At 74.5% G+C, this 56,193-nt stretch carries 52 protein-coding genes (1 of these 52 running past the window's edge); 34 read left to right on the top strand and 18 right to left on the bottom strand.

What is annotated here, in order from left to right; genetic code table 11:
* The first annotated feature begins 63 nt into the window (after positions 1–63).
* From ACH4EB_RS05210 to ACH4EB_RS05200, 3 genes are all read left to right on the top strand, one after another.
* Positions 64–696 carry a diguanylate cyclase gene (locus tag ACH4EB_RS05210; protein ID WP_398345956.1) on the top strand — a complete coding sequence of 211 codons (633 nt, stop codon included), beginning with the start codon at positions 64–66 and terminating at the stop codon, positions 694–696.
* Between the two features lie 181 nt (positions 697–877).
* A complete protein-coding gene (locus ACH4EB_RS05205; RefSeq protein WP_398345955.1) occupies positions 878–1,210 on the top strand; it encodes a plasmid stabilization protein in 333 nt (110 codons plus the stop codon).
* Between the two features lie 15 nt (positions 1,211–1,225).
* Positions 1,226–1,948 carry a DNA polymerase ligase N-terminal domain-containing protein gene (locus ACH4EB_RS05200; protein ID WP_398345954.1) on the top strand — a complete coding sequence of 241 codons (723 nt, stop codon included), beginning with the start codon at positions 1,226–1,228 and terminating at the stop codon, positions 1,946–1,948.
* A 145-nt stretch (positions 1,949–2,093) separates the two neighbouring features.
* Here the strand turns inward: ACH4EB_RS05200 and ACH4EB_RS05195 are convergent, their stop codons facing one another.
* The 8 genes from ACH4EB_RS05195 to ACH4EB_RS05160 form a co-directional block, all read right to left on the bottom strand.
* Positions 2,094–2,648, bottom strand: a complete 555-nt coding sequence (locus ACH4EB_RS05195; protein ID WP_398345953.1) for a hemerythrin domain-containing protein — start codon at positions 2,646–2,648, stop codon at positions 2,094–2,096.
* Positions 2,649–2,663: 15 nt separating this feature from the next.
* Entirely contained in the window at positions 2,664–3,959 is a 1,296-nt protein-coding gene (locus ACH4EB_RS05190; RefSeq protein ID WP_398345952.1) for a 4-hydroxybenzoate 3-monooxygenase, read from the bottom strand.
* A gap of 5 nt (positions 3,960–3,964) precedes the next feature.
* Positions 3,965–5,278 carry a 3-oxoadipate enol-lactonase gene (gene pcaD, locus ACH4EB_RS05185; RefSeq protein WP_398345951.1) on the bottom strand — a complete coding sequence of 438 codons (1,314 nt, stop codon included), beginning with the start codon at positions 5,276–5,278 and terminating at the stop codon, positions 3,965–3,967.
* The gene (gene pcaB, locus ACH4EB_RS05180; RefSeq protein ID WP_398345950.1) at positions 5,275–6,747 is read right to left on the bottom strand and encodes a 3-carboxy-cis,cis-muconate cycloisomerase; all 1,473 of its coding nucleotides are present in this window, start codon (positions 6,745–6,747) and stop codon (positions 5,275–5,277) included. The genes pcaD and pcaB overlap by 4 nt, the downstream gene beginning before the upstream one ends.
* Positions 6,734–7,381: a protocatechuate 3,4-dioxygenase subunit alpha gene (pcaG, locus tag ACH4EB_RS05175; protein WP_398346422.1), complete on the bottom strand. Its 648-nt coding sequence runs from the start codon at positions 7,379–7,381 to the stop codon at positions 6,734–6,736. The genes pcaB and pcaG overlap by 14 nt, the downstream gene beginning before the upstream one ends.
* Before the next feature lie 167 nt (positions 7,382–7,548).
* Positions 7,549–8,412, bottom strand: a complete 864-nt coding sequence (gene pcaH, locus ACH4EB_RS05170) for a protocatechuate 3,4-dioxygenase subunit beta (protein WP_398345949.1) — start codon at positions 8,410–8,412, stop codon at positions 7,549–7,551.
* Between the two features lie 115 nt (positions 8,413–8,527).
* Entirely contained in the window at positions 8,528–9,310 is a 783-nt protein-coding gene (locus ACH4EB_RS05165; RefSeq protein ID WP_398345948.1) for a CoA-transferase subunit beta, read from the bottom strand.
* Positions 9,307–10,122 carry a CoA transferase subunit A gene (locus ACH4EB_RS05160; RefSeq protein WP_398345947.1) on the bottom strand — a complete coding sequence of 272 codons (816 nt, stop codon included), beginning with the start codon at positions 10,120–10,122 and terminating at the stop codon, positions 9,307–9,309. Before ACH4EB_RS05160 ends, ACH4EB_RS05165 begins: the two co-directional genes overlap by 4 nt.
* 189 nt (positions 10,123–10,311) lie before the next feature.
* On the opposite strand from ACH4EB_RS05160, the gene ACH4EB_RS05155 reads away from it, so the two are divergent.
* Positions 10,312–12,000: an IclR family transcriptional regulator C-terminal domain-containing protein gene (locus ACH4EB_RS05155; RefSeq protein ID WP_398345946.1), complete on the top strand. Its 1,689-nt coding sequence runs from the start codon at positions 10,312–10,314 to the stop codon at positions 11,998–12,000.
* Between the two features lie 40 nt (positions 12,001–12,040).
* Here the strand turns inward: ACH4EB_RS05155 and ACH4EB_RS05150 are convergent, their stop codons facing one another.
* Positions 12,041–12,736, bottom strand: coding sequence for a restriction endonuclease (locus tag ACH4EB_RS05150; RefSeq protein ID WP_398346421.1), 696 nt, complete (start codon positions 12,734–12,736; stop codon positions 12,041–12,043).
* 493 nt (positions 12,737–13,229) lie between these two features.
* A complete protein-coding gene (locus ACH4EB_RS05145) occupies positions 13,230–14,456 on the bottom strand; it encodes a YihY/virulence factor BrkB family protein (protein ID WP_398345945.1) in 1,227 nt (408 codons plus the stop codon).
* Between the two features lie 18 nt (positions 14,457–14,474).
* Between ACH4EB_RS05145 and ACH4EB_RS05140 the strand changes: the two genes are divergently transcribed.
* The 15 genes from ACH4EB_RS05140 to ACH4EB_RS05070 all read left to right on the top strand — a co-directional run bounded on the left by ACH4EB_RS05140 (position 14,475) and on the right by ACH4EB_RS05070 (position 28,395).
* On the top strand, positions 14,475–16,145 hold the full coding sequence (locus tag ACH4EB_RS05140) for an acyl-CoA dehydrogenase family protein (RefSeq protein WP_398345944.1): 1,671 nt from the start codon (positions 14,475–14,477) through the stop codon (positions 16,143–16,145).
* Positions 16,146–16,575: 430 nt separating this feature from the next.
* On the top strand, positions 16,576–17,856 hold the full coding sequence (locus ACH4EB_RS05135; RefSeq protein ID WP_398345943.1) for a GAF domain-containing protein: 1,281 nt from the start codon (positions 16,576–16,578) through the stop codon (positions 17,854–17,856).
* A 63-nt stretch (positions 17,857–17,919) separates the two neighbouring features.
* Entirely contained in the window at positions 17,920–18,483 is a 564-nt protein-coding gene (locus tag ACH4EB_RS05130; protein WP_398345942.1) for a GNAT family N-acetyltransferase, read from the top strand.
* Positions 18,484–18,680: 197 nt separating this feature from the next.
* Entirely contained in the window at positions 18,681–18,764 is an 84-nt protein-coding gene (locus ACH4EB_RS05125) for a putative leader peptide (RefSeq protein ID WP_398346420.1), read from the top strand.
* A gap of 194 nt (positions 18,765–18,958) precedes the next feature.
* A complete protein-coding gene (locus ACH4EB_RS05120; protein WP_398345941.1) occupies positions 18,959–20,656 on the top strand; it encodes a nitrite/sulfite reductase in 1,698 nt (565 codons plus the stop codon).
* A complete protein-coding gene (locus ACH4EB_RS05115; RefSeq protein ID WP_398345940.1) occupies positions 20,653–20,847 on the top strand; it encodes a hypothetical protein in 195 nt (64 codons plus the stop codon). The genes ACH4EB_RS05120 and ACH4EB_RS05115 overlap by 4 nt, the downstream gene beginning before the upstream one ends.
* Positions 20,844–21,551, top strand: a complete 708-nt coding sequence (locus ACH4EB_RS05110; protein ID WP_398345939.1) for a phosphoadenylyl-sulfate reductase — start codon at positions 20,844–20,846, stop codon at positions 21,549–21,551. Before ACH4EB_RS05115 ends, ACH4EB_RS05110 begins: the two co-directional genes overlap by 4 nt.
* 68 nt (positions 21,552–21,619) lie before the next feature.
* Positions 21,620–22,153 (top strand): adenylyl-sulfate kinase, encoded by a 534-nt coding sequence (gene cysC, locus ACH4EB_RS05105; RefSeq protein ID WP_398346419.1) that lies wholly within the window; start codon positions 21,620–21,622, stop codon positions 22,151–22,153.
* A complete protein-coding gene (gene cysD / locus ACH4EB_RS05100) occupies positions 22,150–23,103 on the top strand; it encodes a sulfate adenylyltransferase subunit CysD (protein ID WP_398345937.1) in 954 nt (317 codons plus the stop codon). Before cysC ends, cysD begins: the two co-directional genes overlap by 4 nt.
* Positions 23,104–23,105: 2 nt before the next feature.
* Positions 23,106–24,455, top strand: coding sequence for a sulfate adenylyltransferase subunit 1 (locus tag ACH4EB_RS05095; RefSeq protein ID WP_398345936.1), 1,350 nt, complete (start codon positions 23,106–23,108; stop codon positions 24,453–24,455).
* A gap of 1 nt (position 24,456) precedes the next feature.
* Positions 24,457–24,603, top strand: a complete 147-nt coding sequence (locus tag ACH4EB_RS05090; protein WP_398346463.1) for a hypothetical protein — start codon at positions 24,457–24,459, stop codon at positions 24,601–24,603.
* Between the two features lie 102 nt (positions 24,604–24,705).
* Positions 24,706–25,809: an ABC transporter substrate-binding protein gene (locus ACH4EB_RS05085; protein ID WP_398345935.1), complete on the top strand. Its 1,104-nt coding sequence runs from the start codon at positions 24,706–24,708 to the stop codon at positions 25,807–25,809.
* A gap of 32 nt (positions 25,810–25,841) precedes the next feature.
* The gene (locus ACH4EB_RS05080; protein WP_398345934.1) at positions 25,842–26,684 is read left to right on the top strand and encodes an ABC transporter ATP-binding protein; all 843 of its coding nucleotides are present in this window, start codon (positions 25,842–25,844) and stop codon (positions 26,682–26,684) included.
* Complete coding sequence (locus ACH4EB_RS05075; RefSeq protein ID WP_398345933.1) at positions 26,671–27,633, top strand: ABC transporter permease; 963 nt, start codon at positions 26,671–26,673, stop codon at positions 27,631–27,633. The genes ACH4EB_RS05080 and ACH4EB_RS05075 overlap by 14 nt, the downstream gene beginning before the upstream one ends.
* A 3-nt stretch (positions 27,634–27,636) precedes the next feature.
* Positions 27,637–28,395, top strand: coding sequence for a sirohydrochlorin chelatase (locus ACH4EB_RS05070; RefSeq protein ID WP_398345932.1), 759 nt, complete (start codon positions 27,637–27,639; stop codon positions 28,393–28,395).
* A 17-nt stretch (positions 28,396–28,412) separates the two neighbouring features.
* On the opposite strand, the gene ACH4EB_RS05065 is transcribed toward ACH4EB_RS05070, so the two are convergent.
* The 3 genes from ACH4EB_RS05065 to ACH4EB_RS05055 all read right to left on the bottom strand — a co-directional run bounded on the left by ACH4EB_RS05065 (position 28,413) and on the right by ACH4EB_RS05055 (position 32,345).
* Positions 28,413–28,919, bottom strand: coding sequence for a metallophosphoesterase family protein (locus ACH4EB_RS05065; protein WP_398345931.1), 507 nt, complete (start codon positions 28,917–28,919; stop codon positions 28,413–28,415).
* Positions 28,920–28,938: 19 nt separating this feature from the next.
* Entirely contained in the window at positions 28,939–30,972 is a 2,034-nt protein-coding gene (locus ACH4EB_RS05060; RefSeq protein ID WP_398345930.1) for a CocE/NonD family hydrolase, read from the bottom strand.
* Between the two features lie 74 nt (positions 30,973–31,046).
* Positions 31,047–32,345, bottom strand: a complete 1,299-nt coding sequence (locus ACH4EB_RS05055; RefSeq protein WP_398345928.1) for an acetyl-CoA carboxylase biotin carboxylase subunit family protein — start codon at positions 32,343–32,345, stop codon at positions 31,047–31,049.
* Between the two features lie 255 nt (positions 32,346–32,600).
* On the opposite strand from ACH4EB_RS05055, the gene ACH4EB_RS05050 reads away from it, so the two are divergent.
* Positions 32,601–32,795 (top strand): DUF2795 domain-containing protein, encoded by a 195-nt coding sequence (locus ACH4EB_RS05050; protein ID WP_398345927.1) that lies wholly within the window; start codon positions 32,601–32,603, stop codon positions 32,793–32,795.
* A gap of 78 nt (positions 32,796–32,873) precedes the next feature.
* Here ACH4EB_RS05050 and ACH4EB_RS05045 read toward each other — a convergent pair whose 3' ends face one another.
* Positions 32,874–34,142, bottom strand: coding sequence for an MFS transporter (locus tag ACH4EB_RS05045; RefSeq protein ID WP_398345925.1), 1,269 nt, complete (start codon positions 34,140–34,142; stop codon positions 32,874–32,876).
* An 813-nt stretch (positions 34,143–34,955) separates the two neighbouring features.
* Here ACH4EB_RS05045 and ACH4EB_RS05040 point away from each other — a divergent pair.
* From ACH4EB_RS05040 to ACH4EB_RS04980, 13 genes are all read left to right on the top strand, one after another.
* A complete protein-coding gene (locus ACH4EB_RS05040; protein ID WP_398345924.1) occupies positions 34,956–36,005 on the top strand; it encodes a glycosyltransferase family 9 protein in 1,050 nt (349 codons plus the stop codon).
* Entirely contained in the window at positions 36,002–36,937 is a 936-nt protein-coding gene (locus ACH4EB_RS05035) for a polysaccharide pyruvyl transferase family protein (RefSeq protein ID WP_398345923.1), read from the top strand. Before ACH4EB_RS05040 ends, ACH4EB_RS05035 begins: the two co-directional genes overlap by 4 nt.
* Positions 36,938–37,190: 253 nt before the next feature.
* Complete coding sequence (locus ACH4EB_RS05030) at positions 37,191–38,153, top strand: UDP-glucuronic acid decarboxylase family protein (RefSeq protein WP_398345922.1); 963 nt, start codon at positions 37,191–37,193, stop codon at positions 38,151–38,153.
* A 111-nt stretch (positions 38,154–38,264) separates the two neighbouring features.
* On the top strand, positions 38,265–40,037 hold the full coding sequence (locus ACH4EB_RS05025) for a carbamoyltransferase (RefSeq protein WP_398345921.1): 1,773 nt from the start codon (positions 38,265–38,267) through the stop codon (positions 40,035–40,037).
* Positions 40,034–41,089, top strand: coding sequence for a glycosyltransferase family 2 protein (locus tag ACH4EB_RS05020; RefSeq protein ID WP_398345920.1), 1,056 nt, complete (start codon positions 40,034–40,036; stop codon positions 41,087–41,089). Before ACH4EB_RS05025 ends, ACH4EB_RS05020 begins: the two co-directional genes overlap by 4 nt.
* A 3-nt stretch (positions 41,090–41,092) precedes the next feature.
* Positions 41,093–41,788, top strand: a complete 696-nt coding sequence (locus ACH4EB_RS05015; RefSeq protein ID WP_398345919.1) for an HAD-IIIA family hydrolase — start codon at positions 41,093–41,095, stop codon at positions 41,786–41,788.
* The gene (locus ACH4EB_RS05010) at positions 41,785–42,999 is read left to right on the top strand and encodes a glycosyltransferase family 9 protein (RefSeq protein WP_398345918.1); all 1,215 of its coding nucleotides are present in this window, start codon (positions 41,785–41,787) and stop codon (positions 42,997–42,999) included. Before ACH4EB_RS05015 ends, ACH4EB_RS05010 begins: the two co-directional genes overlap by 4 nt.
* A complete protein-coding gene (locus ACH4EB_RS05005; protein WP_398345916.1) occupies positions 42,996–43,961 on the top strand; it encodes a glycosyltransferase in 966 nt (321 codons plus the stop codon). The genes ACH4EB_RS05010 and ACH4EB_RS05005 overlap by 4 nt, the downstream gene beginning before the upstream one ends.
* A complete protein-coding gene (locus ACH4EB_RS05000) occupies positions 43,958–45,202 on the top strand; it encodes a glycosyltransferase (protein WP_398345915.1) in 1,245 nt (414 codons plus the stop codon). The genes ACH4EB_RS05005 and ACH4EB_RS05000 overlap by 4 nt, the downstream gene beginning before the upstream one ends.
* A 158-nt stretch (positions 45,203–45,360) precedes the next feature.
* A complete protein-coding gene (locus tag ACH4EB_RS04995) occupies positions 45,361–46,005 on the top strand; it encodes an SIS domain-containing protein (RefSeq protein ID WP_398345914.1) in 645 nt (214 codons plus the stop codon).
* Between the two features lie 34 nt (positions 46,006–46,039).
* Positions 46,040–47,443: a D-glycero-beta-D-manno-heptose 1-phosphate adenylyltransferase gene (gene rfaE2 / locus ACH4EB_RS04990; RefSeq protein WP_398345913.1), complete on the top strand. Its 1,404-nt coding sequence runs from the start codon at positions 46,040–46,042 to the stop codon at positions 47,441–47,443.
* On the top strand, positions 47,440–48,372 hold the full coding sequence (locus ACH4EB_RS04985) for a glycosyltransferase family 2 protein (protein ID WP_398345912.1): 933 nt from the start codon (positions 47,440–47,442) through the stop codon (positions 48,370–48,372). Before rfaE2 ends, ACH4EB_RS04985 begins: the two co-directional genes overlap by 4 nt.
* 283 nt (positions 48,373–48,655) lie before the next feature.
* Positions 48,656–49,600, top strand: a complete 945-nt coding sequence (locus ACH4EB_RS04980) for a glycosyltransferase family 2 protein (protein WP_398345911.1) — start codon at positions 48,656–48,658, stop codon at positions 49,598–49,600.
* A gap of 178 nt (positions 49,601–49,778) precedes the next feature.
* Here ACH4EB_RS04980 and ACH4EB_RS04975 read toward each other — a convergent pair whose 3' ends face one another.
* From ACH4EB_RS04975 to ACH4EB_RS04960, 4 genes are all read right to left on the bottom strand, one after another.
* Positions 49,779–51,011, bottom strand: a complete 1,233-nt coding sequence (locus ACH4EB_RS04975) for a S8 family serine peptidase (protein WP_398345910.1) — start codon at positions 51,009–51,011, stop codon at positions 49,779–49,781.
* Between the two features lie 711 nt (positions 51,012–51,722).
* Complete coding sequence (locus ACH4EB_RS04970; RefSeq protein ID WP_398345909.1) at positions 51,723–53,063, bottom strand: ABC transporter substrate-binding protein; 1,341 nt, start codon at positions 53,061–53,063, stop codon at positions 51,723–51,725.
* Entirely contained in the window at positions 53,063–53,860 is a 798-nt protein-coding gene (locus ACH4EB_RS04965) for a carbohydrate ABC transporter permease (protein WP_398346418.1), read from the bottom strand. Before ACH4EB_RS04965 ends, ACH4EB_RS04970 begins: the two co-directional genes overlap by 1 nt.
* Before the next feature lie 164 nt (positions 53,861–54,024).
* The gene (locus ACH4EB_RS04960) at positions 54,025–54,906 is read right to left on the bottom strand and encodes a carbohydrate ABC transporter permease (RefSeq protein ID WP_398345908.1); all 882 of its coding nucleotides are present in this window, start codon (positions 54,904–54,906) and stop codon (positions 54,025–54,027) included.
* A 695-nt stretch (positions 54,907–55,601) separates the two neighbouring features.
* Between ACH4EB_RS04960 and ACH4EB_RS04955 the strand changes: the two genes are divergently transcribed.
* On the top strand, positions 55,602–56,193 hold the 5' portion of the coding sequence (locus tag ACH4EB_RS04955; RefSeq protein WP_398345907.1) for an aminoglycoside phosphotransferase family protein. The gene runs 299 nt beyond the window's last position; 592 of the gene's 891 nt are visible here — the first part of the coding sequence; the start codon lies at positions 55,602–55,604; its stop codon lies off the right edge, out of view.

The following is a 56,193-nucleotide window of genomic DNA, read 5'->3' as shown; positions in this document are numbered from 1 at the left end:
CCGGCGAAGGCGGCCGGGCCCGGTCCGGCCGACACCGACCGAGTCGAATCGCAAGGAGGAACCGTGGCCAGGTTGACGGCGTTGAAGGACTGGCGGCACTGGCGGCGGGGGCGGGCCCTGCGCCCCGCCCCCGGCGCGACGGACGTGGAGAACGCGACACAGCGCGTCCTGATGTACGGGGTCCTGCCCATGTGGTTCGTGCCGGCCGTCGCCGACTGGGTGATGCACCGGCGCACGAACATCGAGAAGACCACCGGCGTCAAGGAGTCGGCGATCCACGCGGTGATGATGGCGGAGGCCGGAGTACCGGTGCTGGCCGGACTGGTCGCGCGGATCAACCCGCTGGTGCTGACGATGATGGGCGGGGCCGCCGCCGCGCACAGCGCGACCGCGATCTGGGACGTGACGGTGGCCACCGAGGACCGTGAGGTGCGCCCGGTGGAGCAGCACATCCACAGCTTTCTGGAGGTACTCCCGCTGGCGGCCGTCGTCATCACGTCCTGCCTGCACTGGGAGTCCGTACGGGACCTCGCGCAGGGCGGCCGGCAGCCGGGCGCGTGGAAACTGCTGCCCAAGGAGCGTCCGCTGCCCGGGAAATACCTCGCCGGTATCGCGGCCGGGGTGGGCGCTTGCGTCGCCCTGCCGTACGCGGAGGAATTCATCCGGTGCGTACGGGCCCGCAAGTCCGGCGCGTGATCCACCAGGCCGGAAGCATGCCGTGCATTCCGCCGCGTTCGGCCCGTCGGGGCAGTCGGGCAAGCCGTTCGTTACAGCTTGCCCGGCACGGGTAACCGTAGTCGGAGAAACGGTATACGGCAGGCCCGGGACAGGTACGCCGTACGTGTCCGGGGCGTGTGCGAGACGAAGGAGAAGCACCATGCCCGCAGGATCGAACGCCAAGCGTGAGCGCCAGTACGAGCACATCAAGGAAGGCGCCGAGAAGCGCGGGACGTCCAAGGGCCGGGCCAAGGAGATCGCGGCCCGCACCGTGAACAAGGAACGCGCCCGCTCCGGTGAGTCCAAGTCGGCCAGCAAGTCCTCTACCAAGGACAGCAAGTCGGCGCCCGAGCGCGGCGGCCAGCGCTCCGGCAACCGCACCGGCTCCAAGGGCCCCACGCGCGACCAGCTCTACAACGAGGCCAAGAAGCGCGGGGTGGAAGGCCGGTCGACCATGAACAAGGACCAGCTCGCCAAGGCGCTCGGCCGCTGACCCGGCGGGCCGGCCATGAGCGGCGAACCGCTGCGGACTTATCTGTCCAAGCGGCATTTCGACCGGACCTCCGAGCCGCGGGGCGGCGATTCCCCGGCCTCCTCCGAGAAGCCGCGGTTCGTGGTGCAGATTCACGACGCGAGCACCATGCACTTCGACTTCCGGCTGGAGGTCGACGGGGTCCTGAAATCCTGGTCCGTACCGAAGGGCCCGTCCGCGGATCCCAAGGACAAACGGCTGGCGATGCCGACCGAGGACCATCCGCTGGAATACCGGGATTTCGAAGGTGTCATTCCGAAGGGCGAGTACGGGGGCGGCACCGTCATCGTGTGGGATCAGGGCCACTACCGCCCGATGTCGCACGACAGGAAAGGCCGCCCGGTGGCGTTCGCCGAATCGCTGGAAAAGGGCCATGCGCGATTCTGGATGGAGGGAAGGAAACTGCACGGCGGTTATGCCCTCACCCGGTTCCGCGGCGGCCCGGACAGCGACGAGCGGGAATCCTGGCTGCTGGTGAAGGCGGACGACGAGCACGCGGGCGGCCGGGGCACACCCGACCCCCGCCGGGCACGTTCGGCCCTCAGCGGGCACACGCTCAGGCAGGTGGCCGAGGACGTGGCGGCGGAGTCCGGGGAGGACGGCGAGCCGTCCGGCAAGAGCACGTCCAGGGCCGCGGGCAAGGGCGGGGGCAAGGCGAAGACCGCGGGCAAGGGCGGCACGGACAACGGTCATGGGTGACTCTGTTCGACGTTCGACGCTGCGCGACGGGCTGCCGGCCGACCAGCGACGGCGGCCGGCCGACGCGCCGCCCGGCGAAGGACACACCGCGCACTCACCGCCCGCCCCGTGCCGACGGTGGCCCCGGCGGGACCGGGGCCGGTGGTCAGGAGGTCCCCATGACCTTCCGTACGGCGTCCCGGGTGCGGTCGATCACCGCGGCCACGGGCCCGGCCGCGAGGTTCTTGGCCGCGGTGTCCGTACCGGGGTGCGGCCGGGTCGGCGCCAGCGCCTCGGCGGCCTTGACGGCGCGCGCCAGCGTCTCCAGGCCACGCTGGTCCGTCGTGTGCCTCAACTGCGCGAACTCCATCCGCTCCTCGGCGTCGGCGTGGGCGAGCACGTCCTGCCGCAGCGCGATGAACCGGTCGTGGAACTCCGGCGCTCCGGTGTCCAGCGACGCCAGCTCGCTCAGGACCACCTTGGCGCGTTCCTCCTCCTCGATCCGTTCGCCGACCACCTGGTCGCCGCCGTCGATGTGCCGGCGGGCGTACGGGTGGACGACCTCCTCCTCGGCCGTCTCGTGCACCGCGAGCAGGCGCACCAGGCGGTGGAAGGCGTCCGCGCGGTCCGCGTCCTTGGAGTCACCGACCTCGTCGAGAAGCTCGCGGATCTGCCGGTGCTGCTGTTTGAGCAGTTCGACGACGTCCGGCTGTTCGCTCATGTCCGTGTACCTCCGTCACGGTGATGGTGCCGACAGTGTTCCGGCGCCGCGGCGGGTACCCCTGGCCGCGGCCTCGAACCGGGGCCCGGGCACCTGGGGGAGGCCCGTGTAGTTCTCGGCCAGCTCGGCGGCGGCGTGCGGGGAGGAGGCGATGCGGTCGAGCTGGGCGATCTGCAGCCGGGTGTCGAACGCGCTCTGGCCGGGCGCCGTGTGCAGTGTCGTCGTCATGAAGTACGAGAAGTGCTCGGCGCGCCAGACGCGGCGCAGGCAGGTGTCGGACCAGCCGTCCAGCAGCTCGGTGGAGCCGCTGTCCTTCAGATGGGCGAAGGCGCGGGCCAGGTCGGTGACGTCGGAGACGGCGAGGTTGAGTCCCTTCGCGCCGGTCGGCGGGACGATGTGCGCCGCGTCCCCGGCGAGCAGCACCCGCCCGTACCGCATGGGTTCGGTGACCATGCTGCGCATCGGCAGCACGGACTTGGCGGTGATCGGGCCGCGCGTCAGTTTCCAGGGGCCGTCGACGGCCGAGCGGGCGTCGAGTTCGTCCCAGATCCGCTCGTCGGGCCAGGCCGCGGGGTCGGTGCCGTTGGGCACCTGGAGGTAGAGGCGGCTGACGGTGGGTGAGCGCATGCTGAGCAGGGCGAAGCCGCGGTCGGAGTGGGCGTACACCAGCTCGTCGCCGGACGGCGGGACCTCGGCGAGGACACCGAGCCAGGAGTACGGATAGCCGCGCTGGTACGTGCGCTGGACCCGGGCCGGCACCGCGTCGCGGGTGACGCCGTGGAAACCGTCGCAGCCCACGACGTAGTCGCAGGTCAGGGTGTGTTCGCGGCCCTCGTGCGCATAGCGGATCACGGGCCGTTCGGTGTCCGCGCCGGTCACGGCGAGCGCCCGCGCGCCGAAGACCAGCGGGCCGCCGTCGGCGAGCTGGAGGGCGATGAGGTCCTTGACCACCTCGGTCTGCGCGTAGACCACCACGCTGCGGCCACCGGTCAGCGCCGACAGGTCGACGCGGTGCGCGCGCCGGCCGTAGCGGAGCTGGACGCCGTGGTGGACGAGCCCCCGCCGGTCCAGGCGCTCCCCCGCGCCGCAGTCGCGCAGCGTGTCGACGGTGCCCTGTTCCAGGACGCCGGCGCGCTGCCGCCGTTCGACGTAGGCGCGGTCGCGGCTCTCCAGGACGACGCTGTCGATGCCGCGGCGGTGCAGCAGCCGCGCCAGAAGCAGTCCTGCCGGGCCGCCGCCGACGATGCCGACCGTGGTCGTGGCGGGGGCGGGGGCGGTGGTGCGCGCGTGGGGCGTGGGGCCGGTGCTCATCGGGGTCACTTTCCTTCGCGGTCTTCGGCGAGGACACGGTCGGCCAGCGCGAACGCGGAGTTGGCCGCCGGTACGCCGCAGTAGACGGCCGACTGGAGCAGCACTTCCTGGAGGTCCTCGGCGGACAGCCCGTTGCGCAGGGCCGCGCGCAGGTGCAGCGCCAGCTCTTCGTGGTGCCCGCGCGCCACCAGGGCGGTGATCGTGACGCAACTGCGGGTGTAGCGGGACAGGCCGGGCCGGGTCCAGATCTCGCCCCAGGCGCAGCGGGTGATGAAGTCCTGGAAGACGGCGGTGAAGGCGCTGGTGCGAGCGGCCGCGCGGTCGACGTGGTCGTCCCCGAGGACGGCGCGGCGGACCGCGCTGCCGGCGGCGCGCCGCGCGCGGTCGTCGGTGGGCGGCTCCGTGAGGGATCCGGTGGGCTCCATGGGGGCGTCGGTGGGCGGCTCCGCAGGGGCTCCGGTGGGCTCCATGGGGCCGTCCGCGGCCCGGTCCCGGTACGGGCCCGCCGGATCGTCGTACGGCGGCTGGTACGCCGTGAGGTGGCCGAGGAGGGCGGCGAGGACGGGCCCGGGCCGTTCGGTGTTGGCCAGGTGGGCCGCCCCGGCCACCTCGGTCAGGCTCGCGGCGGGGATGCCGTCGACGAGGGCGCGGGCGTGGGCGGGGGGCGTCGCGGGGTCGGCGCGGCCCGCGACGACGAGGGTGGGCACGTCGATCCGGTCCAGTTCGCCGCGCAGGTCGTAGGTGGCGAGCGCGTCGCAGCAGGCCGCGTACCCCTCGGGCGCCACGGTCCGCAGCCCGGCCAGGAGCCCGTCCGCCGCCGGGGTCCCGGCGAAGGCCGGGGTGAACCAGCGGCCGGCGGCCGTGGCGGCGACCGGCGCCATGCCCTGTTCCCGTACCAGGGCGGCCCGGTCGTGCCATGTCCCGGGCTCGCCGAAGCGGGCGGAGGAGCAGACCAGGGCGAGGGAGGCGATCCGCTCGGGGTGGTGCGCCGCGAGCCGGGCGCCGACCGCCCCGCCCAGGGAGATGCCCGCGTACGCGAACCGGTCGATGCCGAGGGAGTCGGCGAGGGCGAGGACGAGTTCGCCGAGGGCGGCGACCGTACAGGGCCCGTCCGTACGGCCCGCGAGCACGTCCTGCGGTGTCCCGCCGTGCCCCGGCAGGTCCCAGCGCACCACGCGGAACCGGCGCGCCAGTGCCTCCACCTGGGGGTCCCACACGGACAGCGTGGTGCCCAGGGACGGGCCCAGGAGGAGCGGCGGCGCCTCGGCGGGGCCGTCCTCGCGGTGGTGCGGGAGCGGGCGGGCGGCGGAGGCGGTCATGCGTTCTCCTGCGGTTCCGGTGCGGCGGGGCGGGGGCCGGGGCGGCGCAGGGCGCGGTCCACGAGCGCCCCGGCCGAGCCCGTGTACGCGGTGGGGTCGGTCAGTTCCCGCAGCCGCGCGGCGGGGAAGGCCTCGGCGGTGGCGGGGTGCCGGTCGCGCAGGACGCGGTCCAGCACCGCGTCCAGGCCGGTGCCCTCCGCGGCCGCCCGGCGCGCCACCTCGGTGAGCAGCCGTCGCGCCGTGTCCCGGCCGAGGTGGGCGCCGAGGACGGCCGCCAGGCGTTCGGCGACGATCAGTCCGCCGGTCGCGGTGAGGTTCGCGCGCATCCGCTCCGGCCGCACCCGTAGGCCCGCGGTCAGTTCGGCGGCGTCCCGGGCCGCGCCGCCCACCAGGCGCAGGGCGTCGCGCAGCGGCTGCCACTCGGCGTGCCAGGCTCCGGCCGGCCGTTCGTCCTCGGCGGCCAGCGCTCCGTACAGCACCCCGGCCAGGGCCGGGACCTGCCGAGCGGCGGCGGTGATCAGCGTGGCCCGTACCGGGTTGGACTTGTGCGGCATGGCCGACGAGCCGCCGCCACTGCCTTCGGCCAGCTCCGCGATCTCGGTACGGGACAGGGTGAGCACATCGGCGGCGATCTTGCCGAGGGCGCCCGCGGTGTGCGCGAGCGCGCCGGCGAGGTCGGCGACCGGGGTGCGCAGGGTGTGCCAGGGCAGTACCGGTTCGGCGAGGCGGGTCTGCGCGGCGTACGCGGCGAGCAGCCGGGTGCCGAGGTCCGTGCCGGGCCCGGAGCCCGGCGCCCGGCCGTCGGCCTCCGCGAAGGCGTGGAACGCCGCGAGGGTGCCGGCCGCGCCGCCCAACTGTGCGGGCAGCGTGGACCGTACGGCGGCGAGCCGGTCCCGGGCGGCGAGGACCAGCGCGCGCCAGCCGGCGGCCTTGAGGCCGAACGTGGTCGGTACCGCGTGCTGGGTGAGCGTACGGCCCGCCATCGGGGTGTCGCGGTGTCCGGCCGCCAGCCGGCCCAAGGTGGCGGCGGTGTCGTCCAGGTCGCCGAGGACGGCGTCCAGGGCGCGTGCGCAGACCAGCATCGTGGCCGTGTCGAGGATGTCCTGGCTGGTGGCGCCGCGATGGACGTACGCGGCGGCCGCGGTGTCACGCCCGGCCACGGCGGAGGTGAGCGCGGCGACGAGGGGGATGACCGGGTTGCCGCCGGAGCGGGCCCGCACCGCGAGGTCGCGGGCGTCGAAACGGCCGGTGTCGCGGGCGGCCGCGGTGACGGCTTCGGCCGCGGCGGCCGGTACCAGTCCGACCGCCGCCTGCGCTCGGGTCAGGGCCGCTTCCGCGTCCAGCAGGGCACGGACGTACGCGGCATCGCCGGTGGCGGCCTCGACGGCCGAGTCCACCGCGCCCGGGGCGAGCAGGCCGGTGTCGGCGCCCTCGGGGCACGTACCCGTGGGATGGTCAGCGGAACTCAAGAAAGACCGTCTCCTCGCACTCCTCGCCGCCGTCCGCGGCCCCGCTCCCGGTGTCGGCCGCCTGGAGGCGGATGTCGAAGCGGTACCGCCGCTCGCCGTCGGCCCGTGCGATCAGGGTGCGCGCCCGGTGCGCGGGGAGCCGGCACAACAGCGGGTCGGCGGCGTGGGCCGCGGTGTCCTCGGGGAAGTAGACCCGGGTGAACAGGTGGTGCAGCAGGCCGCGGGCGAAGAGGCACACCGCGATGTACGGCGCCGCGTCCGGGTGGCCCGCCGGAGCCGTGGCGGGCAGGGTACGCAGGACGTAGCGGCCGTCGGCGCCGGTGGGCACCCGGCCGAAGCCGGTGAAGTCCACGCCGTCCCGGCCGACGACCGCGCCGGTCGCCGGATCGCGGCGCATTGAACCGGGCGCGCCGCGCAGGCTGCCGTCCGGCCCGGCCTGCCAGAACTCCAGCAGCGCGTCCGGCACCGGCTCCCCCGCACCGTCCAGGACCCGGCCGTGCAGGGTGACGGTGTCGGGGTGCCCGGCGGGGGCCATCTCACCGCCGCCGGGGAACGGCAGCGCGTAGCCGTGGAAGGGGCCGATGGTCTGGGACGGCGTGGGGGCGAGCGCGCCGGGCGCTCGGGCCTCGGGCACGGAGCCGGGCGCTTCCGGGGCGGGGCCGGAGGACTCCGGTACGAGGCCGGGCGTCGCCGGTACGGAGCCGGACGTCCCGGGTACGGAGCCGGGCTGCGGCGGTCGGCCTTCGGGGCGCGGCGGTCGGCCATCGTGGCGCGGCGCGGGCTCGTGCGGTGTGGCGGACATCAGTGGTCCTCCTCGGTCCACAGGGCGGACGGTCCGTCCAGCACGATGTCCCAGCGGTAGCCGAGGGACCACTCCGCGCGCGCCAGGTCCGGGTCGTACGCGCAGACCAGCCGTTCGCGGGCCCGCGGGTCGGTGCACGCGGCGAGGATCGGGTCGTACGGGAACAGCGGGTCGCCGGGGAAGTACATCTGCGTCACCAGCCGCTGGGTGAAGGCGGTGCCGAAGAGCGAGAAGTGGATGTGGGCCGGGCGCCAGGCGTTGTGGTGATTGCGCCACGGGTAGGCGCCGGGCCGGACGGTGGTGAACGCGTACCGGCCCGCGTCGTCCGTCAGGCAGCGGCCGACGCCGGTGAAGTTCGGGTCGAGCGGCGCCGGGTGCCGGTCGCGCTGGTGGGCGTACCGGCCGGCGGCGTTGGCCTGCCAGATCTCGACGAGCTGGCCGCGCACCGGGCGCCCGGCGCGGTCCCGTACCCGGCCGGTGACGGTGATCCGCTCGCCGAGCGGCTCGCCGGCATGCTGCCGGGTGAGGTCGGCGTCCAGGGCGGTGACGTCGGTGCCGCCGAAGGCGGGCCCGGACAGTTCGACGGCCTCCGGGTCGCGCAGCGCGTCGATCGCGGCCGACGGCTGGACGGGGTGGCGCAGGCGGGTACTGCGGTACGGGGCGAAGTCGCGGGCGGGGTGCGCCGGTACGGGCCCGCCTGCCGTGCGGGCGCGGGCGGCGGCCGTGTGCAGCGCGGCGATCTCGCGGTCGATGACGGACTGCGGTTCGGGGACCGGGGGCGGCGGCGCCGGTGCTGTCGCGGGGTCGGTGGACGCGGTGGCGGCCGGGGGTGCCGGTGCGGCGGAGGCGCTGGGTGGAGTCATCGGGAGTTCTCCAGACGTAGGGCCAGAGATGTAGCCGGGCGCAGAGCCGGGGGCAGGACCGCAAGCAGGCCGGAAGCAGGACCGGAGGCGGGACCGGCACGGACGTCCATGGTGCTCATGATGCCCTCCCCCCGGCTGCTTTGAGGGCGCGCAGGGCGGCCAGCTCGGCGTCGGACGGCGCCTGAGTGTCCGTCAGGTCCGGTGCCACGCGCAGGTGCCAGCCGGTTGCCTCGCGTGCCTGTTCCGGCGCCACGCCGGGGTGCAGTGCGGTCAGCACGAGTTCGGCGGTGTCCGGGTCCGGGCGCAAGACGCCGAGGTCGGTGATGACGGCGGTGGGCCCGGCGCCGCGCATCCCGAGGGCGGCCCGGTCGCCGGGCCCGGCGCCGTGTCCGACGGTGGTGACGAAGTCGAGCGCGGGCACCAGGTTGCGGCGGGTGTGCCGCAGCACGATGAGCACCTGACCGCAGTTGGCGGCGATCTCGGGGGCGCCGCCCGCGCCGGGCAGCCGCCCCTCGGGCCGGCCCGGGCCGCGGTCCACGGCCGTGGTGTTGATGTTGGCGAACCGGTCGAGCTGGGCGGCCCCGAGGAAACCCACATCGATCCGGCCGCCCTGGAGCCAGTAGTTGAACATCTCCGGCACGGACACCACCGCGTCCGCCGTGTCGGCCAGTTCGCCGTCGCCGATCGACAGCGGCAGCCGCGTCGGCCGGGAGCCGATGGTGCCCGACTCGTACACCAGGACCAGGTCCGGGTTGACGGTGCGGCGCGCCAGGTTGGCGGCGGTGCTGGGCAGCCCGATGCCGACGAAGCAGCTCCGCGCGCCGGCCAGCGCGCGGGCCGCGTTGACCTCCATCAGTTCGTCGCGGCCGCAGCGCGCGCCGTCGTCCGTACCGCTCATCGGCTCCCTTTCCGTACGTGCTCGTCGAGCCAGTGCGCGAAGGTGTCCCGGTCGCGGGAGACGGCGTCCCATTCCTGGTAGAAGTCGTTGTCCCGGACCGAGTAGCCGGCCGCGTACGAGGGGTGGGCGCCGCCGGGCACGTGCGCGACGGCGTCGATCACCCAGCCGGGCAGCACCACCGAGCCGGGCCGGGGCTCCAGCGCGCCCTCGACGATCTCCTCGACGGTGACCAGCACCCGCGCGGCGGCCAGCACCGCTTCCTTCTGCACCCCGGTCAGGCCCCAGAGCTGCACGTTGCCGTCCCGGTCCGCCTGCTGGGCGTGGATGACCGTGACGTCCGGGCGGAGGGCGGCCACGGCGGCCAGCTCCTCGCCGGTGAACGGGCAGATGACCGTGGCGACCGTGTCCGTACGGCCGGGGATGCCGCTGCCGCGGTAGCCGCGCAGCACCGCGAACGGCAGCTTCGAGGCACCGGCGACATAGCGGTTGGCCATCCCCGCGTGGCTGTGCTCGTCCAGCTCCAGCGGGTGCGGCCAGCCGTTCTCGACCGCGTCGCGGAAGCGGTGCAGCGAGCCGACGCCGGGGTTGCCGCCCCAGGAGAAGACCAGTTTGCGGGCGGCGCCCGCGCCGATGAGCTGGTCGTAGACCACGTCCGGGGTCATCCGGGCCAGCGTCAGATTGGTGACGCCCTGCCGGATGATCTCGTGTGCCGCGGCGAAGGGGATCAGGTGGGTGAAGCCCTCCAGCGCGACGGTGTCCCCGTCGTGGACCAGGTCCCGCACGGCGTCGTGCAGCGAACGGATGTCGGCCATGTCCTCGCCCTCGCGTCGTCCTGGGGCCGGCGCCCGGCGGATCCTGCCACTGTCCCGCCTCGCACGCCTTGTTCGCCAGGTGAACTTTGGTTCATAATCGGGGTGCCCCGAGTCTGTCCCCCTCTCCCGGCCCTGTCAACGGGCCGGCGGGTACGGTCCCGATTGAGAATCCCGCGCTGTGGAGAGCTGATGCCGCACCCCGCCACCGAGCCGTCACCGCCGCCCCGGGAGGCGGTCGGACCGCTGACGCGCGGCCTGTCCGTGCTGCGCGCGCTCTCCGCCGGCGGCGGCCGGCAGGCCGTCGGCGACCTCGTCCGCGCGACCGGCCTGGCGCGCTCCACCGTCGACCGCGTCCTGAGCACCCTCGCCCGCCTCGGCCACGTACGCGTCACGGGCCGGGACGCGGTACTCGCCCCCGGCCTGTTCGAACTCGGCAACGCCTACCTGGCCGCCGCCGAACTGCCCGACCGGCTCGCCCCGGCCGCCGACCGGCTCGCCGACGCGCTCGACGAGTCGGTCTCGCTCGCCGTGCCGGACGGTGACGGGATCCGCTTCGTCCACCAGGCGACGCGGCGGCGGGCGATGTCACTCGCGTTCCGCATCGGCGATCTGCTGCCCGCCGAACGCGGCGCGGTCGGCGCGCTGTTCGCCGCCGACTGGGACGAGGACGCCTGGCGGCGCTGGCGGCAGCGGCGCGCCGCGGACCCCACGGACGCCGGGTTCCCGGCCGTACCGCCCCGCCGGTACGAGGACGGTACGGAACGGGCGGACGCGGCCGAGCACTTCACCGCCCGGGTCGAAGCCGCCCGGACCACCGGCTGGTCACTGGACGACCAGCTCATCGAACCGGGCCTGGTCGCCATCGCCATGCCCGTACGCGACCCCCGGGGCCGCCCGGTGTGCGCGGTGAGCGTCGTCAGCCACACCAGCCGGCTGGCCGCCGGCGACCTTCCCGCCACCGTGCTCCCCCGACTGCGCGCCACGGTCACCGAAATGGAACGCTCCCTGACCGCCCCGGCCCCACCCGGCCCCGCCCCCTCCACGGCCCGGCACGCCTCCTGGATGCGCGCCTCCAAGCAGGAGCTGGGGCCGGAGTTCGTCGAATCCCTGGCCCGCGGCCTGCTCACGCTCACCGCGTTCGGCACCGGCCGGGCCGCACTCCCCCTGACCGCCGTGGCGGAGGCCACCGGCCTGGCCCGCGCCACCGCGCGCCGCGCCCTGCTCACCCTCGAACACCTCGGCTACCTCACCTCGGACGGCCGCCTCTTCCGCCCCACGCCGAAGGTGCTGGAACTGGGCTTCGCCCCGCTCTCCGGGCTGACCCTCCCGGACATCGCCCGGCCCCACCTGGCCGCACTGGTGGCAGAGGTGCACGACTCCGCGTCGATGGCGGTGCTGTCCGGTACGGACATCCGGTACGTGGCCCGGGTGCCCACCGTACGGATCATGAGCGTCAACATCACCGTGGGCACCCGCTTCCCCGCCTACCCGACCTCCATGGGCCGGGTGCTGCTCGCGGACCTCACCCCGGAGGAACGCGCCGCCCACCTCCCCCGGGCCGGCCTCACCCCCCTCACCCCCCTCACCCGGCACACCGTCACCGCCCCCGACCGCCTCGCCGCCCTCCTGGAGCAGACCCGCGAGGACGGCTACGCCCTGGTGGACGAGGAGTTGGAGGAGGGCCTGCGCTCGATCGCCGTCCCCGTACGCGACCGCCGCTCCCGCGTCGTCGCCGCGGTCAACATCTCCACCCACGCCGGCCGCCACTCCCCCGCCGAAGACCGCGACGCCCTCCTCCCACCCCTGCGTGCCGCCGCCGCCCGCATCGAGGCGGACCTGCACACGGCGGGGCGGTATCTGCGGGTGCCGGTCGTTTAGGGCAGGGTGACGGGGCACGCGGGGAACGCGGTACGCCCCGTCAGCCCCAGGGCGTCGGCCCGGCCCCGTTCGACCACGCCACGAGCTGGTCGCCGTCGAAGCAGCGGATGCCGCAGGTGTCGGCGTAGTCGGTGGCGGGGTCGGTGAAGGTGCTGGTGGTGACGACGGCCGCGATCTCGGCCCCGTGCACCGTCCAGCAGGTGCCGCCGAAGCGCTGTACGTCCTGGGAGCCGACCTTGTTCGCCGGGCCGTAGCGCTTGCACTGGATGATGATCCGCCGGCCGTCGGACGTGGTGGCCAGGACGTCCGCGCCCAGGTCCCCCGCGCCGCCGACGACCTGGATGTCCCGGCAGCCGTCGCGTGCGCAGAGGCGGGCCACCGCCTGTTCGAAGGCGTCCGCGTCCATGGCGAGGAAGTCGTCGACGCTCCACGTGACGGCCGTGGGCGCGGGGTCGTCCACGACGGCCGGGGCGGTGTCCGCCACCACCGCCGCCCTGGCCGCTTCCGCCTCGGCCTCCGCCTTCCCCGCCCGCGCCGCCCGCCGCAGTTCGCGCAGGCGCGGCATGCCCCGGATCGCCACCACGACCAGGGCCAGGACGAACGGGAGGGCGGCGACGGCCACGACGGTGGCCGGGCCCGGGTGTTCCGCCGCCCACCGGGCGGCTTCGCGGACGGCCAGGAAGCCCCCGCAGACGAGGACGCCGACCACGGCCAGGACGAAGACCGTCCGCCGCATCGGGTAGGTACGGGCGCGGGACGGGGCCGGTGGCCCGTCAACTCCCGAAGGTGCGGCCACTGGTGGTGCTCCTTCACTTCCGTGGGGCGGTTACGGCTGCTCGCCCACCTCCTGCCCCGCGGAGCGCGAAACATGATCATCACGGTGCCGCGACCGCCTTCGCCGGGCGTTCTCCAGATCCCGCGCCACGGCCAGTGCCACCGCCACCACGACGAACACCACAGCGCCCAGCGCGGCCGACGCGGTCAGCACCGGACACCCCGCGGCCGGCGAGCGACGAGCCCGCGGTGACATGAACGCATGGACGGGTCTCCCTGACATGAGGTGGCACGACATCCGATCCCTGGACAGCACCATGCGACACCGGCCTGACACCTCGGCTCCCATCGCCATCGCCCCGCACACCGGTCACCCGAATTCAGCACACGGAGACCCGCCCGCCCGGCTCGCGGCGGCGCCCGACCCCGGGCACCCGCCCCCGGCGAGCCCCCTCTCAGTGGCGCCAGGGCCGCTTCGTGTACGTGTGCAGCCGGGCCCTGATGTCGGCGGGCGGCAGGAAGCGGGCCCAGCGCTCGGGGTATTCGGACGGAGGCGGCGTGCCCGGGCCGTCGTCGTTCGCGTCGTCGGCGTCGTCGGCGTCGTCGTCGCCGCCGCCGCCGTCGGCCTCGTCGGCCGGCTGCGGGACGCCGACGGAAGTGGCTGCCTCAGGGGCCGCGGCCCCGCGGCCGACGGCGGCGAGGGCGGAGCGCCGGGCCGTGGCCACCTCGCGGGCCCGGCGTTCCTTCTCGGCGCGGCCCGCGGCGGTGGCGACCGAGGGCCACACCCGGTCGAGGGCGGCGTTCATGGCCGCGCCCACCAGGACCGCGAACGCGGAGACGCCGATCCACAGCAGGACGGCGACCGGCGCGGCCAGGGAGCCGTAGATGGTGGGACCCTCGACGGTCTGCGTGAGGTAGACGCGCAGCAGCAGGCTGCCCAGTACCCACATGGCGAGGGCGACGACCGCGCCGGGGATGTCCTCGCGCCAGGGTGAGCGCACCGGCACGGAGACGTGGTAGAGCGTGGTGAGGAAGGCGACGGACAGGATCAGCACGACCGGCCAGTACAGCACGCGGATGGCGGTCTCGCTCGCCGGCATCCAGCTCACCACGGTGTCCGGGCCGACCACCATCAGCGGCAGCGCGACCGCGCCGACGACCAGCGCGGCCAGGTAGAGCACGAAGGCCAGCAGCCGGGTCCGGACGATGCCGCGCCGCCCGTCCAGGCCGTACATGATCGTGATGGTGTCGACGAAGACGTTGACCGCGCGGGAGCCGGACCACAGGGCGATGGCGAAGCCGAGGGAGATGACGTCCGGGCGGCGTCCGGTGAAGATGTCGTCGAGCAGCGGCCGGGCGATCTCGTTGACGCCTTTGCTGGACAGCAGCGTGTCGGACGCGCTGAGGATGTTCTCGCGAATGTGGTCGATGGTCTCCCGGCCGATCCAGGGCTCCATGTAGCCGAGCAGACCGATGAAGCCCAGGAGCAGCGGCGGCAGCGACAGCAGGCAGAAGAACGCCGCCTCTGCGGCGAGCCCGGTGACGCGGTACTCCATGCAGGAGTTGACGGTGTCCTTCAGCAGCAGCCAGGCGAGGCGGCGTTTGGAGACGTTGCGGTACAGGACCCGGGCCCTGTGCAGACGGCCGGACGGCCGCTGCGCTGCTTCTTTCACTGGCTGCACCTCCTTACCGTAGCTGTCATGGCAGCCACCACTCATACGGTCACCAACCAGCCTCCGCCCCTGGTCGGGTACGACGTCTTCGCCGCGGACGCGGCGCTCACCGAGGGCGTCGCGCGGCACGTCCCGCCCGCGCTGCGGGCCGAGGTACGGGGCGAGCTGGGCGAGCTGGGCCGCGCGGCGGGCTCCGCGCACGCGCAGCGCTGGGGCGCGCAGGCCGACGGCAATCCACCCGTCCTGCGTACCCACGACCGCTACGGCCACCGGGTGGACGAGGTGGAGTTCCACCCGGCGTGGCACCGGCTGCTGGGGCACGCCGTCTCCGCCGGGCTCACCGACGCCTGGTCGCGGCCGGCCGGGCACGTCCGGCGGACCGCGGGGTTCCTGGTGTGGACGCAGGCCGAGGCGGGCCACGGCTGTCCGCTGTCGATGACGCACGCGGCGGTGCCGGCACTGCGGGCCGACCCCGCGCTGGCGGCGGAGTGGGAGCCGCTGCTGACCTCGCGGGTGTACGAGCCGGGGCTGCGGCCGGTGGCGGAGAAGCCGGGCGCGCTGGCCGGGATGGCGATGACGGAGAAGCAGGGCGGCAGCGACGTACGGGCGATCACGACACGCGCGGAGCCCCTGGCGGGCGACGGGGAGTACGTGCTGACCGGGCACAAGTGGTTCTGCTCGGCGCCGATGTCGGACGCCTTCCTGGTGCTGGCGCGCACGTCCGGCGACGCGTCGCGGCGGGCGGACGGCGACGGGCTCACCTGTTTCCTGCTGCCGCGGGTGCTGCCGGACGGCAGCCGCAACGCCTTCCGCGTCCAGCGGCTCAAGGACAAGCTCGGCAACCGCGCGAACGCGTCGGCCGAGGTGGAGTTCGACGGCACGACCTGGGCGCGGCGGGTCGGCGAGGAGGGACGCGGGGTCGCGACGATCTTCGAGATGGTCATGGCGACCCGGCTGGACTGCGTGACCGGCTCGGCCGCGGTGATGCGGCAGGCGGTGGCCCAGGCGCTGCACCACACCGCGTACCGGCACGCGTTCGGCACCCCGCTCGCCGACCGGCCGCTGATGCGCAACGTCCTCGCCGACCTGGCGCTGGAGTCGGAGGCCGCGACGGCGCTGGCGCTGCGGCTGGCGGCGGCGTACGACGCGGACACCGACCAGGAGCGGCACTTCCTGCGGCTGGCGGTCCCGGCGGCCAAGTTCTGGGTGACCAAGCGCTGCACACCGGTGGCCGCCGAGGCACTGGAGTGCCTCGGCGGCAACGGGTACGTGGCGGAGTCCGGGATGCCGCGGCTGCTGCGCGAGTCGCCGCTGAACTCCGTCTGGGAAGGGTCGGGCAACATCCAGGCCCTGGACGTGCTGCGGGCGCTGCGCCGCGAACCGGCGGCGCTGCACGCGTTCCTGACGGAGATCGGCACGGCCCGGGGCGCCGACCACCGGCTGGACGGCGCGATCAAGGGGCTGCTCACCGAGCTGGCCGACCTGGAGGGCATCGAGGCCCGCGCCCGGCGGCTGGCCGAGCGGCTGGCGCTGGTCCTTCAGGGCTCGCTGCTCGTACGGTACGCGCCGCCCGAGGTGGCCGACGCGTTCTGCGCCTCGCGCCTGGGCACCGACCACGGCGCCTGCTTCGGCACCCTGCCGCACACGCTGGACCTGCGCTCGATCGTGGCGCGGGCGCGGCCGGTGGCGGCGGGGTGAGGCGCGGGCACCGGCACTGAGGTACGCGGTGGCGGGCCCCGTTCCCTCAAGAGGGGGGTGGGGCGCGGGGCCCGCCACCGTGCGGGCGGGGAGCGGTGCCGCGCCGACCCGGCGCCGCTCCCCGGTCTCGGGCCGGCCCTCGGGACCGGTCCGCGAGGTCTGTTGCCACCCGCTGCCGGGGCGCCGTCACGGCGGTCTCCTCCGCCGCGCCGTCCGGCCGGGTCAGGGCGGACCTCCGCGGGGTCGGCGGCAGCCGGCGCCCTGCCGGTCACCCTCCTCGCCGCCGTCATACGCCACAACGGTTGCAGCCGGTTGCAGCCGATTGCCGGGAATCCGCGTCCGTACGGGCCCGGTGACGGCACCATGGGCTGCGACCACGGGCGGCAGCCATGCGCGGCAACCACGGACAGTGCACGACGGAGAGAAGAGTGTGAGCGACAGACCGAGCGACCTGGGCACCCGGCCGGCCCTGGAGGTACGCGAGACGACGCGGCGGCTCGCCTCGCTCCGGGAGGCCGCGCTCTGCGGCGACCGTGTGGCCACCGCCCCCCGTTCCGTGATCAGCGCGTCCTGGCGCCGGGCGCTGGACCGCGGCCTCGACCCGGACCGGGACCGCCGCGAACGCCCACTGACCGTCGAGGAGCTGGAGCACCGGCGGCACAACTCCCGGCTCGCGTCGCTGCTGCCGCTGTTCACCGGTGATCTGCTGCCGGCCGCGGACGCCGCGCAGCAGATCATGGTCGTCACGGACGCCGAGGGGCGGGTGCTGTGGCGGGAGGGCTGCGCGCCGGTCCGGCGGATGGCCGACCGGCACGGCTTCGACAAGGGCGCGGACTGGACCGAGGAGGTCGTCGGCACCAACGCCATCGGGACCGCGCTGGTGGCCCGCCGCCCCGTCCTGGTGCACTCCGCCGAGCACTTCGTGCGCACCCACCACCCGTGGACCTGCGCGGCGGCACCGCTGCACGATCCGCGCGACGGGCGGCTGCTGGGCATCGTGGACGTGAGCGGCCCGGCGGCCACCTTCCACCCCAGCACCCTCTCGCTGGTCTCCGCGGTGGCCCGGCTGGCCGAGGCCGAGCTGCGCGAACGGCATCACAGCGCGCTGGACCGGCTGCGGGCGAGCGCCGCGCCCGTGCTGGCCCGGCTGGGCGGGCAGGCGCTGGCCGTCGACAAGGACGGCTGGACGGCGGCGGTCACCGGGCTGGCGCCGCCGGACCGGGTCGCGCTGCCCAAATCCCCCGCGTGCGGGCCGCTGTGGCTGCCGCGCTACGGCATGTGCACGCTGGAGCCGCTGCCCGGCGGCTGGCTGATCCGCGTCGGCGCGCCGCGGGGCGAGGAGCCGCGGGCCAACCGGGTGCTGCTGGACCTCGGCAGCCGCGCCCGGCCGGCGGTCACGGTCACCGGGCCGGCGGGAAGCTGGACGCACGAGCTGAGTCCGCGTCACGCGGAGGTGCTGTTCGTGCTGGCGCACCGGCCGGAGGGGCGCAGCGCGGCCGATCTGGCGCACGACCTCTTCGGGGACCGCGCCCGAACGGTCACGGTACGGGCCGAGCTGTCCCGGTTGCGCCGCCATCTCGCGAGCGTCCTGGCGCACCGCCCGTACCGCTTCGCCGACGGGGTGGACGTGAAACTGCGCCTGCCGCCCCGCCCGGCGGACCTGCTGCCGCATTCGACGGCGCCGGCGGTGGTGGCGGCGCGGCACGCGTGACGCAGCGGCGGGCGGGGGCGTCGGCCGGAAGGCCGCGCGGCGCCACATGATTTCCTGTCCCCCATGGCTCTCACCGTGACCACCTGGTACCTCGAACAGACCGCGCCCGACGACCTCGCACCCGCCGCTCCCCCGGAGGACCAGCGGATCCGGATCGCCCGGGCGGAGGTGGTCTCGCCGGAGTTCAGCCGGTTCCTGTACACGTCCGTCGGCGGGGACATCACCTGGACCGACCGGCTGGGGTGGACGTACGGGCAGTGGGAGGAGTTCCTCGGGCGGCCCGGCGTGGAGACATGGGTGGCGTACGAGCGGGACACGCCGGCCGGTTTCGTGGAGCTGGACGCGCAGGCCGAAGGGGTCGTCGAGATCAGCTACTTCGGTCTGCTGCCGGCCTTCCGCGGGCGGCGGACCGGCGGGCACCTGCTGTCGTACGGGACGGCGCGGGCCTGGGACCTGGCCGAGCGGTGGCCGGGGCGGGCGAAGACCCGGCGGGTGTGGGTGCACACGTGCAGCAAGGACGGGCCGCACGCGCTGGACAACTACCGGCGGCGCGGTTTCCGGGTGTGCGCGACCGAGGTGACCGAAGAAGCGGAGGTGCCTGCTCCGGGGCCGTGGCCGGGCGCCTGACCGGGAACGGGGCGTTCTGCGGTACGCCGGAGAAATCCGCCGGTACGCCGGTACGCCGGAATGAGGGAAGGGCGGGGCCACGGTTCCCGCCCGTCCGCGGCGTGACCGGCACCACTGCTTCTCACCATCCGAGACAGTCTCGTCCACATCATGGAAGACGGTGGACTGGCTCAAGAGCGCCATGACACGCTTCCGTCATGTCTGAAGCTGGAATTGCCTTGGTGAGTCGGCGGCACGTCGACCTCGGCCGCATGTCCAGCGCCATCTGTCCGGCGGGCTGACAGTCTCAGCAACGTCATCCCTCTCGCCGTCCCCACCGCCGCGGACGCGCGGGCACCCCTGATCCGACCCGCCCCGGACACCCTCGTACCAGCACCTCGCGCCACTCCGCGCCGAGGCGCGTCCTCGCAGGTCACGGTGGGGTTGCCGCTGCCCGCCCCCGCCCTCACCGAGCCGCCCAGAAGGACATACCGCCATGGCCGCCACCCCCGAACGAACCGGTCCCGCCACGACCCGCCGCAAGGCCGGACGCCACCGCGGCGAGGGCCAGTGGGCCGTGGGTCACTTCACGCCGCTGAACGGCAACGAGCAGTTCAAGAAGGACGACGACGGTCTCAATGTGCGGACACGCATTGAGACGATCTACGCCAAGCGCGGTTTCGACTCGATCGACCCCAGCGACCTGCGCGGCCGGATGCGCTGGTGGGGCCTGTACACCCAGCGCAAGCCCGGGATCGACGGCGGCAAGACCGCGGTGCTGGAGCCCGAGGAGCTGGACGACGAGCACTTCATGCTGCGGGTCCGCGTCGACGGCGGGCGGCTGAGCGTCGCCCAGCTCCGGGCGATCGGCGAGGTCTCCCAGGAGTACGCCCGCGGCACCGCCGACATCACCGACCGGCAGAACATCCAGTTGCACTGGATCCGCATCGAGGACGTCCCGGCGATCTGGGAGAAGCTGGAGTCGGTCGGTCTGTCGACCACCGAGGCGTGCGGCGACTGCCCCCGCGTCATCATCGGTTCGCCGGTCGCCGGCATCGCGGCCGACGAGATCGTCGACGGCTCGTCCGCGATCGAGGAGATCGAGCGGCGCTACATCGGCAGCAAGGAATTCTCCAACCTGCCCCGGAAGTTCAAGTCGGCGATCTCCGGATCGCCGGTCCAGGACGTGGTCCACGAGATCAACGACATCGCGTTCGTGGGCGTCGAGCACCCCGAGCACGGGCCCGGCTTCGACCTGTGGGTGGGCGGCGGCCTGTCCACCAACCCGCGGCTCGGCGAACGGCTGGGCGCCTGGGTGCCGTTGGCGGACGTGCCGGACGTGTGGGCCGGCGTCGTGGGGATCTTCCGCGACTACGGCTACCGGCGGCTGCGCAACCGCGCCCGGCTGAAGTTCCTGATGGCCGACTGGGGCCCGGTCAGGTTCCGCGAGGTGCTGGAGAACGAGTACCTCGAACGGAAGCTGGCCGACGGCCCGGCGCCCGCGGAGCCCAGCTCGCGCTGGCGCGATCACGTGGGCGTGCACCGCCAGAAGGACGGCCGGTTCTACGTGGGCTTCGCGCCGCGCGTCGGCCGGGTGGACGGCGCCACCCTCGTCAAGATCGCCGAACTGGCCGCCATGCACGGTTCGGACCGGCTGAACACCACCGTCGAGCAGAAAATGATCATCCTCGATGTGGCCGAGGACCAGGTCGAGCCGCTGGTCGCGGGGCTGGAGGCGCTGGACTTCCAGGTCCGGCCCTCGCCCTTCCGGCGCGGCACGATGGCCTGCACCGGCATCGAGTTCTGCAAGCTGGCGATCGTCGAGACGAAGGCGCGCGGCGCCTCGCTCATCGACGAACTGGAGCGCCGCATGCCGGACTTCGCGGAGCCGCTCAGCATCAACATCAACGGCTGCCCGAACGCCTGCGCCCGCATCCAGACCGCGGACATCGGCCTCAAGGGACAGCTCGTGCTGGACGCCGACGGCAACCAGGTCGAGGGCTACCAGGTGCACCTGGGCGGCGCGCTCGGCCTCCAGGCGGGCTTCGGCCGCAAGGTCCGCGGCCTGAAGGTCACCGCGGAGGAGTTGCCCGACTACGTCGAGCGGGTACTGACCAGGTTCCAGGAGCAGCGTGCGGAAGGCGAGCGGTTCGCCGCCTGGGCCGCCCGCGCGGAAGAAAGTGCGCTGACGTGAGCGGGCGGGCCGCGCCGTTCTACTGCCCGTACTGCGGGGACGAGGACCTGCGCCCCTCCGAGGAGGGACACGGCGCGTGGGAATGCGGGGCGTGCAACCGCGCGTTCCGGCTTTCGTTCCTCGGTCTGCTGGCCAAGGGCGTCACTGCCCGGGACCGGCAGCACGACCACCGCCAAGGGGGCAGCATATGACGACCACTCAGGAGCATACGGAGACCGAGCTGGCCGCGCTCGCCGAGCGGGCGGGCCGCGACCTGGAGGACGCGTCCCCGCCGGAGATCCTCACCTGGGCCGCCGAGACCTTCGGCAAGCGCTTCTGCGTCACCTCCTCCATGGAGGACGCGGTCGTCGCGCACCTGGCCTCGCGCGCCTTCCCCGGCGTCGACGTGGTCTTCCTCGACACCGGCTACCACTTCCCGGAGACCATCGGCACCCGGGACGCGGTGGACGCGGTGCTGGACGTCAACGTCATCACCCTCACGCCGCGGCAGACGGTGGCCGAACAGGACGCCGCGTACGGGCCGAAGCTGCACGACCGCGACCCGGACCGGTGCTGCGCGCTGCGCAAGGTCGCGCCCCTCGAAGAGGGCCTGGCCGGCTACGACGCCTGGGCCACCGGGCTGCGCCGCGACGAGTCGCCGACCCGCGCCGGCACCCCCGTGGTGGCCTGGGACGCGCGGCGCCGCAAGGTGAAGGTCGCGCCGATAGCGCGCTGGACCCAGCAGGACGTGGACGCGTACGTCGCCGAGCACGGCGTGCTCACCAACCCACTGCTGCTGGACGGTTACGCCTCGGTCGGCTGCGCGCCCTGCACCCGCCGGGTGCTGGCGGGCGAAGACGCGCGGGCCGGCCGCTGGGCCGGCAACGACAAGACCGAATGCGGGCTGCACGTATGAGCGGCCCCGGGGAGCCCGGCCGCCGGACGCCGGACCACAACGAGAACCAGGACCTTCGGGAGCGAGAGATGACGGGCGCCACGGTGTGGCTGACCGGCCTGCCCAGCGCCGGCAAGACCACGATCGCGTACGCGCTGGCGGAGCGGCTGCGGGACGAGGGCCGCCGCGTCGAGGTGCTGGACGGCGACGAGATCCGCGAGTTCCTCTCGGCGGGGCTGGGTTTCAGCCGGGAGGACCGGCACACCAACGTGCAGCGCGTCGGCTTCGTCGCCGAGCTGCTGGCGAGCAACGGCGTCCTGGCACTGGTGCCGGTGATCGCTCCGTACGCGGACTCGCGGGAGGCGGTGCGCAAGCGCCACCAGCGCGAGGGCACGCCGTATCTGGAGGTCCACGTCGCCACGCCCGTCGAGGTGTGCTCGGAGCGGGACGTGAAGGGCCTGTACGCCAAGCAGGCGGCGGGCGAGATCTCCGGGCTGACCGGCGTCGACGACCCGTACGAGGCGCCCGGGTCGCCCGACCTGCGCCTCGCGTCGCACACCCAGACCGTGCGGGAGTCCGCGGCGGCGCTGTACGCGCTGCTCACCGAGAGGGGACTGGCATGACGACCGCCGCCGCCGTGAGCGAGAGCACCCCGAGCACCGGCGACGCCGGCAACCCGTACGCGCTGAGCCACCTGGACGCGCTGGAGTCCGAGGCGGTGCACATCTTCCGCGAGGTGGCGGGCGAGTTCGAGCGGCCGGTGATCCTTTTCTCCGGCGGCAAGGACTCGATCCTCATGCTGCACCTGGCGCTGAAGGCGTTCGCGCCCGCGCCGGTGCCCTTCGCGCTGCTGCACGTCGACACCGGTCACAACTTCCCCGAGGTGCTCGACTACCGCGACCGCGCGGTGGCCCGGCACGGGCTGCGGCTGCACGTCGCCTCCGTACAGGACTTCATCGACCGCGGCGAACTGCGCGAGCGCCCGGACGGCACCCGCAACCCGCTCCAGACCGTTCCGCTGCTGCACGCCATCGAGTCGCACCGCTTCGACGCGGTGTTCGGCGGCGGACGCCGCGACGAGGAGAAGGCGCGCGCCAAGGAGCGGGTGTTCTCACTGCGCGACGAGTTCGGCGGCTGGGACCCGCGCCGCCAGCGCCCCGAGCTCTGGCAGCTCTACAACGGCCGGCACTCCCCCGGTGAGCACGTGCGCGTCTTCCCGCTGTCGAACTGGACCGAGCTGGACGTGTGGCAGTACATCGCCCGCGAGAAGATCGAACTGCCCGCCATCTACTACGCCCACGAGCGCGAGGTCTTCGCCCGCGACGGCATGTGGCTGGCGCCCGGCGGATGGGGCGGCCCCAAGGACGGCGAGGCCGTCGAGAGGCGGCGGGTGCGCTACCGCACCGTCGGTGACATGTCCTGCACCGGCGCCGTCGACTCCGACGCGGCCACCATCGAGGCCGTCATCGCGGAGATCGCCGCCTCCCGGCTCACCGAGCGGGGTGCCACCCGAGCCGACGACAAGCTGTCCGAGGCCGCCATGGAGGACCGCAAGCGCGAGGGGTATTTCTAACCATGAGCATGATTGTCGACCCGGTCGACGTGGCCGCCACGGCCACCTCACTGCTGCGCTTCGCCACCGCCGGCTCGGTGGACGACGGCAAGTCCACCCTGGTCGGGCGGCTGCTGCACGACTCCAAGTCGGTCCTGGCCGACCAGCTCGAAGCCGTCGAGCGGGCCTCGCTGGGGCGCGGGCAGGAGGCGCCCGACCTGGCGCTGCTGACCGACGGGCTGCGGGCCGAGCGGGAGCAGGGCATCACCATCGATGTCGCCTACCGCTACTTCGCCACGCCCCGGCGCCGCTTCATCCTCGCCGACACCCCCGGCCATGTGCAGTACACCCGCAACATGGTCACCGGCGCGTCCACCGCCGAGCTGGCGGTGGTGCTGGTCGACGCCCGCAACGGCGTCGTCGAGCAGACCCGCCGGCACGCCGCCGTCGCCGCGCTGCTGCGGGTGCCGCACGTCGTCCTCGCCGTCAACAAGATGGACCTGGTGGCGTACGCCGAGCCCGTCTTCGCGGCGATCGCCGAGGAGTTCACCGCCTACGCCGCCTCGCTGGGCGTACCGGAGATCACCGCGATCCCGATCTCGGCGCTGGCCGGGGACAATGTCGTGACCCCGTCGACGAACATGGACTGGTACGGCGGCCCGACCGTGCTGGAGCACCTGGAGACCGTCCCGGTCGTGGCCGACCCGTCCGAGGACCCGGCCCGCTTCCCGGTGCAGTACGTCATCCGCCCGCAGACCCCCGAACTGCCCGACTACCGCGGCTACGCGGGTCAGATCGCCTCCGGTGTGCTGCGCGTCGGCGATGCGGTGACCGTGCTGCCGTCCGGCCACGGAAGCACCATCGAGGCGCTGGACGTGCTGGGTGAGGCGGTGGACGTGGCCTGGGCGCCGCAGTCGGTGACCGTACGGCTCGCCGACGACCTGGACATCTCGCGCGGCGACCTGATCGCACCGGCCGCGGCGCCGCCCGCCACCACACGGGACGTCGAGGCGACCGTCTGCCACGTCGCCGACCAGCCGCTCAGGGCCGGTCAGCGGGTGCTGCTCAAGCACACCACCCGTACGGTCAAGGCGATCGTCAAGGACATCCCGTCCCGGCTGACGCTGGCCGACCTCTCCCAGCACCCGGCGCCCGGCGAGCTGTCCGCCAACGACATCGGCCGGGTCGTGCTGCGCACCGCCGAGCCCCTCGCCCTGGACGCCTACGCCGACTCCCGGCGCACCGGGTCGTTCCTGCTCATCGACCCGGCGGACGGCACCACGCTGACCGCGGGGATGGCCGGGTCGGCGTTCGCCGAGGCGGCCGAGGCCGCGGCGACCGCCGCGGACGACGACGCGGAATGGGACTTCTGAGATGACCGCGCGCGAGACGGCGCCGCGCGAGCTGCCCACGTCCCTGTACGGGGACGTCTTCGCGACCTTCGCCAAGGAAGGCGGCCGGATCGGCAGCGGTTCCGTGGGCAGCGGCCAGGGCGGCGTCGGGCGATGTGCGGGCCGATGACGTACCACCGCCCGTCCCCCACGCCCCCCTTCCGAAGATCCACCGCTCTGCCGGGCCCGCCGTAGGCGCTGACCACCCGGCCCTACGAGAGGACCCCCTCCCGTGCCTGCCCTACGCCACCGCCTCCTCGCGGCCCTCGCCGTCGCCCCCCTACTGCTGGGCGCGCTCGGCGCCTGCGGCTACGGCTCCCGCGCCAAGCAGGACGAGCAGGGCGCGGTCGTGGCCAAGGGCCCGAAGATCGACGGGCTCGATCAGGTCAAGGTCGGATACTTCGCCAACACCACACACGCCACCGCGCTGGTCGGCGACCGGAAGGGCTTCTTCCAGAAGGAGCTGGGCGGCACCCGGTTCGCCCCGTCGGTGTTCAACGCGGGCCCGGCCGAGATCGAGGCGCTGAACTCCGGCGCCATCGACATCGGCTGGATCGGCCCGTCCCCCGCGATCAACGGCTGGACCACGTCCCGGGGCAAGAGCCTGAAGATCATCTCCGGTTCTGCGTCCGGCGGTGTCTCACTGGTGGTGAACCCCGAGAAGATCAAGAGCCTGGACGACCTCAAGGGCAAGACCATCGCCACGCCGCAGCTCGGCAACACCCAGGACGTGGCGCTGCTCAACTACCTGGCGGAGAAGGGCTACCGGGTCGACGCCACCACCGGCAAGGGCGACGTGACCGTCCAGCGCACCGAGAACAAGGTCGCCCCGGTCGCCTTCCGGCAGGGCAGCATCGACGCCGCGTGGGTGCCCGAGCCGACCGCCTCCAAGCTGGTGGCGGAGGGCGGCAAGGTGCTGCTGGACGAGCGGAAGCTGTGGCCGGACGGCAAGTTCGTCATCACGAACGTGATCGTCTCGCAGAAGTTCCTCACGGAGCACCCGAAGGCCGTCGAGGCGGTGCTGCGCGGCTCGGTGCGGACCAACACGTACATCAGGACCCACCCGGCCGAGGCCAAGCAGGCGCTCAACGACAAGCTGGCCGCCGCGGCGGGCAAGGCGCTGCCGCCGTCCGTGATCGACCCGGCGTTCCGCAACACCGACGTCACCGACGACCCGCTGGCCGCCACCCTCCGGCAGGAGGCCGACCACGCGGTCCGGGCCGGCCTGCTGAAGAAGCCCGCCCTCCAGGGCATCTACGACCTCACGCTGCTCAACAAGGTGCTCACGGCCGAGGGCAAACCGGCGGTCGACGCCGCCGGTCTCGGCAGCGAGTAGTTCCGCCGCACCGCACCCAGGAGGTGACACCGATGACGACCACCACGCTCAGCAAGCCCGGCACCCGGACGTCCGCCGCGGCGGACACGGACGGCGCGGCCGCTCCGTACGCCGCTCGCATCGACCATGTCTCGAAGTCGTTCGGCCGCCCCGGCGCGCAGCAGCACGTGCTCGACGACATCAGCATCGATGTCGCGCCGGGCGAGTTCGTCTGCCTGCTGGGGGCGTCGGGCTGCGGCAAGTCGACACTGCTCAACCTCGTCGCCGGGCTCGACGGGCCCACCGCGGGCAGCATCGAGACGCCCGGCGGCCGGCCGGCCCTGATGTTCCAGGAGCACGCCCTGTTCCCATGGCTCACCGCGGGCCGCAACATCGAACTGGCGCTGCGGCTGCGCGGGGTGCCGCGCGCGGAGCGCCGCGGCGAGGCCGAGCGGCTGCTGGAACTCGTACGCCTCAAGGGCGCGTACGGCAAGCGGGTGCACGAGCTGTCGGGCGGTATGCGGCAGCGCGTCGCGATGGCCCGCGCACTCGCCCAGGACAGCCGACTCCTGCTGATGGACGAGCCGTTCGCCGCGCTGGACGCCATCACGCGCGACGTGCTGCACGACGAGCTGACCCGCATCTGGCGGGACGCCAACGACAGCACCGCCGGCAGCGGCGGCCTGTCCGTCCTGTTCGTCACCCACAACGTCCGGGAGGCGGTGCGGCTCGCCGAGCGGGTGGTGCTGCTGTCCTCCCGGCCCGGCCGGATCGCCCGCGAGTGGACCGTGGACATCCCGCATCCGCGGCGCATCGAGGACGCGGCGGTCGCCGACCTTTCCGTAGAGATCACCGAACAGCTCCGTGGGGAGATCCGCCGCCATGGCCAGCACTGAGACCGGGGCGGCCGCCGAGGCCGCCGGCACCACCGACGAGCCCGCGGCCGGCGCGGCACCGGCACCCCGCGGGAACGCGGTGCCGGACGGCTCCGGCGACCTCGCCGGGCTGGAGGCCGGCCTGGACGCCCTGGACACCACGGTCTCCGCCCGCCAGCCCTGGCTGCGGACGCTGACCGCCAAGGCCGTGCCACCGCTCGTCGCGATCGCCCTCGTCCTGGGCCTGTGGCAGCTCGCCTACCACTTCGAGGTCAAGGACCACTACCTGCTGCCCAGCCCGGTCGACGTGGCCCGCTCGCTCCAGGACAAGTGGCTCGAAGGGACGCTGCTCGACTACGTGTGGACGAGCGTGTCGCGCGGCGCGCTCGGCTTCCTGGCCTCGGTGGTGATCGGTACGCCACTGGGCCTGATCGTCGCCCGGGTCAAGCCCGTCAGGGCCGCGATCGGCCCCATCCTCAGCGGCCTCCAGTCGCTGCCGTCGGTGGCCTGGGTGCCCGCCGCCATCATCTGGTTCGGCCTGAGCGACGCCACCATCTACGCGGTCGTCCTGCTCGGCGCCGTCCCCTCGATCGCCAACGGCCTCGTCGCCGGCGTCGACCAGATCCCGCCGCTCCACCTCCGGGCGGGCCGCACCATCGGCGCGCGCGGCCTGACCGGCATCCGGCACGTCCTGCTGCCCGCCGCGCTGCCCGGCTATCTCGCCGGCCTCAAGCAGGGCTGGGCGTTCTCCTGGCGCTCCCTGATGGCCGCCGAACTCATCGTCAACGCCGCCGACCTGGGCACCGGCCTCGGCCAGCTCCTCGAACAGGGCCGCGAGCTCCAGGACATGTCCTGGGTGCTGTCCGCGATCCTGCTGATCCTGGTCGTCGGCATCGGCATCGAACTGCTGATCTTCGCGCCGATCGAGCGCCGGGTGCTGCGCAGCCGCGGCCTGCTGGTGAAGAGCTGACCCATGGACGCCCGACCCGCCCTCCTCGTCATCGCCCACGGCAGCCGCGACCCGCGGCACGCGGCGGCCGTCACCGCGCTCTGCGCCCGCGTGCGGACGCTGCGGCCCGGCCTGCGCGTCGAGGTCGCCTTCCTCGACTTCACCGCGCCGGGGGTGCCCCGGGCGCTGGAGCGGCTGGCGGCGGACGGCGTCCGGGACGTGGTGGCCCTGCCGCTGCTGCTCACCCGCGCGTTCCACGCCAAGACGGACGTCCCGGCGGTGCTGCGGGAGGCCGCCGCCCGGCTGCCCCGGCTGACGGTGCGGCAGGCCGACGTCCTCGGCCCGTCCCCGCTGCTGACCGCCGCGCTGGAACGGCGGCTGTACGAGGCCGGGCTGCGGCCCGGCGACCGGCGCCCGACCGGGGTCGTGCTGGCCTCGGCGGGCTCCTCCGACCCGGAGGCGATCGCAGTGATCGCTGATATCGCGCGGGAGTGGCGGCGTACCACCGGTTGGTGCGCCGTGCGGCCTGCGTTCGCCTCCGCTTCCCTGCCCCGCACGGCCGACGCCGTACGGGCCCTGCGGGCCGAGGGCGCCGAACGGGTGGCCGTGGCCCCCTACGTCATCGCCCCCGGCCGCCTCCCGGACCGCATCGCCCACGGCGCCGAGGAGGCCGGTGCCGATGTCCTCGCCGGCGTCCTGGGCCCGGCACCCGAGCTGGCCCGCCTGCTGGTCCGGCGGTACGACGAGTCGCGGTGCCGGGAGAGGCCGGCGCTGGTGGCCTGACCGGCCGCGGCCGCCCGTCAGCGGCGCGGCGGCAGCCGGTGCAGGCGTACGTCCGTGAGCTGCCCCGACGCCGCCCGCGCCGTCATGTACGTGCAGTACGGCTGGCGTCTGCGGTCGGTCGGTGAGCCGGGGTTGAGCAGGCGCAGGCGGCCGTCGGCCGTCGTGGTGTCCCAGGGGATGTGGCTGTGGCCGAAGACGAGGACGTCGAGGTCCGGGTAGCGCTCGGCGCAGCGGCGTTCGCGGCCCTGTTTGTGGCCGGTCTCGTGCACCACGCCCCAGCGCAGCCCGCCGAGTTCGGCGTAGGCCACCTCCGGCAGGCGGGCGCGCAGGTCCGGGCCGTCGTTGTTGCCGTACACGCCGAGGAGCCGGCGGGAGTGTTCCTCCAGCAGGTCCAGGGTGGCGGTGTCCACCCAGTCCCCGGCGTGCACGACCACGTCGGCGCCGCGCACCTGCTCCAGCAGCTCCGGCGGCAGGGCCTTGGCGCGTCGGGGCAGGTGGGTGTCGGACATCAGCAGCAGGTGCACGGGCCGACCGTCACCCCTCTCACAGGCAGTCGCGCGGCAGCGTCTCGTTCCAGGTGCGGGAGAAGACGCGACGGCCGTTCTCGTAGCCGTCCAGGGTGGCGTGGAGGTGGAACTCCTTCTCGTCGCACCGCAGATCCTGGTGGGTGACCACCCGTACGTCCCAGTCACCGCGCCCGAAGCACATGGTCCAGAGCGTCTCGCCGGTGGCGGAGGTGAAGTCGTCGGCGACGGTGGCGTACCGCTCGTAGGCGCGCCGGCCGACCTCCATGCCGGTCTCCTCCAGACGTACCCGCCCGCGGTCCTTGACGATCTCCAGCTCGGAGTTGTAGCCGACCAGGTCGCGCTTGACCTCCCAGCGCTCCTCCGGCGGGGTGAGCTGGGTGACGGTCAGCGGCCGGGTCCCCTCCGGTTCGCCGAACGGGCGCGGGGGCAGCCGGTCCGGTTCGGTGGCGGGCCGTACCGGCAGGGTCAGGGCGCTGGTTCCCTCGTGGACGCTGAGCATGGCGGGCCGGGGCGGCGGCCAGGCCAGCGGCCAGTACGAGGTGGACAGCGCCAGCCGGATGCGGTGGCCGGGCGGGAAGGCCTGGGCGACGCCGTTGAGCTGGATGGTCGCCCGGTAGCGCCGGCCGGGCTCCAACAGCTCCGGCTCGCCGACCGTCTCGTGGTGGGCGAGGTTGAGCACGCCGTAGGTGACGCGGGTGGCGCGGCCGTCGGGGGCCACGTCGGAGAGCCGGGCGGCGACCATGGCGACCGGTTCGCTGACCGACAGGTCGAGTTCGACGGTGGGCGAGCCGAGGATCTCCACGCGCTCGGTGAGCCGGTCGCTGTCGAAGACCAGTGACCCGCCGTCCTCCTCGCGCTGGTCGTACGGCAGGTCCGGCGGCGCGTTGTAGGAGGCCCACTTGCCGGCGAACTGGCCGACGGACAGCGGCGACTGCACGGTCAGCACACCGCAGTCCCGGTCGCCGCACTCCTCGCCGTCGGCGCCGATGCGGTGCCGGAAGAGCGGGCGGGAGACGGAGCGGATGTGCGGGGAGGGCCAGTCCGGCTCGCCGACCCAGCGTCCCGGCCGGGTCTCGTACGAGGTGGACGGGGGCATGCTGTCCTGCATCCAGGCGCTGAGCATCGGCCCGTCCATGACGCCGTTGTCGACGCCCTTGAGCCAGTGGTCCCACCAGCGCACGACTTCCTGGAGGTAGCCGATCGCGGGCCCGGGTTCGCCCAGATGGGGGAACTTGTGCGACCAGGGGCCGATCAGACCCTTGCGCGGTACGTCGAGGTTGCCGAGCAGCCGCGTCACGGCGTTGGAGTAGCCGTCGGCCCAGCCGCTGGAGGCGAGCACCGGGCAGCGTACGGAGCTGTAGTCCTCGCAGACCGAGGCGTGCCGCCAGTAGTCGTCGCGGCGCTGGTGGCGCAGCCACTGCAGGGCCCACGGCTCGGTGTTCTCCATGCGTTCCCGCCACATGCCGCGCCAGCGGCCGCCCACCACGGCCGGGTCGGGCGGGCAGGTGGCGTAGGCGAACATGGTGCCCGCCTCGGCGAGGTTGTCGGAGAGCAACTGGCCGCCCATGTAGTGCATGTCGTCGGCGTACCGGTCGTCGGTGAAGGACGCGATGACGATGGCGCGCAGGCTCTCGGGCTGCCGGGCGGCGACCTGGAGGGCGGCGAAGGCGCCCCAGGACAGGCCCATCATGCCGGTGTTCCCGTCGCACCAGGGCTGTTCGGCCAGCCAGGCGAGGATGTCCTCGGCGTCGGCCTGTTCCTGTTCCAGGTACTCGTCCTTGAGGACGCCCTCCGACTCGCCGGTGCCGCGCAGGTCGACGCGGACGCAGGCGTAGCCGTGGCCGGCGATGTAGGGGTGGTGGACCGAGTCGCGTACGGCGGTCAGGTCCCCTTTGCGGTACGGGATGTACTCCAGCACCGCCGGCACCGGTTCCTCGTCGGACGCCGTGGGGCGCCAGATGCGCGCCGACAGGCGGGTGCCGTCGGAGACGGGGATGGTGACGTGGTCCTCCTCCGTCGTCGCGCAGGGCAGGTTGCTGACGAAACGCATGGGGCGGACTTCTCCTTGCTGTCGTGCGGGCGGCGCTGCCGGACGCCGTGGCCGGGCGGGCCGGCCGCGCCGGTTCAGCGCTCCCGGCCGGCGGGTCCGGCCCGCTCGCAGGCCAGGTGCAGGGCGGCGACGCAGTGGTCGTACTTCTCGCGCAGCTCCTCTTCACTGTCGCCCCCGGTGAAGACATGGGCCAGTTCGAAGCTGTAGCTGTCCTGCTGCTCCATGTCCGACAGATGCTGGCCGGGCTCGGGAATCACGTGGATCCGCGTGCCCGGGATCTCGCTCTCGATGCGCTCGATCTCCTCCCGGGTGGGCACCGCGCAGGCGACGCCGTCGGTGAACCAGCGGTAGTACCACTTGGCGGCCGTCCGGTAGCGGCCCTTGCGGTGCGGCATGGCCGGGTCCTCGCCGAGCGCGAGGCGCAGCATGGCGTGGTGGTTGGGGGCGCCGTCGACGTACTGGAAGAGTTCGGCGTGCGACTGGGAGTGCCGGGGGTTGACCTCCAGCACGTTGATCGCGTCGGTGTGCGGATCGTAGAAGTACTCGATGCTGAAGGTGGCCTCCCGCATGCCGATCCGCCGCATGACCCGGGCGGAGATGTCACGCAGCCGGTGCAGCACGGCCTCGGGGAGCGTCGAGGGGTACTGGTGGCGCAGGAAGGAGGAGCTGCCGGGGTAGTCGATGGAGTCCAGGACCCCGTAGACGGTGACCTCGCCGTCGTGGACGTAGCCCTCGACGGCGACCTGGATGCCGGACAGCGCCTCCTCCGCCAGGCAGACCTGTCCGCCGACGCCCGCCATCTCCGGGGGAAGGTCGAGGAGGCCGAGGATGTACTCGAACGGTTCGCCGACGCGGCGGATGCCCTTGCGGATCTTCTCGACGGCCGCGTGGAACTCCTGCTCGTCCTTGACGCCGAAGGCCAGTTCCGAGGAGTACGCGAGGGCGGGCTTGAGCCACATGGGGAAGCTGACGCCCTCGGGCGGGCGCGGGGTGTCCGCGTGGAGGTCGACGCGGCCGAAGGCCGGATGGCTGTCGACGGCCTTCTCCTGTTCCAGGCGGCTCCAGTACTTGTGCTCGCACTTGACGACCGACTCCAGGCTGGTGCTGCGGGTTCCGTAGCGCTCGCTCAGGATCGGTACGAGGGTGCTCACCGGGAAGTCCCAGTAGCCGACGATGGCGTCGATGCTGCCGTCGAAGGAGTCCAGGACGCACTGGGCCTTCTTCAGGAGGTCCGGTACGGACACCTCGCCGACCTGGAGTTCCCGCACGGTGAGCAGCGGGTGGAAGCGGTACCGGTCCGCGTCGGGAACGTCGTGCAGTGCGGGCAGGTTGGCCTCTTCCAGGCCGAGTACGAAGATGTTCTTCTCGCTCACCGGCGTCCTCCTCGGGCTCGCTGTCCGGCGAGGCACGCGGGTACCCGCCGGAATGCGGGCAAATCGCGGGAGGCGGTCGGGCCGGTGGCAAGAGGGCTGGTGGGCGGCTTGGCGCGGCGGGGAGGCGGGTTTTCCCCGGGCGGGACATCTGTCCGATTAAGGCGGTTATGGCCGGGTACTGGAGGTGCGGACGTCCGGCCGCCCGCCGGACGGCACACCCCACCCCCGTGAACCCCCTGTGAACCGGAGGACCCCATGAGCGACACCAACCCGATCGAACTCCAGAAGGCGCTCAAGGGCGCGCACTACCCGGCGAGCAAGGACGACCTGGTCTCCTGCGCCGAGGGCAACCACGCGGACCGCGGAACGATGGACAAGATCTCCCACCTCCCCGGCAAGAGCTACGAGAACCCCGCCGAGGTGGAGAAGGCCGTGTTCAAGAACCGGTAGCGGGCCGCGCCACGCACCCGTGGCGACGAGCCGCACGCGGTGGCCGGCGGGACCCGTGTCCCGCCGGCCCGGGGAGCCTCAGGCCACGGACCGGTAGTCCGCCGCCACGGCGGGGACCGGCGCCGGCACGAGCCAGGAGATCCGCTCGCGGGAGCGCAGCAGGGCGCCCGCGCCGATCGCCACCGCGACGATCAGACCGCCGGCGACCAGGGCGCCACGGGCCCCGGCCACCTCCATCAGCAGGCCGAGCAGCGGCGGAGCCACCAGGCCCCACACCGTGCTCGCGCTGCGCCACACGCCCAGCACCCGGCCCCGCAGATGCGCGGGCGGGTCCGTCTGGAGCACCGTCGTACCGGCCGTGTCGGAGACCGACTCGACCACCGACATGGGCAGCACCAGGACGAGCAGGACGATCAGCGACGGGGACAGCCCGGCGAAGACCTGGAGCAGTGCGCCGGCGGCGGCCAGCGCGCCGACCAGCTTGACGGACGGGTTGCGCAGCCGGGCGGCGAGGATCGCGCCGACGATGCCGCCCGCGGCCAGCACCGAGGAGACGGTGCCGAACGCTCCGGCGCCCGCGGCCAGCGGGCCGGTGACCAGGACCGCCAGGGTCAACTGGTAGTTGCGGCCGAAGATCGCGCTCAGCCCGGTGATCGCGGCCAGCGCGACCAGGCGCGGCCGGCGCAGGAAGAACGCCAGCCCGTCCCGGGCCCGGCTGCCGATCTCCTCCTCCGGCGCGCCCACGGCCTCCGCGGCCTTCCCGGTCGCCGGGGACGGCCCGGCCGGGGCCCGCAGCGCCTCGCCGACCGGCCGCAGGAAGGGAATGACCGCCGCGACGAACAGGAAGGACACGCCGTTGGCCGCGTAGGCGGCACCGGTGCCCAGGAAGCCGACGGCGATACCGGCCAGCGCCGTACCGCCGAGCCGCCCCACGCTGTGCACCAGCGAGCCGACCGCGATGGCGGAGGGCACGTCCTCCCGGCGGACGAGGTCGTTGCCGAGCAGTGCGGTGGCGGGGCCGTCGATCGTGGCGATCAGGCCGGTGACGGCGGCCAGCGCCATCAGCAGCCCGTAGTTGAGCTGGCCGGTCGCGACCAGGACCGCGGTCGTGAAGGCGACCAGGCCCAGTACGGCCTGGCTCAGCCCGGCGGTGAGCTTGCGCGGCCAGCGGTCCACGGCGGCACCGCCGAACAGGCCCATGACCAGGCCGGGCCCGGCCTGCACGGACAGCGACAGGCCGGTGGCGGCCGCGGAACCGGTGAGCTGGAGCACCAGCAGGTTCTGCACGGTGAGCTGCATCCAGGTGCCCGCGTTGGACACCAGGTTGGCCACCGACCACCAGCGCATGCTGCGGTAGCGCAGGGAGCGCCACGGTGCGTGGTCGCCGCCCGTGCCGCCTGACCTGCGGCCCAGGAGGTACCGGAAGCCACCGGCAGGCCGACGCGTATTTTTTTCGGTTTCGACTGTTTCGGGGGTTTCCGGTGCGGGAATCGTTGCGTGGGAGTCCGGCTGCGCCGGGATACGGGCAGCGGAACGGGCGGAAGAAGACACAGCGGCAGAGACTTCGTGAAGAGCCCAGCAGGCTCGGAGAGCGGCTCGGCGGGCACGGGGCACGTCTGCGTGCGCGGCGTGGGCGCCGATTCGGTCGGAGTGCCGGCCTCTCCCGGTCCGTGCGACGGACCCTTTCAGGCACAGCAATGTCACATCTTCACAGACGGCTCCCGGCCGGGGGAACACCCGTCCGGGAGCCGGCTGTGCCGCGAACCGGCGCGAGCCCCCTGGATCCCTTGTGCGGCAAGGGGACCAGGGTGCGGGTGGGGTTGCTCACAGGCAGGGGTTCTCACCGGCGGGCCCGGTCGGCTCCGGTCAGCGCGCAGGGGTACGGGTACGTCCCCGTACCCCTACGGCCCGCGGCTCCGCACTAGCGCGCGGGAGCGGGCCGGAGCCGTAGAGCCGTAAGGCCGTAGAGCCGTAGAGCCGTAGAGCCGTAGAGCCGTAGAGCCGACGGGAGGCTCCCCCGGTCGCGGGCCGCCCCCGGCGCCCGCACATTGGAGGGCAGCGGCGCGTACCCGCAGGCGGCCCCGCGCCGCCCCGTGACGCCCCGCGCCGGGGGCCCGGTGTCCGTAGGGCCCGCAGGAGAAACGACAAGGAGGCTCCCGTATGACCCCGGCCCGCCCCGGCCCGCGTGATCCGCTGGGCTCCGCCGAACGGCCGCGCATCCTGGTCCTCAGGGCGCTCGGCCTCGGGGACCTGCTGACGGCGGTGCCCGCCCTGCGCGCCCTGCGCACCGCCCATCCGCAGCACGAACTGGTGCTGGCGGCGCCGCGCCGCCTCACCGAGGCCGCCGCGGCGACGGGCGTGGTCGACCGGCTGCTGCCCGCGGCGGCGCCCGCCCGCAACGTGCCGCAGGCGATCGACTGGACCGGCCCGCCGCCGGCCGTCGCCGTGGACCTGCACGGCAACGGGCCCGCCAGCCATCTGCCGCTCCAGGCGCTGCGGCCGGCCCGGATCTTCGCGTACGCGCATCCGGCCACCCCGCGGATCGCGGGCCCGGAGTGGCGCGAGGACGAGCATGAGCGCAGCCGCTGGTGCCGCCTGCTCACCTGGTACGGCATTCCGGCGGACCCGGACGACCTGCGGATCGCGGCGCCCTCGGAGCCCTCCCCGGCGCCCGGCGCCGTCGTGGTGCACCCGGGGGCGGACGCCGGGGCGCGCCGCTGGCCGCCGGAACGGTTCGCCGCGGTGGCCCACGCCCTGCACCGGGCGGGGCACCGGGTCGTCGTCACCGCGGGCGCCGACGAGGGACCGCTGGCCCGGCAGGTCGCCGCGCAGGCCGGGCTGCCGCCGTCAGCAGTGCTGGGCGGCGCGTCGGACGTGCCGTTCGGGGAGCTGGCGGCGCTGGTCGCCCGGGCCCGCGCGGTGATCGTGGGCGACACCGGGCTCGCGCACCTCGCCAGCGCCCTCGGCACGCCGTCCGTCGTGCTCTTCGGCCCGGTCGCCCCCCGGCTGTGGGGCCCGCCCCGGGTGCCCCGGCACCGGGTGCTGTGGCACCCGGACCACCTGGACCGGGCCCGCCCCGGGGACGCGCACGGCGAGCAGCCGGACGGGCGGCTGCTGCGCATCACCGCGGCCGAGGTGCTCACGGCCGTGGCCGGGCTGCCGGAGCCCGTCCGGGTGCCGTCCCGGCCGGTCGCGGCGCCGGTGCCGTGACCGGCGGCCGTTCGCCGCGGATCCTGCTCACCGGCTGGTTCAGCTTCCTGAACGGCGAGGTCACGGCCGGTGACCTGCTCGCGGCCGAGGCCGTGCAGGACGCGCTGCGCGGTGCCGGGCTCGCGTACGACACGGCCTGGTCGCCGGTGTTCCGTCCGGGCGCGCTGCACCTGGACGACGCCGACCCCGCCCGGTACACCGATCTCGTCTTCGCCTGCGGCCCGGTGCACTCCCGTCCCCCGGCGGACGGCGTGCCGAGTCCGCTGCTCGCGCTGCACGACCGGTTCGCGGCCTGCCGCCGGGTCGCCGTCGGCGTGTCCGTGACCGACCCGGACGACCCGGCCGTGACCCGCTTCGACCACGTCCTGCCCCGCGACACCGACGGGCAGCCGACCGGGGTGCCGGACCTGAGCCTGCGGGCCCCGGCGCCGTCCGGTCTTCCGCTGGTCGGTGTCGTCCTGACCGGCGGGCAGCACGAGTACGGGGCCCGCCGCCGGCACTCCGAGGCCGGTGCCGCCGTGACGGACTGGCTGCGCACCGTCGAAGCGGCGCGCCTGCCGATGGACACCCGCCTGGATGCGCGCGACTGGCGGCTGCCCGGCACGCCGGACGAGCTGCACGCCGTCCTGTCCCGGCTGGACGTGGTGGTGACCACCCGGCTGCACGGCATGGTCCTGGCGCTGCGGGCGGGCACTCCGGCGCTCGCCGTGGATCCCGTCGAGGGCGGCGCGAAGGTCGGTGCCCAGGCGGCGGCGCTGGGCTGGCCCGCCGTACTGCGCTGCGAGCAGGCGGAGGCGGCCGAGTTGGACCGGCTGCTGGCCTGGTGTCTGTCGGCGGAGGGCCGGGAGCGGGCCGCGCGGCACACGGCGCGGCCGGCCGGTGGCGGGCTGCTGGACGGGCTGCTGCGGCGCCTGGCCCAGCCGTACGGGTGACTGTGGGGCGGTAGTTGTCCCCGGGGAGCCGTTCCGGGGGTGGGCCGGTGAAGTGCTCCGCACCGTACGCGGTGTCCCGTGGCATCGGGAGCCGGGGGCCGGCGGGCGGCCGGTCGGACGCCAGGAAACCGACGTAGAGCGACTTTTCAGAGTAGAGCATGTCATAAGGGGGCGCAGCGTCGCCTAGCGTGACGTTTCCCCTGAAGCAGGCGAGGCACCCGGAACTGGGCAAACCCCTAGTCGAGGGAGACCAATGAACGCCGCTCTTTCCCGGAACTGGAAACACGCCGTGGTGACCGGCGGCGCGGGTTTCGTCGGTTCGCACCTGTGCACCGCGCTGCTGGCCCAGGGCACCTCCGTCACCTGCGTCGACGACCTGAGCACGGGAGCGCAGGAGAACGTCGCCCAGCTACGGGGGCTGCCCGGCTTCCTCTTCGTCGAGGCCGATGTGACCGAACCGTTCGAGGTCGGACGCGACGTGGACCTCGTCCTGCACTTCGCCTCCCCCGCCTCCCCCGCCGACTATCTGCGGCTGCCCCTGCACACGCTGGACACCGGCAGCCTCGGGACGCGCAACGCCCTCGCCGTGGCGCGGGCGCACGGGGCGCGCTTCCTCCTCGCGTCGACCTCCGAGGTGTACGGCGACCCGCAGCAGCATCCGCAGAGCGAGACCTACTGGGGCAACGTCAACCCCGTCGGCCCCCGGAGCGTGTACGACGAGGCGAAGCGTTTCGGTGAGGCCATGACGACCGCCGAGGCGGGCACCCACGGCACCGACACCGGCATCGTGCGGCTGTTCAACACCTACGGGCCGCGGATGCGGGGCCATGACGGCCGCGCGGTGCCGACGTTCATCCGGCAGGCGCTGGCCGGGGAGCCGCTCACCGTCACCGGGGACGGGCTCCAGACCCGCTCCCTGTGCCATGTGGACGACACCGTCCGGGGCATCCTCGCGGCGGCCGCCTCCGACCTGCGGGGGCCGGTGAACCTGGGCAACCCGGTCGAGATCACCATGCTCGAACTCGCCCATCTGATCATCGAACTGACCGGCTCCCGCTCCCAGGTCCGGTTCATCGAACGGCCCACGGACGACCCCGCGGTCCGCTGCCCCGACATCACGATGGCCCGCGGCAAGCTCCAGTGGGAGCCCGAAGTGGCGCCACGGGACGGCCTGGCGCGCACCGTCGCGTGGTTCCGCAAGCGGCAAGGACCCTGACACCGCCGCCGGTTCCGGCAGCCACCGGGGCCGGGGCCCCAGGTGTCCGGCCGCCCCGACCGGGCGGCGGGCCGGGCGCCGTCCATCCCGACGAAAGGCCAGCGAACCCCCATGCGCATTCTCGGCATCAACGCGCTCTTCCACGACCCCGCCGCCGCCCTCGTCGTCGACGGGCAGACCGTCGCCGCCGCCGAAGAGGAACGATTCTCCCGCCGTAAACACGGCAAACGGCCGGTGCCCTTCGCCGCCTGGGAGGTGCCCGAGCAGGCCGCCGCCTGGTGCCTGGCCACCGCCGGTCTGCGCCCGGAGGACCTGGACGCGGTGGCGTACTCCTTCGACCCCCGGCTCGCCCGGCCCGCCGAGCAGATGGGTCTGGACGACCCCTGGGACCACCTGCGCCTGACGTACGCGCGCGAAGCCCCCGGCTTCCTCAAGACCGCGCTGCCGGGCCTCGACCCGCGGCGGGTGCGCTTCGTCCCGCACCACATGGCACACGCCGCGTCCGCCGCGTTCGCCGCGCCGGACGCCGACAGCTCCTCGGTGCTGGTGCTCGACGGCCGCGGCGAGGCGACCTCGCACCTGGCCGCGCAGCGCGTCCAGGGCAAGCTGGAGCCGCTGTACGGGCAGGAGCTGCCGCACTCGCTCGGCCTGGTCTACGAGGAGCTGACCGCGCACCTCGGATTCCTGCGCTCCTGCGACGAGTTCAAGGTAATGGCGCTGGCCTCGTACGGCACCCCGCGGATGCTGCCCGAGCTGCGCCGCTACGTGTACCCCACCGGCGACGGCGGCTTCCACGCCGCGCACGTGCCGTGGAGCGACCTGTGCGTGCCGCGCCACGCGGACGAGCCGTGGAGCCAGGCGCACGCCGACCTCGCGGCCAGCGCCCAGCTCGTCCTGGAGGAGACGCTGCTCGACCTGGCCCGCTGGCTGCACGGCCGGACGCACGACAGCGTCCTGACGCTGGCCGGCGGGGTGGCGCTGAACTGCGTGGCCAACGCCCGGATCGCGCGCGAGGGGCCGTTCGACCGGGTGTGGGTGCAGCCGGCCGCCGGTGACGCCGGCACCGCGCTCGGCGGCGCGCTCCTGCTGAGCGCCCAGGATGGCGAGGAGCCCGCGCCGATGCCCGGCGCCGACCTCGGCCGCGGCTGGTCCGACACGGAGCTGGAGGCGTGGCTGCGGACCGCCGCCGTGCCCTTCGAGCGGCCCGCCGACATCGCCGCCACGGTCGCGGAGGCACTGGCGGAGAACGCCATCGTGGCGTGGTTCCAGGGGCGTTCGGAGTACGGGCCGCGGGCGCTCGGGCACCGCTCCCTGATGGCGCACCCCGGTCACTCCGCGAACCTGGAGCGGCTCAACGACGTCAAGGGCCGCGAGCAGTTCCGGCCGGTCGCGCCGATGGTGCTCGCCGACCGGGCGGGCCGGATCTTCGACGGGCAGTTGCCCAGCCCGTACATGCTGTTCGTGCACGACGTGGCCAAGGAGTGGCGGGAGCGCATCCCCGCCGTGGTGCACGTGGACGGCACCGCCCGCATCCAGACGGTGGACCCGGCCGACGAGCCGCTGGTGGCCCGGATGCTGGCCGAGTTCGAGCGGCTCACCGGGCTGCCCGTCGTCGTCAACACGAGCCTGAACACCGCGGGCCGCCCGATGGTCGACGACCCGCGGGACGCGCTGGAGTGCTTCGGCTCCACGCCCGTCGACCTGCTGGCCATCGGCCCGTTCGCGGTCCGGCGGGACGCGTTCTTCGCCGCCGGGGGCCGAGCGGCACGCCGTGCCGAGGTGCTGTCCATCCCGGCCGGCATCGAGGAGACGCTGGCGCCCGCCTCGTACGACCGGCTCGCGCAGGCGCCGGTCGCGGGCAGCGGTGAGGGGGCGGTCCGATGACCCTGCCGACCACGGCCGGCTACACGGTGGTGATCCCCACTCTCGGGCGGCCCAGCCTGACGGCGTGCCTGCGGGCGCTGGCCGCGGCCGAGGGGCCGCAGCCGCTCCAGGTCGTGCTGGTGGACGACCGGGCGCTGGACGACTGCACCCCGCTGCCGGCCGAAATCCCCGAGGATCTGCGCGAGCGGACGAAGGTCGTGCCGGGCTGTGCGCGGGGGCCGGCGGCGGCCCGCAACACCGGCTGGCGGGCGGCGGACGCCACGCCGTGGGTGGTCTTCCTCGACGACGACGTGGTGCCCGGCCCCACATGGGGTACGGACCTGGCCGCCGACCTCGCCGCCGCGTCTCCGCGCACGGCCGGGGTCACCGCGCGCATCGCCGTGCCGGTGCCCCCGGAGCGCCGGTCCACGGACTGGGAGCGCAACACCGCCGGGCTGGCCACCGCGAAGTGGATCACCGCCGACATGGCGTACCGGCGGGACGCGCTGGAGTCGGTCGACGGCTTCGACGAGCGGTTCCGGCGCGCCTTCCGGGAGGACGCCGACCTGGCGCTGCGGGTCCTGGCGGCGGGCTGGTCGCTGGCGGCCGGCACCCGCCGCACCACGCATCCGGTGCGGCCCGCCGACCGCTGGGTCTCCGTACGGCTCCAGGCGGGCAACGCCGACGACGTGCTGATGACCCGTAAGCACGGCCGGGACTGGTGGCACCACGCGGACGCGCCGCGCGGCCGGCTGCCGCGGCACCTGGTGGTGACGGCGGCGGCGGGGGCCTCGCTGGCCTGTGCCGCGGCCGGGCGGACCCGGGCGGCGGTGGCGCTGGCCGGGCTGTGGCTGGGCGGGACGGCCGAGTTCGCGTGGGCGCGGATCGCGCCGGGGCCCCGTACCCGGGACGAGCTGGTGACGATGGCGGTGACCAGTGCGCTCATCCCGCCGGCCGCCGCCGGGCACTGGCTGCGCGGCCTGGTGCGGCACCGCCGGGTGGTGCCGCTGGGCGTCCGGCCGGCGCCGGCCGTGCCGCGGGTCCGGCCGCTGCCGGTCCCGGAGCGGGTGTAGCCCGTGGCCAGGCATCAGGGCGCCGCCCAGGGGGCGACGGCGGTCGCGGACCCGGCGGCGGAGCGCGAGGAGCCCGGGCGGCTGTGGCTGTACACGCCGCAGCGGGACGCTCCGGCGCGGGTACCGGTACCCGCCGCCACCCGACCGCCGCGGAGCCCGGGCCCGTTGGAGGCGGTGCTCTTCGACCGGGACGGGACGCTGGTCGCCGACGTGCCCTACAACGGCGACCCGTCGCTGGTGGAGCCGATGCCCGGAGCACGCGCGGCACTGGACGCCGTACGGGCCCGCGGCCTCGCGGTGGGCGTGGTGAGCAACCAGTCCGGCGTGGCGCGCGGCCTGCTGAGCGGCGCGCAGGTCGCGGCCGTACGCCGGGAGGTCGAGGCGCGGCTCGGGCCGTTCGGCGTCTGGGCGGTGTGCCCGCACGGGCCCGGCGACGGCTGCGGCTGCCGCAAGCCCGCGCCCGGCCTGGTCCTCGCGGCCTGCGCGTTCCTCGGTGTCCCCGCCGCGCGGACCGCCGTGATCGGCGACATCGGTGCCGATGTGGCCGCCGCGCGGGCCGCCGGTGCGCGCGGGGTGCTCGTCCCGACGCCGGTGACCCGTGCCGAGGAGGTCGCGGCGGCAGCGGAGTACGCCCGTGATCTGCCGGGCGCCGTACGGCTGTTGCTGCACGGGCCGGGCACCGGGGAGGGCGCCGTATGACCGCGGCCCCGCGCTCGCTCGTCGTCCGGCTGGACAGCGCGGGCGACGTGCTGCTGGCCGGCCCGGCGGTACGCGCCGTGGCGGCGGGCTCCTCGTACACGGCCCTGCTGTGCGGCCCGCTGGGCGAGCGGGCGGCGCGGCTGCTGCCCGGGGTGGACGAGGTGATCGTGCACGACGCGCCGTGGGTGGGTCTGCGGCCCGCCCCGGTGGACCGGCGGGTCACCGAGGAGCTGGTGGACACGCTGGCGGCGGGGCGGTTCGACCGGGCGCTGGTGCTCGTGTCGTACCACCAGAGCCCGCTGCCCGCGGCGCTGCTGCTCAAGCTCGCCGGGATCGGCTGGATCGCGGCGGACAGCGTGGACTACCCCGGCGCCCTGCTGGACCTGCGGCACCACCGCAAGCCGGAACGGCACGAGGCCGAGGCGGCACTGGACCTCGCGCGGGACGCCGGGTTCTCCCTGCCGCCGGGCGACGACGGCGCGCTGGGCGTCCTCCCGCCGCCCGACACCACGCCGCTGACCGGCGGCGACCCGTACGTGGTGCTGCACCCGGGCGCCGCGGTGCCGGCCCGCGCCTGGAGTGCGGCGCGGGCGGCGCGCGCGGCGGGCGCGCTGAGCGCGGCGGGGCACCGCGTCATCGTCACCGGCGGCCCCGGCGAACGGGAGCTGACCGCCGCCGTCGCGGGCGGCCACGCGCTGGACCTCGGCGGGCGCACCGACGCGCATCAGCTCGCCGGGGTGCTGGCCGGCGCGCGTGCGGTGGTCGTCGGCAACACCGGCCCCGCGCATCTCGCCGCCGCCGTGGGAACGCCGGTCGTCTGCCTGTTCGCGCCGGTGGTGCCCGCGCGGCTGTGGGCGCCGTACGGCGTGCCGCACGTGCTGCTCGGCGACCAGGACGCGCCGTGCGCGGGCAGCCGAGCCCGGCGGTGCCCGGTGCCCGGCCACCCGTGTCTCGACACGGTCAGCGACACCGCGCTGCTCGCGGCCGTGTCCCGGCTGACCGGCCCCGGCCGGCCACCGGCGCCGCCCGCGCCCGGCCGTGCGGACGGCCACCGGGACGGCCCCGTACGGGCGCCGGACGACGACCGGCGCGGCGCGCACGAGACCTCCCGCCCGGCCGACGCGACCGCCCGGCCGCCGGGCGGCGGCGCCCGGCCCGCGGCCGGAGCCGCCCGAACCGCGACCGACACCGAACGAGGTGCGACTGTATGAACATCCTGCTCTGGCATGTCCACGGATCCTGGACGACCGCGTTCGTCCAGGGGCCGCACACCTACCTGGTGCCGGTCACCCCGGACCGCGGACCCGACGGACTGGGCCGGGCCCGCACCTTCCCCTGGCCCGACTCGGTGGTGGAGAAGACCCCGGCCGAGCTGCGGCACGCCCCGGTCGACCTCGTCGTCCTGCAACGGCCGCACGAAGCCGGGCTGGCCGAACGCTGGCTGGGCGGGCGGCGGCCCGGCCGGGACGTGCCCGCCGTCTACCTGGAGCACAACGCGCCCGACGGCGACGTACCGCACACCCGCCACCCGTGCGCCGACCGTGACGACCTGGTCCTGGTGCACGTCACCCACTTCAACCGGCTCTTCTGGGACAACGGCGGCACCCGTACGGAAGTGATCGAGCACGGCATCGTCGACCCCGGCCACCTGTACACCGGACGGCTCGCGCGCGCCGCCGTCGTCACCAACGAGCCGATCCGCCGCGGCCGTACGGTCGGCACCGACCTGCTGCCCGGACTGGCGGCCGCCGCACCGCTGGACGTCTTCGGCATGCGCACCGACGGGCTCGCCGAACACCTGGGCCTGCCGCCGGACCGCTGCCGCACGGCCGACCTGCCGCAGGGCGAACTGCACGAGGCGATGGCGCAGCGCCGGTGCTATCTGCACCCGGTGCGCTGGACCTCGCTCGGCCTGTCGCTCCTGGAGGCCATGCACCTCGGGATGCCGGTGGTGGCCCTGGCCACCACCGAGGCCGCCGAAGCGGTGCTGCCCGGCACCGGCACGCTCTCCAACCGGCCCGAGGTCCTGGCCCGGGCCGCCCGGACGTACCTGGAGGACCCCGACGCGGCGGCCGAGGACGGCGCGCGGGCCCGCCAGGCGGCGCTGGAGCGGTACGGGCTCAAGCGCTTCCTGCACGACTGGGAACGCCTGATCACGGAGGTGCAAGCATGACCACCCCTCTCGGCACCGCCCCGCGCCTGTCCGTCGCGCTCGTGTCCGAGCACGCCAGTCCACTGGCGGTCCTCGGCGGCGTCGACGCGGGCGGCCAGAACGTCCATGTCGCGCGCCTGGCCGGCGCGCTGGCCGACCGGGGGCACCGGGTGACCGTGTACACCCGGCGGGACGCCGCCGGACCGCCGGACGAGGTGGCGATGCGGCCCGGGGTGCGGGTCCGCCACGTCCCCGCCGGGCCCGCGCGGCACCTGCCCAAGGACGAACTGCTGCCGTACATGCCGGCGTTCGGCGACTTCCTCGCCGAACAGTGGCGGATACGGGCGCCGGACGTGGTCCACTCGCACTTCTGGATGTCCGGCCTGGCGGCGCTCCGGGCGGTCCGCGAACTGGGGCTGCCGCTGGTCCACACGTACCACGCGCTGGGCACCGTCAAGCGGCGCCACCAGCAGGACTGCGACACCAGCCCGCGCTCCCGCGTCAGCAGCGAGATCGAGGTGGGCGAGGGCTGCGACCGGGTGATCGCCACCTGCCGGGACGAGGTCACCGAACTCGGCCGGATGGGCATCGCGGAGAGCAAGATCGACGTGGTGCCGTGCGGGGTCGACACGGCGCGCTTCACCCCCGACGGGCCGGCCGCCGACCACGGTGCGCACCACCCGCTGCTCCTCCAGCTCGGCCGGCTCGTCCCGCGCAAGGGCGCGGAGGTCTCCGTCGCCGCGCTGGCCCGGCTGCCCGAGGCCCGGCTCGTCATCGCCGGCGGGCCGCCCGCCGACCGGATCGACCAGGACCCCGAGGTACGGCGGCTGCGCGAACTGGCCCGCGCCGCCGGGGTCGCGGACCGGGTGAGCTTCACCGGCGGCGTGCGGTGCGAGGACGTACCGCCGTTGCTGCGCGCCGCCGACGTGGTGCTCTGCCCGGCGGACTACGAGCCGTTCGGCATCGTGCCGCTGGAGGCGATGGCCTGCGGCACACCGGTGGTGGCCACCGCGGTCGGCGGGCAGTTGGACACCGTCGCCGACCCGGACTGCGGGCGGCTGGTGCCGCCCCGCGACCCGGCCGCGCTGGCCCACGCCGTCGGCGAACTGCTCCTGGACGGCGAACTGCGGGCCGCCTGCGGCGCCGCGGGACGCCGCCGCGTACTGGCCCGGTACGGCTGGGACCAGGTCGCGGCCGGAACCGAAGCCGCCTACCTCGGCGTGCTGAGCCCCCGGCCCGCCGCCGTCACCGAGGTGGCGTGAGCGCCGGACCGCGCGGCCTTCCGCCGCCGTCGCCCGTCCCGGCGCCGCGGCCGTTCCCGGTCCCCCTCGTCGCCGTCCGACGCCCCGTCCCCGCCGCAGACGTACGAAGGAGGTGCGGGCCCCAGCGCCACCGGCGCACCCCCGGGAGCCCGACGACCATGAGCCAACCCCTTGACGCCGCACACCGCCACTGCCAGTCGCTCCAGGACGCGGTGACCGGGCTGCGCCGGAACAGCCTGCGCCGGCTGGCCGAGTGGGGCACCCACCTCGGCGCCGTCCTCCCCGTGGGCGGCCGGCTGCTCGCCGCGGGCAACGGCGGCAGCGCCGCCCAGGCCCAGCACCTGACCGCCGAACTCGTCGGCCGCTACCAGCAGGACCGCCCCGCCTACTCGGCCATCGCGCTGCACGCCGAGACCTCCAGCGTCACCGCCATCGGCAACGACTACGGCTTCGAGCAGGTCTTCGCCCGGCAGGTCGCCGCACACGGCCGCCCCGGCGACGTACTCCTGCTGCTGTCCACCTCGGGCCGCAGCGACAACCTGCTGGCCGCCGCCGAGACCGCGCGCGACGCCGAACTGCGGGTCTGGGCGCTCACCGGCCCCCGGCCCAACCCGCTGGCCGACGCCGCCGACGAGGCGGTGTGCGTGGACTCCGCCAGCAGCGCGACGGTGCAGGAGGCGCACCTGATCGCGGTGCACATCCTGTGCGAACACTTCGACGCCGTCAGCGGCGCGCCCCGGACCCCGCGGGCCCCGGGCGTGCCGCTGGAGATCGCGGTGGCCGACCGGGACGGTGCGCTGTGAACGCCCGCCGCACCGGCGGGCGCCGGAGCCGGTCATGACGGCCCGCCGGCCCCTGGTGGTCGTGGGGGACGCCCTCCTGGACCGCGACATCGACGGCGACTCCTCGCGCCTGGCGCCGGACGCGCCCGCCCCCGTCGTGGACGTGGCCGACGACCGCAGCCGGCCGGGCGGCGCCGGCCTCGCCGCCGCGCTCGCCGCGCGGTCCGGACGCGACGTGGTCCTGGTCACCGCGCTGGGACAGGACCCGGCGAGCGAGGCCGTACGGCGCGCGCTGCACGGGATCGTACGCCTGGTGGAGATCCCGCTGGCGGGCCGGCTCCCGGAGAAGACCCGGGTCATGGCGTCCGGCCGCCCCCTGGTGCGGTTCGACCGCGGCGGCGGCAGTCCGGGCGAGCCCGGCCCCGCGGTGCGCGAGGCGCTCGCCGGGGCCCGCGCCGTCCTCGTCGCCGACTACGGGCGCGGCACCGCGGCGGCGGTCCGCGGCCTGCTCGCCGACGTGGCGCGCCGGGTCCCGCTGCTGTGGGACCCGCACCCGAAGGGCGACCCGCCCGTACCGGGCGCGCGACTGGTCACGCCCAACGCGGCCGAGGCCCGTGCCCTGACCTCCGGCGAGGACCGGTCGCTGCACGCCTGTGCCGTACGGGGCGCCCAACTGGCCGCCGAATGGCGGGCCGCGGCCGTCGCGGTGACGCTCGGCGTGCGCGGCGCGCTGCTGGCCAGGGCGGGCAGCGACTCGCCGATGCTGGTGCCCGCGCCGTACCGGGCCGACGGTGACCCGTGCGGGGCGGGCGACTGCTTCGCCGCCACGGCGGCCGCCGCGCTGGCCGACGGGGCGCTGCCCGAGGAGGCCGTCCAGCGGGCCGTCGCCGAGGCCGCCGCGTTCGTCGCGGGCGGCGGCGCGGGCAACCGCGGCCTGTGGCGCACCGCGCCGCCGCCCGGCCGGCCGGCGCCGAAGCGGCCCGCCGACCCGTTCGAACTGGCCCGGTCCGTGCAGGCCAGGGGCGGCACCGTGGTCGCCACCGGCGGCTGCTTCGACCTGCTGCACGCCGGGCACGTCGGGCTGCTGGAGAGCGCGCGGCGGATCGGCGACTGCCTCATCGTCTGCGTCAACTCCGACGCGTCCGTCACCCGCCTCAAGGGGCCGGGGCGGCCGCTGACCCGGGCAGCGGACCGCACCCGCGTCCTGGCCGGCCTGGGCAGCGTCGACGCCGTCGCCGTCTTCGACGAGGACTCCCCCGTCGCACTGCTGCGCCGCCTGCGGCCCGACGTGTGGGTCAAGGGCGGCGACTACTCCGTGGACGCGCTCCCGGAGGCGGCCACACTCCAGGAGTGGGGCGGCCAGGCGCTCGTGCTGCCGTACCTGGACGGCCGGTCGACGACCGCGCTGGCCCGGCGCGCGGCCCGCGCCGCCGCGCCGGGCCCGGAGTACCGGTCGTGACCGCGCGGACGGCAGGGCTGCCGGACACCGGCGCGGTGCCGGGCGCCCAACGCGCCCCGCGCACCGCCCATGTGGGCATCGTCGTGATCACCCGGAACCGCCGCGAGCGCCTGCTCGGGACGCTGGAGCGGGTGACGGGGCTGCCCGAGGAGCCGCCCGTCGTGGTCGTGGACAACGGCTCGTCGGACGGCACCGCGGACGCCGTACGCGCGCGCTTCCCCTCCGTACGGGTCCTGACCCCCGGCCGCAATCTCGGCGCGGTCGGCCGGACGTACGGGGCCGCCGCACTCGGCACACCGCTCGTCGCGTTCAGCGACGACGACTCCTGGTGGGAGCCCGGCGCGCTGGCACGGGCCGCCGAGGTCTTCGCGGCCCACCCGCGCCTGGGGCTGGCCGCCGCCAGCACCCTGGTCGGCACCGACGCCGACGCCGACCCGCTCAACGAGGTTCTCGCCGCCTCCCCGCTGGGTCGCGAACCCGACCTGCCGGGCCCGTCCGTGCTCGGCTTCCTGGGCTGCGCCGCCGTCGCCCGCCGGGACGCCTTCCTGGAGGCCGGCGGCTACCACCCCGTACTCCACTTCGGCGCCGAGGAAACCCTGCTGGCCATGGACCTGGAAGCGCGCGGCTGGGGCGTCGCCTACTGCCCCGCCCTCGTCGCCCGGCACCAGCCCGACGGCGCGGACGGCGCACCACGCCCGGGCCGCACCGCCCGCGTACGCCGCAACGCCCTGCTCACCGCATGGCTGCGCCGCCCCCTCCGGCACGCCCTCGCACACACCGCACGCCTGGCACTCGACAGCCGCACGGACCCGGAAGCCCGGCAGGCCCTGACCGAGGCGGTACGCCGGATGCCGGCCGCCCTGACCCGCCGACAACCGCTGCCGGCACGAGTGGAACGCCGGGTCCGGACACTGGAGAGAACACCATGACCGAGCGGCGCCGCACGCACCACGAGGGCGACACGCGACAGCCACACGGGCCCGGGGACACGACCGGGCACGCCCTGGGCGGTACGCCGGATGCCGGGCGCGCCGGCGGGGCGGCGAGCGCTGTTGCCGTGCGCCGGGCAACCGCTCGCCGCCCGGGCGTCCCCACCCACTCCGCACTGGGCGCTGTAGCCACGGGTCGCCTCCATCCGCCCCCGAAGGACGCCTCGGCGCCGCACCGGCGCGTCCGCACCGGCACGTCCGCACCGAACCGAGGAAGTCCCCCGTGACCGATCCGCGCACCACCGTCATCGTCATCACCCGCGACCGAAGCGACGACCTGCTGCACACGCTCGACCGGCTCGCCGAACTGCCGGAGAAGCCGCCCGTCATCGTGGTGGACAACGGGTCCACGGACGGCACCGCGTCCGCCGTCCGCCGTCATCCGCTCGTGCCGCGGCTCATCCCGCTGGCGCACAACACCGGTGCGGTGGGCCGCAATCTGGCCGCACGGGTGGCGTCCACACCGTACCTGGCGTTCTGCGACGACGACTCGTGGTGGGAGCCCGGCGCCCTGGCCGGGGCGGCCGACCTGCTGGACGCGTACGGGCGGCTCGGCGCGGTGACCGCGCGCATCATGGTCCACCCGCACCCGGACGCCCCGGAGGCGGGCGCCGCGCCGGGGGCCGGACCGGGCGAGCCCGTCGAGGATCCGATCGTGCAGGAGTTGCGGCACTCCCCGCTGCCCGCCCCGTCCTGGCTGCCGGGCCCGGCACTAGGCTCGTTCCTCGCGGCGGCCACGGTGCTGCGTACCGACGCCTTCCGGGCCGCGGGCGGCTTCTCGCCCCGGCTGGTACTGGGCGGCGAGGAGGAGTTGCTCGCCGCGGACCTCGCGGCGGACGGCTGGTGGCTGGTGTACGCCGACCGGCTCACCGTCCACCACCGGGCGTCGCCGCACCGCGACGCGACGCTGCGCCGGCGCCAGGGCATCCGCAACACCCTGTGGTTCACCTGGCTGCGCAGACCGCTGCCCGCCGCCGTACGCCGGACGGGCACCCTCGCCTCGACGGTGCCCCGGGACGCGGTGTCGGTACGCGCGTTCGCCGAGGCCGCCGGCGGTCTGCCCTGGGTGCTGCGGGAACGCCGCCCGCTGCCGCGGGAGGTGGAGAGCCGGCTACGGCTGCTGGAGGCGCCACAGCGGGAGTCGACGGCGCGACGCTACTGCGGCTGAGCCGGGCCGCCTCCGGGCCGCCCGTCCCGGTTCGCCCGGTCCGGGGCCGTCCCGGCCCGTCCGTACCTGGCTCGGCTCCGGCCCGGCCGTCTCCGGGCGCGGGCAGTACGACGCCGGCCGTCGCGCCCCGTGGGGGCGAGCGCGACGGCCGGCGGCCGGTGCCGAACGGGCGGTGAGGTTACTCGCCGACCTTCAGCAGCTTGTTGGGCGTGCCCTCGCTCGGGTTCTTGATCTTGTCGGGCGTGGCACCGTCGGTCAGCGCCTTGGCGACCGCGTCCGGCTTGGCGTCCTGGTGGGCGCTCAGGTAGACCGCGGCGGCGCCCGCGACGTGCGGGGTGGCCATGGACGTACCGGAGATGGTCTTGGTGCCCTGGTCGCTGTCGTTCCAGGCCGAGGTGATGTCCGAGCCGGGCGCGTAGAGGTCCACCGCGCTGCCGAAGTTCGAGAAGTCGGACTGCTCGTCGGTTTTGGTGCTGGAGGCGACCGTGATGGCCTCCTTGACCCGCGCCGGGGAGCCCTGGCCCGCGTCGGTGGACTCGTTGCCCGCCGCCACGGCGAAGGTGACGCCGGAGGCGACCGCCTTCTGGACCGCCGCGTCCAGCGCCTCGTCGGCGCCGCCGCCCAGCGACAAGTTCGCCACCGAGGGGCCCTTGTGGTTCTTGGTCACCCAGTCGATGCCGGCGACGACCTGCTCGGTGGAGCCGGAGCCCTGGTCGTCCAGCACGCGGACGGCCACGATCTTGGCCTTCTTGGCGACGCCGTGCGCCGTGCCGGCGATGGTGCCCGCGACGTGGGTGCCGTGGCCGTTGCCGTCGGTGGCGTCGTTGTCGCCGTCGATCGCGTCGAAGCCGGAGGAGGCGCGACCCTCGAAGTCCTGGTGCGAGGTACGGACACCGGTGTCGATGACGTACGCGGTGACGCCCTCGCCCGCGCTGTCGGGGTAGGTGTACTTCTTGTCGCCCTGGGTGTCGGCCTGGTCGATGCGGTCCAGGCCCCACGACGGCGGGTTGTCCTGGGCGCCGTCGATGTGGAACTTCTTGTTCTGCACGACCTTGTCGACGGCCGGGTCGGCGGCCAGCCGACGCGCCTCCTCGGCACTGAGGCCGGTGGCGGAGAAGCCGTTCAGCGCGGCGGAGTAGGTCCGCTTGACCTCGCCGCCGTACTTGCCGGCCAGGTCCTTGTTCTGCTCGGCCTGGACCCCGGCGCCGCGCACCGTGTTCTCAGAGTTCTTCAGCATGACGATGTAGCTGCCGTTGACGGCGCCCTTGGCCTCGGCGCCGTAGATCTTGCCCTCGGCGGGTGACGCGCCCGCGGTGACCGCGGTGGCCGTGGCGATACCGGACGCGGCGACCACGGCGGCTATCGCGGTGACGAGCCGCTTCTTGCCGGAACGCTTGTGAGCGTGAGCCATTCGAGGGTTCTCCTCGTTCAAGGTGTGGGGGGAAAGCGTTGCGCAACAGCCCGGACGGACAAGAAGATCTCCGCCGGGCTGGCTCGAAACCCTGTCGGATTGACGGGGTCAATTCAAGGCCGACCGGGCGTTGTGAGATAGGCAACAACCTTTCGTAACTGCAAAGGACCACAGAAGGGGTCAAAAACGCACCGCAGCCACCCGACGGCGAATCAACTCCGTTCACACGGCGGCAACATGGCGCACGTCAGGCGCGGTACGGACCTAGGGGTTACCGGCGGTACGGCACATCGGAACCCGAATGCCGGCACACCTGGCGGCCATTGCGAGCAAACAGGCAATCGCCCCCGCCGCTCACTTCTTCACGACTCAACAATCCCCGGCCGGCAAGCAACTCAACCCTCGGTACGCCGTCACCAAGAGTGGCCTCACCCACGCGCCCCTCCCTCTCGGGCGAACTCACCCTGCACGCACCGCATTTCTTTCGATACCCCGCGCGACACCCCGGCCGCGCCCCTCGTACACTTCTCGCCCCTCTTATTGGGAATGCGCCGATATTCCGTCATAGGCCGCCCGCTGACGCCAGCGGTTCCGCTGCGACGGGCACATCGCGGGAGAAGAAGCCGGCCCCGGGACCACCGCCGCCGGGTCACTTCCACTGGGCCGCCGCCACCGGGCCGCCGCCGTGGCCTGGCCGTCCCGGCTCCCCTCTCAGCGCTGATACCGGGCCAGCACCAAGTTCCCGTCGCGCACCAGCCGCTGCCGCAGCTCGTCCAGGTCGATGGCGCCGCTGTAGTACTCCTGGAAGCCCGGGGTGGCGATCTTGTCCTTCCACTCGGGGTAGCCCCGTACCGACTGTGCGGGGGCGGCGCGCAAGGTGCCGGCCAGGGCCGTGCCCGTCGACCAGCCGTATCGGTCCGTGTGGAGTTCCGGGGCCGTCAGCGCCTCCTGACCTGTCGGCAGCATCCAGTCGCCCAGGGCGAGGCGGACCATGTTGGGCGGCCGCAGCAGGAAGTCGACGAAGGCCATCGCCTCCTCCTTGCGGGGGCAGTCCGCCGCGATCGACAGGGTCTGCGGGCTGACGCCCTGGGCCGCGCCGCCGGTTCCGCCGGGCGCGGGCAGCACCGTCCACTCGAAGTCCTTCGGCGCCTGCTGCACGATCTGCTGCCGGTAGGAGAAGCCGAGCGGCAAGATCGCGTACCGGCCGGCGAAGAAGCCGGGGAGCGTGTCGGCGCCGCCCATGCCGAGGGTCGTACGGGCCGCGCTGCGGGCGACGTTGACCTGGTCGTGGATGGCACGCGGCACCACCTGGTCGGCGGCGTCGAAGCGGACCTCGGCCTTGCCGTCCGGGCGGCGGTGGAAGACGCGGCCGCCGGTGGTCAGGGCCAGGTTGAGCGTGGCGGAGACCGGTTCCTTCAGCGGCCAGGCGACGCCGTACCCGCCGCCGCCCGTCAGCTCCTTCGCCACCTCCCCGAACTCCTCCCACGTCCACGGGGCGCGCGCGGTCGGCACGCGCACCCCCGAACGCCGCAGCCGCACCTGGTCGACGACGAGGACGCGGGGCTCCTGGAGGAAGGGGACGCCGTACACCCGGCCGCCGAAGGTGCCGGACTCCCAGCTTCGCCGCGGGATGTCGTCCTTGAGGCGCCGCGGGAGGAGGCCGGTCAGGTCGGCGAGGTAGCCGCCGTAGGCGAAGTCTGCGAGGTCGTCGGAGGCGTCGTGGATGATGTCCGGCGCCTCACCGCCCTCGAAGGAGGTGAGCAACTGGTCGTGGACGGTGGGCCAGGCCCCTTGGACGTACTGGACGGGAATGTCCGGATGGCGCCGGTTCCACTCCGCGACCAACTGCTTGTTGGCGTCCACGGACTCCTTCTGCCAGGCCAGCGACTGGAAGCGGAGTACGCGCCGGCCGCCCCGACGTCCGGCGCCGCCCGAACAGCCGGGCAGCAGGGCCGCGGCGGGCACGGCCGCGGCGGCGGCGAGCAGCGCGCGGCGGCCGGGGCTGCAGCCGGGCCCGGTGCGCGGCCCGGGGCCACCGCGGGGCGCCGCCATCAGTTCTTCACCGCCCCGGCCAGCATGCCGCCGGTGATCCGGCGCTGGATGACGGCGAAGAGCACCAGGCTGGGCAGCGTGGCGAGCAGGGCCGCCGCGGCCAGCGGGCCGAGGTCGGCGACGCCCTCGGCCCCGAGGAAGTGGGTCAGCACGACCGGCATCGTCTGCTTCTCCGGCGATTTGAGCAGGACGAGCGCGAAGAAGAACTCGTTCCATGCGGTGATGAACGCGAACAGGACCGTGGCGACGATGCCGGGTGCCAGCAGCGGTCCGGTGACCGAGACCAGGATGCGCAGCCGGCCCGCGCCGTCCACCGCCGCGGCCTCCTCCAGCTCCGGCGGTACGGCCCGGACGTAACCGGTGAGCATCCACAGCGCGAACGGCAGCGACCACACGACGTACACCAGGACGAGCCCGGCCCGGGAGTCGACGAGGTGCAGGTTCTTCAGGACGAGGAAGAGCGGGATGATCACCAGGACCAGCGGGAACGCCTGGCTGACCACGACCCAGCCGGTCGCCGCCCGCGCGAAGCGGATACGGCGGCGCGCGAGGACGTACGCCATCGGCGTCGCCAGGACGACCGCGACCAGCGCCGAGACAGCGGCCGCGAGCAGGCTGTTGGCGGCGGCCTGGAGCAGCGGCTGCTCGTCGAAGGCGGTACGGAAGTTGTCCAGCGTCGGCGCTCGGGGGATCCAGGTGGGATGGATGCTGCCCAGCTCGCGCGGCGGCTTGAAGGCGGTGGAGACCAGCCAGAGGAAGGGGGCGGCGAGGAAGATCAGGTAGCAGAGGAGGGCCAGGTACTGGCCGGCACGGCCGACGGTACGACGGGTGGCCGGGCGGACCGGCGGGCGGAGCGTACGGGGAGTGGCACGGCCGGTGGCGCCCTCATGGGCACGGCCGGTGGCGGCGTCGGTGGCGCGGCCGGTCGTCGGGCGGCGGCCGGCCGGCGGGAAGTCGTGGGTCACCGGTCCTCCTCCCCTCTCAGCCGTCGTGAGAGGTAGACGGCCAGCAGGATCGCGATCAGCGCGACCATCGCCAGCCCCATCGCGGCCGCGTAACCGAACTGCCCGTACCGGAACGCCTCCTCGTACGCGAACAGCATCGGCAGCCGGGTGCGGCCGCCCGGACCGCCGTCGGTCAGCACGAAGACCAGCGCGAAGGAGTTGAAGTTCCAGATGAAGTTGAGCGCGGAGACGGCCAGGGCGACCGGCTTGATCGCGGGCCAGGTGACCGTACGGAACCGGCGCCAGGCTCCGGCACCGTCCATCGCGGCCGCCTCGTGCAGTTCCCCGGGGACGTTCTGCAGTCCGGCCAGGAGCGTGACGGTGGTCTGCGGCATGCCCGCCCAGACGCCCACGACGACCACGGCGAGCAGGGCGGTGGCCGTACCGCTCAGCCAGTCCCGGCCCTCGTCCGGGCCCAGCCCGAGGCTGCGCAGCGTCTCGTTCAGGACGCCCGCGTCCGGGTGGTAGACCAGCCGCCACATGATGCCCACCACGACCTCGGGCATCGCCCACGGGACGATCGCCAGCGCGCGGGCCAGCCAGCGCAGCCGCAGGTCCTGGCTGAGCAGCAGCGCCAGCCCGAGGGCGAGGAAGAACTGCGGGACCGTGACGCCCAGCGCCCACACCAGCCCGATCCGGAAGGAGTCCCAGAAGAGGGTGTCGTGGAGCAGGTCGGAGAAGTTGAGCAGGCCGACCCACCGGGTGCCCTGGGTACGTCCCGACTGCGCGTCGGTGAACGCCAGCCCGATGCCGTACAGCAACGGCCCCACGCTCAGCACCAGGATCGGGATCAGCGCGGGCAGGACGAGGAACCACGTCCCGTGGCCGCCCCCGGGCACCGGCCGTCTCCGCGGCGTCCCGTCCGCCCCCTCCGTCCCCTCCGTCCCCGTACGCTCCTGCTTCGTCCCCGTACGTTCCTGTCCCCGTCCGGGACCGTCTCGATCCAACGCCACTCCCCCGCTTCCGTTCACCCCGGACGGCACCGCCGACCGGGCAGATTCCCGCCCAGGACGGCTGTGACCACCACGAACGGGCCGCACGTTCCCGGGCGGAACAGGGCAGGCGGCCGCCGTCATCGTCGTGACGGTGGTCGGCGCAGTCAAGCACCCGCCCCCTCCGGCCCGGCCCGTACCACGCCGCACCCCGGCCAAAACCCGTCGGACCACCCCGAAGCACACGGCACCGGGGCCTGGCCGGGCTCCCGCCTCTGCCGTCCCTGCGCCCTTTGCCCCCTCCCCTCTGCCCCTGTCCGCCCCTGTCCGCCCCTGCCCCCGGCCCCCCTGCCGCCTGTCCCCTGCCCCTCCCCTCCGTCCCTCCCCTCTCCCCCCGTCCCGCCCCGCTCCCCCGTCCCCTCTGTTCTGTTCCTATCCCCTCCCCCTCCCCCTCCCCCTCCCTCTGTCCCCTTCCGCCTCCCCCTCCTCCAACCCCACCGCCCTGTCCCGCCCCCTACCCGCCCACCGTCCGGATCCGCACGGCCCGGCGGGGCGGGGACCTGCGAGACTGGTACCGATCACGCACCGCAGGAGGCGCCCCGATGACCGCACCGAGCACCACTCCGTTCACGGAGGCGCACGCCCGGGGCATCCTGGCCGCGGCCGGACGGCCCGACGCCGCCGCCGACGCCCGGCTGCTGTCGCTCGGCGAGAACGCGGTCTTCGCCACGGGCGGCAACGGTCCGGTCGTACGGGTCGGGCGCAGCGCCGAACTGCTGGAGCGCGCCGAGCGGGAACTGCGCGTCGCCATGTGGCTGGCGGATCAGGGCGTGCCGGCCGTCCGCGCGGCCGAGCCGACGGCCCGTCTGGTGAACGGGCACCCGGTCACCTTCTGGGAGCGGCTGCCGGACCCCGTACGCCCCGCCGAACCGGCCGACCTGGCCCCCTTGCTGCGCCTGGTGCACGCGCTGCCGGAACCGCCGTTCGCCCTCCCCCGGCGTGAGCTGCTGGGGGGTGTGGAGCGCTGGCTGCGGCTGGCCGGCGACGCGGTCTCGGCGCGGGACGCCGAGTATCTGCGGGGCCGTCGCGACGCGTTCGCCGCTGCCGCCACCGCGCTGGAACCGCATCTGCCGCGCGGCCCGGTCCACGGTGACGCGCTGACCCGTAATGTCCATGTGGGCCCCGACGGCCCGG

It is taken from the genome of Streptomyces sp. NPDC018045 (assembly GCF_044327445.1).
Classification (GTDB): domain Bacteria; phylum Actinomycetota; class Actinomycetes; order Streptomycetales; family Streptomycetaceae; genus Streptomyces.
Note: the sequence above shows the minus strand (reverse complement) of the source record. Positions and strands in the feature narration are given on the sequence as shown.

Coding starts and splice junctions, on each gene's coding strand:
- ACH4EB_RS05205 (WP_398345955.1), top strand. CDS start 878: ATGCCCGCAGGATCGAACGCCAAGCGTGAGCGCCAGTACGAGCACATC.
- ACH4EB_RS05200 (WP_398345954.1), top strand. CDS start 1,226: ATGAGCGGCGAACCGCTGCGGACTTATCTGTCCAAGCGGCATTTCGAC.
- ACH4EB_RS05195 (WP_398345953.1), bottom strand. CDS start 2,648: ATGAGCGAACAGCCGGACGTCGTCGAACTGCTCAAACAGCAGCACCGG.
- ACH4EB_RS05190 (WP_398345952.1), bottom strand. CDS start 3,959: ATGAGCACCGGCCCCACGCCCCACGCGCGCACCACCGCCCCCGCCCCC.
- pcaD (WP_398345951.1), bottom strand. CDS start 5,278: ATGACCGCCTCCGCCGCCCGCCCGCTCCCGCACCACCGCGAGGACGGC.
- pcaH (WP_398345949.1), bottom strand. CDS start 8,412: ATGACTCCACCCAGCGCCTCCGCCGCACCGGCACCCCCGGCCGCCACC.
- ACH4EB_RS05165 (WP_398345948.1), bottom strand. CDS start 9,310: ATGAGCGGTACGGACGACGGCGCGCGCTGCGGCCGCGACGAACTGATG.
- ACH4EB_RS05160 (WP_398345947.1), bottom strand. CDS start 10,122: ATGGCCGACATCCGTTCGCTGCACGACGCCGTGCGGGACCTGGTCCAC.
- ACH4EB_RS05155 (WP_398345946.1), top strand. CDS start 10,312: ATGCCGCACCCCGCCACCGAGCCGTCACCGCCGCCCCGGGAGGCGGTC.
- ACH4EB_RS05150 (WP_398346421.1), bottom strand. CDS start 12,736: ATGCGGCGGACGGTCTTCGTCCTGGCCGTGGTCGGCGTCCTCGTCTGC.
- ACH4EB_RS05140 (WP_398345944.1), top strand. CDS start 14,475: ATGGCAGCCACCACTCATACGGTCACCAACCAGCCTCCGCCCCTGGTC.
- ACH4EB_RS05130 (WP_398345942.1), top strand. CDS start 17,920: ATGGCTCTCACCGTGACCACCTGGTACCTCGAACAGACCGCGCCCGAC.
- ACH4EB_RS05125 (WP_398346420.1), top strand. CDS start 18,681: ATGTCTGAAGCTGGAATTGCCTTGGTGAGTCGGCGGCACGTCGACCTC.
- ACH4EB_RS05120 (WP_398345941.1), top strand. CDS start 18,959: ATGGCCGCCACCCCCGAACGAACCGGTCCCGCCACGACCCGCCGCAAG.
- ACH4EB_RS05110 (WP_398345939.1), top strand. CDS start 20,844: ATGACGACCACTCAGGAGCATACGGAGACCGAGCTGGCCGCGCTCGCC.
- cysC (WP_398346419.1), top strand. CDS start 21,620: ATGACGGGCGCCACGGTGTGGCTGACCGGCCTGCCCAGCGCCGGCAAG.
- cysD (WP_398345937.1), top strand. CDS start 22,150: ATGACGACCGCCGCCGCCGTGAGCGAGAGCACCCCGAGCACCGGCGAC.
- ACH4EB_RS05095 (WP_398345936.1), top strand. CDS start 23,106: ATGAGCATGATTGTCGACCCGGTCGACGTGGCCGCCACGGCCACCTCA.
- ACH4EB_RS05090 (WP_398346463.1), top strand. CDS start 24,457: ATGACCGCGCGCGAGACGGCGCCGCGCGAGCTGCCCACGTCCCTGTAC.
- ACH4EB_RS05080 (WP_398345934.1), top strand. CDS start 25,842: ATGACGACCACCACGCTCAGCAAGCCCGGCACCCGGACGTCCGCCGCG.
- ACH4EB_RS05075 (WP_398345933.1), top strand. CDS start 26,671: ATGGCCAGCACTGAGACCGGGGCGGCCGCCGAGGCCGCCGGCACCACC.
- ACH4EB_RS05070 (WP_398345932.1), top strand. CDS start 27,637: ATGGACGCCCGACCCGCCCTCCTCGTCATCGCCCACGGCAGCCGCGAC.
- ACH4EB_RS05060 (WP_398345930.1), bottom strand. CDS start 30,972: ATGCGTTTCGTCAGCAACCTGCCCTGCGCGACGACGGAGGAGGACCAC.
- ACH4EB_RS05050 (WP_398345927.1), top strand. CDS start 32,601: ATGAGCGACACCAACCCGATCGAACTCCAGAAGGCGCTCAAGGGCGCG.
- ACH4EB_RS05045 (WP_398345925.1), bottom strand. CDS start 34,142: ATGCGCTGGTGGTCGGTGGCCAACCTGGTGTCCAACGCGGGCACCTGG.
- ACH4EB_RS05040 (WP_398345924.1), top strand. CDS start 34,956: ATGACCCCGGCCCGCCCCGGCCCGCGTGATCCGCTGGGCTCCGCCGAA.
- ACH4EB_RS05030 (WP_398345922.1), top strand. CDS start 37,191: ATGAACGCCGCTCTTTCCCGGAACTGGAAACACGCCGTGGTGACCGGC.
- ACH4EB_RS05025 (WP_398345921.1), top strand. CDS start 38,265: ATGCGCATTCTCGGCATCAACGCGCTCTTCCACGACCCCGCCGCCGCC.
- ACH4EB_RS05020 (WP_398345920.1), top strand. CDS start 40,034: ATGACCCTGCCGACCACGGCCGGCTACACGGTGGTGATCCCCACTCTC.
- ACH4EB_RS05010 (WP_398345918.1), top strand. CDS start 41,785: ATGACCGCGGCCCCGCGCTCGCTCGTCGTCCGGCTGGACAGCGCGGGC.
- ACH4EB_RS05005 (WP_398345916.1), top strand. CDS start 42,996: ATGAACATCCTGCTCTGGCATGTCCACGGATCCTGGACGACCGCGTTC.
- ACH4EB_RS05000 (WP_398345915.1), top strand. CDS start 43,958: ATGACCACCCCTCTCGGCACCGCCCCGCGCCTGTCCGTCGCGCTCGTG.
- ACH4EB_RS04995 (WP_398345914.1), top strand. CDS start 45,361: ATGAGCCAACCCCTTGACGCCGCACACCGCCACTGCCAGTCGCTCCAG.
- rfaE2 (WP_398345913.1), top strand. CDS start 46,040: ATGACGGCCCGCCGGCCCCTGGTGGTCGTGGGGGACGCCCTCCTGGAC.
- ACH4EB_RS04975 (WP_398345910.1), bottom strand. CDS start 51,011: ATGGCTCACGCTCACAAGCGTTCCGGCAAGAAGCGGCTCGTCACCGCG.
- ACH4EB_RS04970 (WP_398345909.1), bottom strand. CDS start 53,063: ATGGCGGCGCCCCGCGGTGGCCCCGGGCCGCGCACCGGGCCCGGCTGC.